This window comes from Herbaspirillum sp. RTI4, from assembly GCF_034313965.1.
GTDB lineage: Bacteria > Pseudomonadota > Gammaproteobacteria > Burkholderiales > Burkholderiaceae_D > Herbaspirillum.
The window spans coordinates 1-56,242 of record NZ_JAVIWQ010000002.1; the positions used below are offsets into that span (position 1 = coordinate 1).

The 56,242-nt window shown below is 56.3% G+C and carries 56 protein-coding genes (1 of these 56 cut by a window edge); 36 read left to right on the plus strand and 20 right to left on the minus strand.

What is annotated here, in order from left to right; genetic code table 11:
• Positions 1-432: 432 nt before the first annotated feature.
• The 14 genes from miaB to gloA all read left to right on the plus strand — a co-directional run bounded on the left by miaB (position 433) and on the right by gloA (position 17,595).
• Positions 433-1,800: a tRNA (N6-isopentenyl adenosine(37)-C2)-methylthiotransferase MiaB gene (miaB, locus tag RGU70_RS00210; protein WP_322207424.1), complete on the plus strand. Its 1,368-nt coding sequence runs from the start codon at positions 433-435 to the stop codon at positions 1,798-1,800.
• On the plus strand, positions 1,797-2,882 hold the full coding sequence (locus tag RGU70_RS00215; protein WP_322207425.1) for a PhoH family protein: 1,086 nt from the start codon (positions 1,797-1,799) through the stop codon (positions 2,880-2,882). Before miaB ends, RGU70_RS00215 begins: the two co-directional genes overlap by 4 nt.
• Entirely contained in the window at positions 2,869-3,402 is a 534-nt protein-coding gene (gene ybeY / locus RGU70_RS00220; protein WP_322207426.1) for an rRNA maturation RNase YbeY, read from the plus strand. The genes RGU70_RS00215 and ybeY overlap by 14 nt, the downstream gene beginning before the upstream one ends.
• A 131-nt stretch (positions 3,403-3,533) precedes the next feature.
• Positions 3,534-4,421, plus strand: coding sequence for an HlyC/CorC family transporter (locus tag RGU70_RS00225; protein WP_322207427.1), 888 nt, complete (start codon positions 3,534-3,536; stop codon positions 4,419-4,421).
• 68 nt (positions 4,422-4,489) lie between these two features.
• Positions 4,490-6,058 (plus strand): apolipoprotein N-acyltransferase, encoded by a 1,569-nt coding sequence (lnt, locus tag RGU70_RS00230; protein ID WP_322207428.1) that lies wholly within the window; start codon positions 4,490-4,492, stop codon positions 6,056-6,058.
• An 84-nt stretch (positions 6,059-6,142) separates the two neighbouring features.
• Entirely contained in the window at positions 6,143-7,054 is a 912-nt protein-coding gene (gene glyQ, locus RGU70_RS00235; RefSeq protein ID WP_322207429.1) for a glycine--tRNA ligase subunit alpha, read from the plus strand.
• A gap of 69 nt (positions 7,055-7,123) precedes the next feature.
• Positions 7,124-9,241, plus strand: coding sequence for a glycine--tRNA ligase subunit beta (gene glyS / locus RGU70_RS00240; protein ID WP_322207430.1), 2,118 nt, complete (start codon positions 7,124-7,126; stop codon positions 9,239-9,241).
• A 4-nt stretch (positions 9,242-9,245) separates the two neighbouring features.
• Positions 9,246-9,833: a D-glycero-beta-D-manno-heptose 1,7-bisphosphate 7-phosphatase gene (gene gmhB, locus RGU70_RS00245; RefSeq protein WP_322207431.1), complete on the plus strand. Its 588-nt coding sequence runs from the start codon at positions 9,246-9,248 to the stop codon at positions 9,831-9,833.
• Positions 9,834-9,999: 166 nt separating this feature from the next.
• Positions 10,000-10,731 carry a lysophospholipid acyltransferase family protein gene (locus tag RGU70_RS00250; protein ID WP_322207432.1) on the plus strand — a complete coding sequence of 244 codons (732 nt, stop codon included), beginning with the start codon at positions 10,000-10,002 and terminating at the stop codon, positions 10,729-10,731.
• A gap of 17 nt (positions 10,732-10,748) precedes the next feature.
• Entirely contained in the window at positions 10,749-11,663 is a 915-nt protein-coding gene (locus tag RGU70_RS00255) for a SprT family zinc-dependent metalloprotease (RefSeq protein ID WP_322207433.1), read from the plus strand.
• Between the two features lie 471 nt (positions 11,664-12,134).
• Positions 12,135-13,844 carry a methyl-accepting chemotaxis protein gene (locus RGU70_RS00260; RefSeq protein WP_322207434.1) on the plus strand — a complete coding sequence of 570 codons (1,710 nt, stop codon included), beginning with the start codon at positions 12,135-12,137 and terminating at the stop codon, positions 13,842-13,844.
• Between the two features lie 409 nt (positions 13,845-14,253).
• Entirely contained in the window at positions 14,254-15,954 is a 1,701-nt protein-coding gene (locus RGU70_RS00265) for a methyl-accepting chemotaxis protein (RefSeq protein ID WP_322207435.1), read from the plus strand.
• 222 nt (positions 15,955-16,176) lie between these two features.
• Positions 16,177-17,160, plus strand: a complete 984-nt coding sequence (locus tag RGU70_RS00270) for a cation diffusion facilitator family transporter (protein ID WP_322207436.1) — start codon at positions 16,177-16,179, stop codon at positions 17,158-17,160.
• A gap of 45 nt (positions 17,161-17,205) precedes the next feature.
• Positions 17,206-17,595, plus strand: coding sequence for a lactoylglutathione lyase (gene gloA / locus RGU70_RS00275; protein WP_322207437.1), 390 nt, complete (start codon positions 17,206-17,208; stop codon positions 17,593-17,595).
• A gap of 12 nt (positions 17,596-17,607) precedes the next feature.
• Here the strand turns inward: gloA and rsmA are convergent, their stop codons facing one another.
• The 4 genes from rsmA to RGU70_RS00295 form a co-directional block, all read right to left on the minus strand.
• Positions 17,608-18,390, minus strand: a complete 783-nt coding sequence (gene rsmA / locus RGU70_RS00280) for a 16S rRNA (adenine(1518)-N(6)/adenine(1519)-N(6))-dimethyltransferase RsmA (RefSeq protein WP_322207438.1) — start codon at positions 18,388-18,390, stop codon at positions 17,608-17,610.
• A complete protein-coding gene (gene pdxA, locus RGU70_RS00285; RefSeq protein ID WP_322207439.1) occupies positions 18,387-19,466 on the minus strand; it encodes a 4-hydroxythreonine-4-phosphate dehydrogenase PdxA in 1,080 nt (359 codons plus the stop codon). The genes rsmA and pdxA overlap by 4 nt, the downstream gene beginning before the upstream one ends.
• Positions 19,466-20,836, minus strand: coding sequence for a peptidylprolyl isomerase (locus RGU70_RS00290; RefSeq protein WP_322207440.1), 1,371 nt, complete (start codon positions 20,834-20,836; stop codon positions 19,466-19,468). The genes pdxA and RGU70_RS00290 overlap by 1 nt, the downstream gene beginning before the upstream one ends.
• 96 nt (positions 20,837-20,932) lie before the next feature.
• Positions 20,933-23,182, minus strand: coding sequence for an LPS-assembly protein LptD (locus RGU70_RS00295; protein WP_322207441.1), 2,250 nt, complete (start codon positions 23,180-23,182; stop codon positions 20,933-20,935).
• A 99-nt stretch (positions 23,183-23,281) separates the two neighbouring features.
• Here RGU70_RS00295 and RGU70_RS00300 point away from each other — a divergent pair, with 99 nt between their 5' ends.
• Genes RGU70_RS00300 through RGU70_RS00315 form a run of 4 tightly spaced genes read left to right on the plus strand, consistent with a single transcriptional unit; the run spans position 23,282 to position 27,556 of the window.
• Entirely contained in the window at positions 23,282-24,310 is a 1,029-nt protein-coding gene (locus RGU70_RS00300) for an aminoglycoside phosphotransferase family protein (protein WP_322207442.1), read from the plus strand.
• 37 nt (positions 24,311-24,347) lie between these two features.
• Positions 24,348-25,061, plus strand: a complete 714-nt coding sequence (murU, locus tag RGU70_RS00305; RefSeq protein WP_322207443.1) for an N-acetylmuramate alpha-1-phosphate uridylyltransferase MurU — start codon at positions 24,348-24,350, stop codon at positions 25,059-25,061.
• A complete protein-coding gene (gene pepP / locus RGU70_RS00310) occupies positions 25,058-26,407 on the plus strand; it encodes a Xaa-Pro aminopeptidase (protein ID WP_322207444.1) in 1,350 nt (449 codons plus the stop codon). The genes murU and pepP overlap by 4 nt, the downstream gene beginning before the upstream one ends.
• On the plus strand, positions 26,408-27,556 hold the full coding sequence (locus tag RGU70_RS00315) for a UbiH/UbiF/VisC/COQ6 family ubiquinone biosynthesis hydroxylase (RefSeq protein WP_322207445.1): 1,149 nt from the start codon (positions 26,408-26,410) through the stop codon (positions 27,554-27,556). It abuts the gene before it with no gap.
• Positions 27,557-28,356: 800 nt separating this feature from the next.
• Here the strand turns inward: RGU70_RS00315 and RGU70_RS00320 are convergent.
• The 4 genes from RGU70_RS00320 to RGU70_RS00335 form a co-directional block, all read right to left on the minus strand.
• Complete coding sequence (locus RGU70_RS00320; RefSeq protein ID WP_322207446.1) at positions 28,357-29,793, minus strand: NAD(P)(+) transhydrogenase (Re/Si-specific) subunit beta; 1,437 nt, start codon at positions 29,791-29,793, stop codon at positions 28,357-28,359.
• A 2-nt stretch (positions 29,794-29,795) separates the two neighbouring features.
• Positions 29,796-30,113, minus strand: a complete 318-nt coding sequence (locus tag RGU70_RS00325) for an NAD(P) transhydrogenase subunit alpha (protein ID WP_322207447.1) — start codon at positions 30,111-30,113, stop codon at positions 29,796-29,798.
• 41 nt (positions 30,114-30,154) lie between these two features.
• A complete protein-coding gene (panD, locus tag RGU70_RS00330; protein WP_322207448.1) occupies positions 30,155-30,517 on the minus strand; it encodes an aspartate 1-decarboxylase in 363 nt (120 codons plus the stop codon).
• A 75-nt stretch (positions 30,518-30,592) separates the two neighbouring features.
• On the minus strand, positions 30,593-31,708 hold the full coding sequence (locus tag RGU70_RS00335) for a Re/Si-specific NAD(P)(+) transhydrogenase subunit alpha (RefSeq protein WP_322207449.1): 1,116 nt from the start codon (positions 31,706-31,708) through the stop codon (positions 30,593-30,595).
• Positions 31,709-31,946: 238 nt separating this feature from the next.
• On the opposite strand from RGU70_RS00335, the gene mnmA reads away from it, so the two are divergent.
• From mnmA to bfr, 8 genes are all read left to right on the plus strand, one after another.
• Positions 31,947-33,047, plus strand: coding sequence for a tRNA 2-thiouridine(34) synthase MnmA (gene mnmA, locus RGU70_RS00340; protein WP_322207450.1), 1,101 nt, complete (start codon positions 31,947-31,949; stop codon positions 33,045-33,047).
• 199 nt (positions 33,048-33,246) lie between these two features.
• On the plus strand, positions 33,247-33,429 hold the full coding sequence (gene hemP, locus RGU70_RS00345; RefSeq protein WP_322210649.1) for a hemin uptake protein HemP: 183 nt from the start codon (positions 33,247-33,249) through the stop codon (positions 33,427-33,429).
• A gap of 82 nt (positions 33,430-33,511) precedes the next feature.
• Positions 33,512-33,823 (plus strand): hypothetical protein, encoded by a 312-nt coding sequence (locus RGU70_RS00350; RefSeq protein WP_322207451.1) that lies wholly within the window; start codon positions 33,512-33,514, stop codon positions 33,821-33,823.
• 189 nt (positions 33,824-34,012) lie between these two features.
• Positions 34,013-34,183 (plus strand): (2Fe-2S)-binding protein, encoded by a 171-nt coding sequence (locus tag RGU70_RS00355; protein ID WP_416186540.1) that lies wholly within the window; start codon positions 34,013-34,015, stop codon positions 34,181-34,183.
• A gap of 11 nt (positions 34,184-34,194) precedes the next feature.
• Positions 34,195-34,878, plus strand: coding sequence for a TonB family protein (locus RGU70_RS00360; RefSeq protein ID WP_322207453.1), 684 nt, complete (start codon positions 34,195-34,197; stop codon positions 34,876-34,878).
• A gap of 75 nt (positions 34,879-34,953) precedes the next feature.
• The gene (locus RGU70_RS00365; RefSeq protein ID WP_322207454.1) at positions 34,954-35,688 is read left to right on the plus strand and encodes a MotA/TolQ/ExbB proton channel family protein; all 735 of its coding nucleotides are present in this window, start codon (positions 34,954-34,956) and stop codon (positions 35,686-35,688) included.
• Positions 35,688-36,101, plus strand: coding sequence for a biopolymer transporter ExbD (locus RGU70_RS00370; RefSeq protein WP_322207455.1), 414 nt, complete (start codon positions 35,688-35,690; stop codon positions 36,099-36,101). The genes RGU70_RS00365 and RGU70_RS00370 overlap by 1 nt, the downstream gene beginning before the upstream one ends.
• Positions 36,102-36,359: 258 nt before the next feature.
• The gene (bfr, locus tag RGU70_RS00375; RefSeq protein WP_322207456.1) at positions 36,360-36,833 is read left to right on the plus strand and encodes a bacterioferritin; all 474 of its coding nucleotides are present in this window, start codon (positions 36,360-36,362) and stop codon (positions 36,831-36,833) included.
• 56 nt (positions 36,834-36,889) lie between these two features.
• Here the strand turns inward: bfr and RGU70_RS00380 are convergent, their stop codons facing one another.
• The gene (locus tag RGU70_RS00380; RefSeq protein ID WP_322207457.1) at positions 36,890-37,498 is read right to left on the minus strand and encodes a glutathione S-transferase N-terminal domain-containing protein; all 609 of its coding nucleotides are present in this window, start codon (positions 37,496-37,498) and stop codon (positions 36,890-36,892) included.
• Between the two features lie 167 nt (positions 37,499-37,665).
• Between RGU70_RS00380 and purB the strand changes: the two genes are divergently transcribed.
• From purB to RGU70_RS00410, 6 genes are all read left to right on the plus strand, one after another.
• On the plus strand, positions 37,666-39,030 hold the full coding sequence (gene purB, locus RGU70_RS00385) for an adenylosuccinate lyase (RefSeq protein WP_322207458.1): 1,365 nt from the start codon (positions 37,666-37,668) through the stop codon (positions 39,028-39,030).
• Between the two features lie 103 nt (positions 39,031-39,133).
• On the plus strand, positions 39,134-39,655 hold the full coding sequence (locus tag RGU70_RS00390) for a cytochrome b (RefSeq protein WP_322210650.1): 522 nt from the start codon (positions 39,134-39,136) through the stop codon (positions 39,653-39,655).
• A 50-nt stretch (positions 39,656-39,705) separates the two neighbouring features.
• The gene (locus RGU70_RS00395) at positions 39,706-40,269 is read left to right on the plus strand and encodes a YceI family protein (protein ID WP_322207459.1); all 564 of its coding nucleotides are present in this window, start codon (positions 39,706-39,708) and stop codon (positions 40,267-40,269) included.
• A 42-nt stretch (positions 40,270-40,311) separates the two neighbouring features.
• Positions 40,312-40,887: a YceI family protein gene (locus RGU70_RS00400; RefSeq protein WP_322207460.1), complete on the plus strand. Its 576-nt coding sequence runs from the start codon at positions 40,312-40,314 to the stop codon at positions 40,885-40,887.
• A gap of 212 nt (positions 40,888-41,099) precedes the next feature.
• Positions 41,100-41,735 (plus strand): pyridoxamine 5'-phosphate oxidase, encoded by a 636-nt coding sequence (gene pdxH / locus RGU70_RS00405; RefSeq protein WP_322207461.1) that lies wholly within the window; start codon positions 41,100-41,102, stop codon positions 41,733-41,735.
• A gap of 158 nt (positions 41,736-41,893) precedes the next feature.
• The gene (locus RGU70_RS00410; RefSeq protein ID WP_322207462.1) at positions 41,894-43,111 is read left to right on the plus strand and encodes a cyclopropane-fatty-acyl-phospholipid synthase family protein; all 1,218 of its coding nucleotides are present in this window, start codon (positions 41,894-41,896) and stop codon (positions 43,109-43,111) included.
• Here RGU70_RS00410 and msrA read toward each other — a convergent pair.
• Complete coding sequence (msrA, locus tag RGU70_RS00415; RefSeq protein ID WP_322210651.1) at positions 43,108-43,638, minus strand: peptide-methionine (S)-S-oxide reductase MsrA; 531 nt, start codon at positions 43,636-43,638, stop codon at positions 43,108-43,110. The two genes, RGU70_RS00410 and msrA, sit on opposite strands and share 4 nt — an antisense overlap.
• Before the next feature lie 177 nt (positions 43,639-43,815).
• Between msrA and RGU70_RS00420 the strand changes: the two genes are divergently transcribed.
• Entirely contained in the window at positions 43,816-44,337 is a 522-nt protein-coding gene (locus tag RGU70_RS00420) for a flavin reductase family protein (protein ID WP_322207463.1), read from the plus strand.
• A 90-nt stretch (positions 44,338-44,427) separates the two neighbouring features.
• Here RGU70_RS00420 and RGU70_RS00425 read toward each other — a convergent pair whose 3' ends face one another.
• From RGU70_RS00425 to RGU70_RS00470, 10 genes are all read right to left on the minus strand, one after another.
• Positions 44,428-45,144 carry an OmpW/AlkL family protein gene (locus RGU70_RS00425; RefSeq protein WP_322207464.1) on the minus strand — a complete coding sequence of 239 codons (717 nt, stop codon included), beginning with the start codon at positions 45,142-45,144 and terminating at the stop codon, positions 44,428-44,430.
• 366 nt (positions 45,145-45,510) lie between these two features.
• Positions 45,511-46,545 (minus strand): L-threonylcarbamoyladenylate synthase, encoded by a 1,035-nt coding sequence (locus tag RGU70_RS00430; RefSeq protein ID WP_322207465.1) that lies wholly within the window; start codon positions 46,543-46,545, stop codon positions 45,511-45,513.
• Positions 46,542-47,765 (minus strand): 5-(carboxyamino)imidazole ribonucleotide synthase, encoded by a 1,224-nt coding sequence (locus RGU70_RS00435; RefSeq protein ID WP_322207466.1) that lies wholly within the window; start codon positions 47,763-47,765, stop codon positions 46,542-46,544. Before RGU70_RS00435 ends, RGU70_RS00430 begins: the two co-directional genes overlap by 4 nt.
• Entirely contained in the window at positions 47,762-48,298 is a 537-nt protein-coding gene (purE, locus tag RGU70_RS00440; protein WP_322207467.1) for a 5-(carboxyamino)imidazole ribonucleotide mutase, read from the minus strand. The genes RGU70_RS00435 and purE overlap by 4 nt, the downstream gene beginning before the upstream one ends.
• Before the next feature lies 1 nt (position 48,299).
• Positions 48,300-49,196 (minus strand): phosphoribosylaminoimidazolesuccinocarboxamide synthase, encoded by an 897-nt coding sequence (locus tag RGU70_RS00445; protein WP_322207468.1) that lies wholly within the window; start codon positions 49,194-49,196, stop codon positions 48,300-48,302.
• Positions 49,197-49,307: 111 nt separating this feature from the next.
• Positions 49,308-50,372 (minus strand): class II fructose-bisphosphate aldolase, encoded by a 1,065-nt coding sequence (gene fba, locus RGU70_RS00450; RefSeq protein WP_322207469.1) that lies wholly within the window; start codon positions 50,370-50,372, stop codon positions 49,308-49,310.
• 191 nt (positions 50,373-50,563) lie between these two features.
• The gene (gene pyk, locus RGU70_RS00455) at positions 50,564-51,997 is read right to left on the minus strand and encodes a pyruvate kinase (RefSeq protein ID WP_322207470.1); all 1,434 of its coding nucleotides are present in this window, start codon (positions 51,995-51,997) and stop codon (positions 50,564-50,566) included.
• A gap of 46 nt (positions 51,998-52,043) precedes the next feature.
• Complete coding sequence (locus RGU70_RS00460) at positions 52,044-53,234, minus strand: phosphoglycerate kinase (RefSeq protein ID WP_322207471.1); 1,191 nt, start codon at positions 53,232-53,234, stop codon at positions 52,044-52,046.
• Between the two features lie 111 nt (positions 53,235-53,345).
• The gene (locus RGU70_RS00465; protein ID WP_322207472.1) at positions 53,346-53,669 is read right to left on the minus strand and encodes an AzlD domain-containing protein; all 324 of its coding nucleotides are present in this window, start codon (positions 53,667-53,669) and stop codon (positions 53,346-53,348) included.
• Positions 53,666-54,430, minus strand: coding sequence for an AzlC family ABC transporter permease (locus tag RGU70_RS00470; RefSeq protein ID WP_322207473.1), 765 nt, complete (start codon positions 54,428-54,430; stop codon positions 53,666-53,668). The genes RGU70_RS00465 and RGU70_RS00470 overlap by 4 nt, the downstream gene beginning before the upstream one ends.
• A 182-nt stretch (positions 54,431-54,612) precedes the next feature.
• On the opposite strand from RGU70_RS00470, the gene RGU70_RS00475 reads away from it, so the two are divergent.
• From RGU70_RS00475 to RGU70_RS00485, 3 genes are all read left to right on the plus strand, one after another.
• Positions 54,613-54,828, plus strand: coding sequence for a zinc-finger domain-containing protein (locus RGU70_RS00475; RefSeq protein ID WP_322207474.1), 216 nt, complete (start codon positions 54,613-54,615; stop codon positions 54,826-54,828).
• A 98-nt stretch (positions 54,829-54,926) separates the two neighbouring features.
• Positions 54,927-55,358 (plus strand): YybH family protein, encoded by a 432-nt coding sequence (locus RGU70_RS00480; protein ID WP_322207475.1) that lies wholly within the window; start codon positions 54,927-54,929, stop codon positions 55,356-55,358.
• 152 nt (positions 55,359-55,510) lie between these two features.
• Positions 55,511-56,242 carry the 5' portion of a YheT family hydrolase gene (locus tag RGU70_RS00485; RefSeq protein WP_322207476.1) on the plus strand. Its footprint extends 231 nt past the window's final position, so 732 of the gene's 963 nt are visible here — the first part of the coding sequence; the start codon lies at positions 55,511-55,513; the stop codon falls past the right edge of the window.

A 56,242-nucleotide genomic window follows, 5' to 3' on the forward strand; every position in this document is an offset into this window, starting at 1 on the left:
CGCCCATGCCAGACCAACATCCCGCCACGCTGCGGCTATTCCGTATGCCGCCGGATGCCGACTGGGCCGGCACCGTTGTCCGTCTCGACGAGGCCCTGCGATTCAGTCTGAAAGCAGCCAGACCAGGCTGATCTGATTCGCCCGGCTCCGGCGGCTCCTCCCCCGGGGCTGCGGCTATCCAATGCTATAATCGGCCCCCGTTCTCCCCCGGTTTCCACACCCTTGGTTTTCACACCCTCGTCGCAGTGATCTGTCCTGCGCCCCGGACGCAATCCTGACCCGTATTTCGCCGCTGGACTGTTCTATGCGCTGGCTTATGCGATGGCTTATGCGCTGACCTATGCACTCGCCGGCTGGCCTGTGCGCCGCGGTAAGTCATTTGCAGATGCCTCACAAATTAAGCAATTTATTAAGTAACTTATTAAGCAATTTATGCAAAAAAAAGTCTTTATTAAAACCTTCGGCTGTCAAATGAACGAGTACGACTCGGACAAGATGGTCGATGTTCTGAACGCTTCCGACGGTCTGATTCGCACCGACCGTCCCGAAGAGGCCGATCTGATCCTGCTCAACACCTGCTCGGTGCGCGAAAAAGCGCAGGAAAAAGTGTTTTCCGACCTGGGCCGTTTGCGCGAACTGAAGAAAAATAATCCCAATCTGCTGATCGGTGTCGGCGGTTGCGTCGCCTCGCAGGAAGGGGCGGAAATCGTCAAGCGCGCGCCCTATGTCGATCTGGTATTCGGCCCGCAAACCCTGCATCGTCTGCCACAACTGATTAACGAGCGACGCGCCAGCGGCCGCCCGCAAGTCGACATCAGCTTTCCCGAAATCGAAAAATTCGACCACATGCCACCGGCCAAAGTGGACGGTGCGACGGCCTTCGTGTCGATCATGGAAGGTTGCAGCAAGTATTGCAGCTATTGCGTGGTGCCTTATACGCGCGGCGAAGAAGTGTCGCGGCCGTTCGAGGACGTGCTGACCGAAGTGGCCGGTCTGGCCGAACAAGGGGTCAAGGAAATCACGCTGCTCGGGCAAAACGTCAATGCCTTCCGCGGCACCATGGACGACGGCAAGGGCGGCAGCGATATCGCCGACTTCGCTCTGCTGATCGAATACATTGCCGACATTCCCGGCATAGAACGCATCCGCTTCGTTACCAGCCATCCCAAAGAATTCACGCAGCGCCTGATCGATACTTACGCCAAAGTGCCGAAGCTGGTCGATCACCTGTACCTGCCGGCGCAACACGGTTCCGACCGCATTCTCGGTGCCATGAAACGCGGCTATACCGCGCTGGAATACAAATCGGTGATCCGCCGTCTGCGTCTGGTGCGGCCCAACATTGCCATTTCCAGCGATTTCATCGTCGGCTTTCCGGGCGAAACGGAAGAAGATTTCGATGCGCTGATGAAGCTGATCACCGATATCGGTTACGACACCAGCTTCAGCTTCATTTTCAGCCCGCGCCCCGGCACGCCGGCCGCCGGTCTGAGCGACGATACGCCGTATGAAGTCAAGCTCAAGCGCCTGCAACATCTGCAAGCGGTGGTGCAGGACAACGCCACCAAAATCAGCATGGCCATGGTCGGCAGCGTGCAACGCATTCTGGTCGAAGGGCCGTCCAAAAAAGACCCGGAAGAGTTGCAAGGCCGGACTGAAAACAACCGCGTCGTCAATTTCAACGGCGGCCCCGACGGAGCGAGCCTGATCGGTCAGATGATTGATGTCCACATCGTGCTGGCTTATCCGTTCTCGCTGCGCGGCGAACCGATTCTCCCCTCACCTCCAGGCTCCGCTTGAAAAAAATGCCGACGCAACCGCAGTACTTCATTCCGCAACCGCTGGATAACAAGCGACTGGCGCATCTGTGCGGTCCGCTCGATGAAAACCTGCGGCAAATTGCCATGGCACTGGACGTCACCATCTTCCGGCGCGGAGAAAAATTCATCGCCAGTGGCGACAATGCCCTGCGTGCAGTCGAGATCCTGGCGCATTTCTACGAGCGGGCCGACAAACTGGTGTCGCTGCAGGACATCCAACTGGCGCTGGTCGAGCAGCGCGCGGCGCAAAGTCCGGCAGAGAGCGGCAAGTCCGCCTCTTCCGCTCCCCGCCTCGTCCCCGCCGCAACGGTCGAAGACAGCAAACGTGAAATCGACACCCCGGTGCTGAAAACCCGCAAACACGATCTGCGCGGCCGCACCCCGCTGCAAAGCCAGTATCTGCGCGATATTCTGGAACATGACATCACCTTCGGCGTCGGCCCGGCCGGTACCGGCAAAACCTATCTGGCCGTCGCCTGCGCAGTCGATGCGCTGGAACGCGACGCGGTGCAACGCATCGTGCTGACCCGGCCAGCCGTTGAAGCCGGCGAACGTCTGGGCTTTCTGCCGGGCGATCTGACGCAAAAAATCGACCCTTATCTGCGTCCGCTCTACGACGCGCTCTACGAACTGCTCGGTTACGACCGCACGCAAAAGCTGCTGGAAAAACAGATCATCGAAATCGCGCCGCTGGCCTACATGCGCGGCCGCACCCTCAATCACGCCTTCATCATCCTGGACGAGGCGCAAAACACCACGCCGGAACAGATGAAGATGTTTCTCACGCGCATCGGCTTTGGCAGCAAGGCGGTAGTCACCGGCGACATCACGCAAATCGATCTGCGCCCTGACCAGCGCAGCGGCCTGACCGACGCGATTGAAGTCATGCATGACGTCAACGGTATCGCTTTCAGTCGTTTTACCAGCAGCGATGTGGTGCGTCACCCGCTGGTAGCGCGCATAGTCGATGCCTATGAAGCGATGGGCAATGCCCGTGACACCTCCAGCGCCGCCCTCAAGCGCCTGACGCAAGCCGCCAAAATTCGCCATGTCAAAAAATAAAACGCCACCGGCTGTCGCGCCGGGCAAGCCGGCCAAAAAATCGCCGCGCCCGGCTTTATCCCTTTCGGTGCAATATCCCGATCCGCGCCTGCAAGCCGTCCTGTCGCGTCCGCAAGTCCGGCGCTGGGTGCAAGCCGCACTGCTGGCACCGGCGCAACTGACCCTGCGTTTCGTCGACGCTGCCGAAGGGCAGGCGCTCAACCGCGACTACCGTGGCAAGGATTACGCCACCAATGTGCTGACTTTCGCCTATTCCGCCGACGCCGACGAGGAAAAATTCGCCGCCAGCGATGATCTGCCGACGCAGGCCGACATCGTGCTCTGCACCGATGTGCTGGAAAGCGAAGCTGCCGCGCAGGGCAAAAGCGTGGTCGATCACGCGGCGCATCTGATCGTGCATGGCGTGCTGCACGCCCAGGGCTACGATCATGAAAACAACGAAGAAGCGGAAGAGATGGAACAACTCGAAATCGAGATTCTGGCCCGCTGCGGACTGGCCAATCCCTACCTGGAACGCTGAATGGAACACTGACCCGGCCACCCCGGGGCCTGTTGTCAACAAACCCTTACGGTGGCATTTCATCGTGCAGACATTTTTTTGTTGTATCCTGTATCCCCTCAAAACAACGTCGGACCCACGGCTCACGCCATATGCAAGATCTCCCTCCCGGTAGCGCCAAATCCCTTGACGCAAAGCCTCATCGTTCATTATTTGAACGTCTGACCGCCCTGATTTCCCCCGAACCAGAAAATCGAGCCGAACTGCTCGAAGTGTTGCAGGATGCCCACGAACGCAATCTGATCGACGCCGATGCGCTCTCGATGATCGAAGGCGTGTTCCAGGTCTCCGATCTGGCCGCGCGCGACATCATGGTGCCGCGCTCCCAGATGGACAGCATCGACATCAGCAAACCCATAGAAACCTGGATGCCGGACGTGCTGACGACCGCCCATTCCCGTTTCCCGGCCGTGGAAGGCGAACGCGACAAAGTCATCGGCATCTTGCTGGCCAAGGATTTGCTGCGCTACTACGCCGAAGAATCCTTCGACGTGCGCGACATGCTGCGCCCCGCCGTGTTCATCCCCGAATCGAAACGTCTCAACGTGCTGCTGCGCGACTTCCGCGCCAACCGCAACCACATGGCCATCGTGGTCGACGAATACGGCGGTGTCGCCGGACTCATCACCATCGAAGACGTGCTGGAACAGATCGTCGGCGATATCGAAGACGAATACGATTTCGATGAGGCCGAAGACAATATCCTGTCCATCAAGGACGGTGCCAATGGCGCGCGCTGGCGCGTCAAGGCCCTGACTGAAATCACCCAGTTCAACGAAGAACTGGACACGCATTTTTCAGACCACGACGCCGACACCCTCGGCGGCATGGTGGCCAACCATCTGGGCCGCGTGCCGCGCAAGGGCGACAGCGTCGATATCGACGGCGTGCGCTTTGAAGTGCTGCGCGCTGATGCACGTCAGGTGCATGTGCTGCTGGTAGAAAAATTGCCGTCGGCTTTCGCCGCCGACGCATCTTGACGCCAAGCGCCAGCAACATCCCCCGGCCCTCCGAAGCGCCGGGGGGCCCACTTCCCCGCACATTGCTGATGATTTTATTGGCGCTGCTGCTGGGCGCTGCCACGACGCTGGCGTTTGCTCCGTTTTCCCTCTGGCCGCTGCAAATCCTGACACTGGCCTGGCTGATCCGCACCGTCCTGCTCACCGGTCATGCCGGTCACGCCCACCCACTGCGCGACAGCGCCTGGGTCGGCTGGGCCTATGGCACCGGCGGCATTGCCTGCGGCATGCACTGGCTGTATTTCAGCATGCACACCTATGGCGGTATGCCGGGCTGGATGGCGGCACTGGCCGTAGCCCTGCTCGCCGCCTTCCTCGGCCTGTTCACCGCCGCTGCCATGGTGCTGGCAAGCTGGCTACGCCAGCGCTGGCAGACGTCGGACAAAGCCATGGCGCTGCTGATGTTGCCAGCCGTCTGGCTGCTCTCCGAATGGCTGCGCGGCTGGCTGCTGACCGGTCTGCCTTGGATCAGCAGCGGCTACGCGCATAGCGTCAGCCCGCTGGCCGGTTTCGCCCCGCTGTTAGGCGTCTACGGCGTCGGCGGCATCGCCGCGCTGATGGCCGGTGCATTGGCACTGCTGACGCTGCCCGGCAAATCGAAAACGCTCCCTGCTTTCCTGATTCTTGGCTTGCTGGTAGGCGGCGTACTGCTAAGGCTGGTGCCGTGGACGGCACCGCAAGGTCAGCCGATCACGGTCCGCCTGCTCCAGGGCAATATCACGCCGGACATCAAATACACCGATGAAGGCATGCGGGCAACCCTCAATACCTACGCCGACATGATCCGGGACCAGCCCGCCGATCTGATCGCCACGCCGGAAACGGCCATCCCGCTAGTGCAGCAACAACTGCCACCGGACTTCCTGCCGAATCTGCGTACCTTCGCGCAGCAATCGGACAGCCATCTGGCGCTGGGCATGGTGTTTTCCGACGCGCCACAGGAATACAGCAACAGCGTCCTGGGCATCTCCCCGGACCCGACCGCTATCCAGCCCTATCGTTACGACAAACATCACCTGGTGCCTTTCGGCGAATTTGTGCCGACCGGTTTCCGCTGGTTCATCGACCTGATGAACATCCCGCTGGGCGACCTCACACGCGGCACCCGACAGCAAGCGCCGTTTGCCGTCAGGAACCAATGGATATTGCCCAATATTTGCTACGAAGATTTGTTTGGCGAAGAAATCGCCGGCTCGCTGGCCGCCGCCCGCCGCGATGGAGCGCCACAAGCCAGCATCCTGCTCAACATGTCCGACATTGCCTGGTTCGGCAATTCCATTGCCATACCGCAGCACTTGCAGATTTCGCAAATGCGGGCGCTGGAAACGGGACGCCCGATGTTGCGCGCCACCAATACCGGCGCTACCGCAGTAATCGATCCCAAGGGCCGCATCCTGGCGCAACTGACACCGTCCATGCGCGGCGTCCTGAGCGCCACGGTGCAGGGTTACGGCGGTCAGACCCCCTATCTGCTGGCGGGAAACCTGCCTGCGGTGCTGCTGGCGCTGCTGATGTTGCTGCTCTGCTGGCGGCAATATCGACGTTCGCAGCAGCCGTCGCAAGGGCATGATTCGCATACCATTAGCAAAACCCGTTAAAATTCGAGCCTTGGTTGTCGGCGTGGCGCGCATAGTGCGCTAAACAACGCCGTGTGTACGACCCTTCACCTACTTCCCCCCGACATGCTGACATTTCAACAAATCATCCTCAAACTGCAAGACTATTGGGCCACGCAAGGCTGCGCGCTGCTGCAACCCTACGACATGGAAGTCGGTGCCGGTACCTCGCACACCGCCACTTTCCTGCGCGCCATCGGCCCGGAACCGTGGCGCGCCGCCTACGTCCAGCCCTCGCGCCGCCCGAAAGACGGCCGCTACGGCGACAACCCCAACCGCATGCAGCACTACTACCAATATCAGGTGGTATTGAAACCCGCGCCGGAAAACATTCTCGACCTCTACCTCGGATCGCTGGAAGCGCTGGGGCTCGATCTGAAAAAGAACGATGTCCGCTTCGTCGAAGACGACTGGGAAAACCCGACGCTGGGTGCCTGGGGACTGGGCTGGGAAGTCTGGCTCAACGGCATGGAAGTCACGCAGTTTACGTATTTCCAGCAGGTCGGCGGCATCGACTGCAAACCGGTATTGGGTGAAATCACCTACGGTATCGAACGACTGGCCATGTATTTGCAGCAAGTGGAAAACGTCTACGATCTGGTGTGGACCGAATGGACGGACAACGGCGTCAAAAAAAGCCTGTCGTACGGCGATGTTTTCCACCAGAACGAAGTGGAGCAATCGACCTTCAATTTCGAACACTCGAATACGGAATTCCTGTTTTCGCTGTTTACCAATTACGAAGCCGAAGCCAAGCGCATTCTGGAAGTGCCGCTGACCCTGCCGGCCTACGAAATGATTTTGAAAGCGGCGCACACTTTCAACCTGCTCGACGCCCGCGGGGCCATTTCCGTGACCGAGCGCGCCGCCTATATCGGCCGCATCCGCACCCTGTCACGGGCCGTGGCGCAAGCCTATTACGCCTCGCGTGAACAGTTGGGTTTCCCCATGCTCGAGCAGACGCAGCAAACTGCCTAAGGTGCCTGCCAACGCGCCTGCCGCCACAATCAAAACACGACCAGAACACAATAAGAGCACGAGCACCCCATGAATCAGACCCTGTTAGTAGAACTCCAGACCGAAGAATTGCCTCCCAAGGCACTCGCCAAACTGGGCGATGCCTTCGCCGATGGCATAGTCAAAGGCTTGCAGACACGCGGCTATATTGATGCCGACGCTGTTACCACCACCTTCGCCAGCCCGCGTCGGCTGGCCGTCTCGATCAGCGGCGTGCGCGCCGTGTCGCCGGACAAAGCGCTGCGCGAAAAAGTCTTGCCCGTCACCGTGGCGCTCAATGCCGAAGGGCATCCGACCGCCCCGCTGATCAAAAAGCTGGCGGCGCTGGCGATCCAGACCGGCGCCACCATCATCACGCCCGACGAACTGGAACGCGCACAGGACGGTAAAGCGGAGAGCTTCTTTTACAGCTACACCGCCAAAGGCAGTCCGCTGGCAAGCGGCTTGCAAAGTGCGCTGGAAGATACTCTGGCCAAATTGCCGATTCCCAAACTGATGAGCTATCAGCGGCAAAGCGGGCGCGATACCGGTACCACCGTGCATTTCGTGCGTCCCGCCCACCGCTTGCTGGTACTGCATGGCGATGCCGTGGTACCGGTGCATTTGCTGGGGCTGGACGCTGATCGCATCACGCAGGGTCATCGTTTTCTCTCCCAAGGCGCGCTCACGCTCGACCACGCCGACGGCTACGCCGCGCTGCTGAGCGGTGCCGGCAAAGTGATTGCCAGCTTTGACGAGCGCAAGGAAAAAATCCGTAGCGCCTTGCTCGCCCAAGCCGGTACCGATCAGGTGCTGATGCCGGAAGCGCTGCTCGATGAAGTCACCGGTCTGGTCGAATGGCCGGCCGTCTACGCATGCCGTTTCGACGACGAATTCCTGAGCGTGCCGCAAGAGTGCCTGGTGCTGACCATGCAAACCAATCAGAAATATTTTGCGCTGACCGATGCCAGCGGCTTGCTGCGCTCGCGCTTTCTGATCGTCTCCAATCTGGAAACGACTGATCCGAGTCACATCATTGAGGGCAATGAACGGGTCGTCCGTCCGCGCTTGTCGGATGCCAAATTCTTTTTTGAACAAGACAAGAAAAAAACCCTGGCTTCGCGCGTGCCGCTGCTGGCCAACGTGGTCTATCACAACAAGCTGGGCAACCAATTGCAACGCACTGAGCGGGTACAGGCGCTGGCCGTGGCCATCGCCGGGCTGCTTGGCGCCGATGCCGTACTGACCAGTCGCGCTGCGCTGCTGGCTAAAACCGATCTGCTGACCGACATGGTCGGTGAATTCCCGGAACTGCAAGGCATCATGGGTGGCTACTACGCCCGCCACGACGGCGAGGCCAATGAAGTCGCCCTGAGCGCGGCCGAACACTATCAACCGCGTTTCGCCGGCGACACGCTGCCGACCACGCCGGTCAGCACCGCCGTCGCGCTGGCCGACAAACTGGAAACGCTGGTCGGTATCTGGGGCATAGGCCTGCAACCGACCGGCGACAAAGACCCGTTCGCCTTGCGCCGCCATGCGCTGGGCATCGTGCGCATGCTGGTCGAGAAGCACTTGCCCTTGTCGGTCGCTGCGCTGCTGGCTGCTGCCAAAGCGGTCTTCAGCGGCTACCCGGACTTCAAAGCACCGGGGCCTGAACTGGCTGATTTCCTCTACGACCGCCTGCGCGGTTTGCTGCGCGAACGCGGTCATGTCGTCAATGAAATCGAAGCGGTCGTGGCGCAACAGCCGGACGTGCTCAACGACATTGCCGACCGCCTGCTCGCGGTCCACGCCTTTGCCGCCTTGCCGGAAGCGGAAGCGCTGGCAGCGGCCAACAAGCGCATCACCAACATCCTCAAAAAATCGACCATCCCCGCTGGCACTGGGCACGCAGTACAAGCCGATTTGCTGGTCGAAGCCGCCGAGAAAAATTTGCATGCGGTCATGCTGCAACTCGCGCCGCAAGTTGATGCTGCCTGCAACAGCGGCGATTTCGCCGGTGCATTGCAAGCGCTGGCCCGTCTGCGTCAGGACGTCGATACTTTCTTTGCCGACGTGATGGTGAACGCCGAAGACCCGCAATTGCGCGACAACCGGCTGGCCTTGCTGGCCGAGCTGCATCGGATGCTCAATCGGGTTGCCGATATTTCCAAACTGGCGGTCTGAACTGATGGGCTCCGATACCAAGCCGGTGAGGCCGTTAAAACTGATCATCCTGGACCGCGACGGCGTGATCAACATGGACTCGGACGCCTTCATCAAGACGCCGGCAGAATGGCTGCCCATCAAAGGCTCGCTGGAAGCCATCGCGCGGCTCAATCAGGCAGGCTATAGGGTAGTGGTGGCGACCAATCAATCGGGCGTGGCACGCGGCCTGTTCGATATGGTCACGCTCAATGCGATCCACCATAAAATGCATACAGCCGCGCAACAGGTGGGCGCCGATATCGACGCCGTTTTCTTTTGCCCGCATTCCGCTGACGACAATTGCGATTGCCGTAAGCCGAAAGCTGGGATGTTCACCGATATTGCGCGTCGTTATAACCTCAGCCTGCGCGGCGGCGTGATCACGGTTGGCGATTCACTGCGCGATTTGCAGGCAGGCTTTGTCGCCGGTTGCGCGCCGTATCTGGTGCTGACCGGCAAAGGGAAAAAATCGCTGGATAAGGGCGGCTTGCCACCGGGTACACTGGTCTTCCCTGATCTGGCGGCGGCGGTGGATTTCATACTCAAGCCGTCGATGGAAGTGGCTGTCTGAAAGACGGCTGCCTGGTCTGACACCGCTTGTTGCCCTGCCGCTTTCTGAAGTATCGGCCCACTGCCCCGCACCGAGCCGCTATCTGATTTGTGATGTGAACCGTCTAACCGGAGTTTGAATCTTGCACCCTGTCCTCTTTTTGCGATCCCTGTTTTTTGTCCTCTGCATGACGGTAGCTACCGTGGTGTGGTCGCTGGCCTGCGTGCTGTTTGCCCCCTTCCCTTATGCCCGCCGCTATTACCTGACTTCGCGCTGGAACTGGTTCGTGATCTGGACCGCGAAGCTCATCTGCGGCATCCGCTATGAAATCAAGGGCGCTGAAAACCTGCCGGATGCACCGGTCATTTTGCTTTGCAAACATCAGTCGGCATGGGAAACCATTTTTCTTCTGCTGAAAATGCCGCGTCCGCTGGTCTTCGTCTTCAAGAAGGAATTAATCTACATTCCCTTTTTTGGCTGGGGCATTGGACTGCTGCGGATGATTCCTATCGATCGCCGCAAGGGTAAGGATGCGTTCGCGCAAGTGGTCAGTCTTGGCCGGCAACGGCTGGCAGACGGTCAGTGGATCATCATGTTTCCCGAAGGCACCCGCATCCCGGTCGGGGAAAAAGGCAAATACAAGCTCGGTGGCGCGCGGCTGGCGGTGGAAACCAATACGCCAGTAGTTCCTATCGCCGTCAATGCTGGCGAATGCTGGCCGAAGAATTCTTTCATTAAAAAACCTGGTCTGATCACGGTATCGATCGGCAAACCGATTGCGCCGGATGGGCTGACCTCGGCGCAATTAACCGAACAAGTGGAAACCTGGATAGAATCCGAAATGCGCGTGATTTCCCCTGCCGTGTATGCAGGCAAACCCGTGGGCCACCCCTCTGACCAAGCTTCTCATCCACTATAAATATCCTGCGCCCTCTTTTGAAACTGCTCCGTCGCCAGATTCAGCCTGATCCTAACCAGCTTGCGCTGCAACTGGATTTCTTCGCGCCGGAGCCCTTGCCTCGCGATCAGATCAAACCGGTCGCCACACCACCGACGGGCAGTATCCGTCCGCTATTGCCCACGCCTCCTGCCTTACCCCCTGCGCCACGGCAGACTACGCCGGCAGACGGCAAGCGCCGCATCCAGGTCGGCGAACACACGCTTGATTACGTTCTGTTGCGCTCCAAACGACGCACGATAGGCTTTCTGATCGGCGAGGAGGGACTGCGAGTGACGGCTCCCAAATGGGTCACGCTGGGCGAAATCGAAAACGCCATCCGTGAGAAGCAACGCTGGATTTTTACCAAACTGAACGAACGGCGCGAACGCTCCGTTCGCCGCCTTCAGCCGCCGATGGAATGGCGCGATGGGGCGACCTTACCGTTTCTGGGTGCAGAGCTGACCCTGCGCCTGCGCACGCAACCAGGCGCGGCAATCACGCACAATCTGGCCTCAGGCGAACTGGTAGTGTCCTTGCCGACCGATGCCAGCGAGCAACAGCTTAAAGACCGCGTGCTGGGCTGGCTGCAACAACAAGCGCGCGAAACCTTCGCTGCCCGCCTGCCGATCTACGCCGAAAAACTGGGCGTGGAATACCGCTCATTTGCCCTGTCGTCTGCCACGACACAATGGGGTTCGTGCACCGCCGACGGCAAAATCCGCCTGAACTGGCGACTGATGCATTTTTCCCTGCCGCTGATCGATTACGTCATCGCCCATGAGTTATCGCATCTGCGCGAAATGAACCACAGCCCGCGCTTCTGGGCGACCGTGCAATCGATTTTCCCCGAATTTGAAGACGCCAAGCGCGCCCTGCGCGACCGCGGACCCGATACGTTGCCCATTTTTTAAAACTGCTTCAAAAGGCTAGGTCTGTTGACGTTTCATTAGCGAGATGCTTGCCCTGTCTGTTTTTTCTTGCCCCCTCCTTTTCCCCCTTTAGTTCTACAAGACTCTTAATTCCTTCAACTGGATATGGAGTTAATTCATTTGTATATCCAATAATAATAATGATATCTGTATATCAATATGAAGATATTGTTGTTAGTATTCAATTCAAATCGATTAATTAAAATTTCCAAATACAATTGATATTTAAGTGTTGTTTCGCTATTTTTTTTAATCCCTTCCGTTATTTATTCCAAATAAGATTTGGTCGCTTAATTGGTTATAACAAAAGTAATTACATAAACCTCTTCTCTTCCAAATAATAAATATTTCCCGCACTCCGCCTTAATTCACGAAGTTATATATTTTCTCCAAATAAAATTTGATTATTTGGTTATAACAACCGTAATTACAAAATCTCCACGCGAGGAAGTCATGTCCATTGCAAAACGTCTTTATTTATTAATTTTATTTGTCGTTATTGGATTTGCCGGAGTTGCCGGCATGGGTATTTACCAGATAAATCAGGTCTATACGGCAGCCAATTACGCGAACGTCAATACAGTTCCCAGTCTGCTCGCGCTCGATGAAGCATTCCGACCCTTTGCGCAAATACGAGCATTGGTCTGGCAGCACATAGCCTCGTCTGATCCCGCCAAACACCAACAATTAGAGAGTGCTATCGCCACCGAACATGAGGCCATCATCAGTGCTTTTATGAAGTATGAAAAAGAAAATATATCCGATGATAAGGACCGAGCCCTCCTGGAAACGGATCGAAAAGAACTTACCAATTACGATATTTTTCGCGACAAGATTATTTCCCTTTCAAATGCAGGCCAAAAGGATGCAGCGACGGACCTCCTGATGCAAAATCAGGCAATCGTCACTAGGCTCTATGCCGAACTGATTGCGCATTCAAAATTTAACGAAGACCTGGGTAAAAAAGGCGCAGAAGAAAGCGCAGCAACCATGCGTCAGGCCTATTGGATCTCGATCGCCATCTCTCTGGCCGCGATCATCTGTATCGCCATCATGGGATTGCTGTTGTCACGCCGGATCGTCAATGCACTGCATCTGGCCGTGGCAATTGCACAAAAAGTGGCTACCGGCGATTTGACCCAACAGATCAAAGTCACGTCCGATGACGAGACGGGTCAATTGATGCAGGCATTGAAAGACATGAACGCCAACCTGACCAGAATTGTCGGTGAGGTGCGCAGCAGCACCGATACGATTTCCACGGCATCCAGCGAAATCGCAGTGGGCAATCTGGATTTATCCGCCCGCACTGAGCAACAAGCCGGCTCTCTGGAAGAAACGGCAGCGGCGATGGAGCAGATCACGTCGACCGTCAAACAGAATGCCGATAATGCGCGTCAGGCTAACCAGATTGCAGTCAATGCCTCTGAAACGGCCATACGGGGAGGCGAAGTGGTGCGTGAAGTAAGAAACACCATGACCGCGATTAATGCTTCGTCGAACAAAATTGTCGACATCATCAGTGTTATCGACGGTATTGCTTTTCAAACCAATATTCTGGCTCTGAACGCGGCCGTGGAAGCGGCTCGCGCGGGTGAGCAGGGACGCGGATTTGCGGTCGTTGCCGGTGAAGTGCGCAGTCTGGCGCAGCGCGCTGCGGCAGCGGCAAAAGAAATCAAGACCCTCATTTCCGATTCGGTAGAAAAAGCGGAGCATGGCAGAAAACTGGTCGAGCAAGCGGGACTGACGATGGAAGAAATCGTGAGCAATGCGAAAAGCGTCACCGACATCGTCGGCGAAATTTCCGCCGCCAGCCAGGAACAAAGCACCGGTATCGAGGAAATCAACCGGGCCATTACGCAAATGGATGAAACCACCCAGCAAAATGCGGCCCTGGTCGAAGAAGCGACGGCTGCGTCGCAATCACTGCAAGACCAGACCAGAACACTGACCCGTGTCGTCGGCATCTTCAAGCTCGACGGGATGTCCACCGCGAGCAGCAGAATTGAGACGCACGCAGAGCATGTGGCCGCTCCGCGTGCGAATCCGACGATGGCAACTAAAAAAACACCCAGGCCCGCCATCAAACCGCGCATCTATCCCCCTGCCAAAACCATCGCCACGTCGGTAGCGGCAGGAAATGATCACTGGGAAGAGTTTTAAGTAGCTGTTGAACCAGAGCCTGTTCATATCTCATTGTTGAGAGAGCAACAGGCTCTGGGCTGATCTCATGTCGCACAACACCGTTTCAGAACGCGCAATACTGCACTACTGCAATACACGCTTTGCCAGCTTACATCTGTAGCACCCCTCCCTTCTGCACGACCCCATCCCCTTTGCCTCACAGGCAGGCATCTGCTCGTCCTCCTCGCATCCCACCCTATTGTTTCCAAATGGCAAGCAAACATGACTTACCATAAAACTAATGAATTTTTCCAAATAAACGAAATAAATAAAATAAACAAATATTTTTGTTTATTGATTTACTTAATGATATATTTCCTCAAAACAACAGTTAATCCGGGATTTCGTTATCAAAACGTCATCCCAAAAAATTCTGAACGAGGAAACCATGTCTATTGCGAACCGTTTGTATTTGTTAATTTTTTCTGTTGTCGTTGGATTGGCCGGCCTGGCAGGGCTTGGTATTTATCAACTCGGCCAGGTCTACGCGGCGGCTAATTACGCGAATATCAATACGGTGCCTAGCCTGCTCGCCTTAGATGAAGCATTTCAACCATTTAGTCAGATACGCACAGCGGTATGGCAGCATATTGCTGCGACCGATCCTGGCAAGCGCCAAACATTGGAAAATGGCATAGCGACTCAGCACACGGCCATCCTTACCGCCCTCTCGAAATATGAAAAAGAAAACGTGACGGATGAACAGGACGGGACTTTATTAGCCGCAGACCGGAAAGCACTTGCCAATTACGACACTTTCCGCGACAAGGTTATATTTGCTTCGAAGTCCGGTGAGAAAGACGCGGCGGAAGAACTGATGATGCAAAACCAGCCCATCATTATCGGGCTCTACAACGCATTAATTGCGCATATCAAATATAACGAAGCACTCGGCAAGAAAAGTGCCGCAGAAGCTGCGTCAACAATGGAACATGCGAATTGGATTTCCATTGCCATCTCTCTGACGGTGATTCTCGGTGTTGCCATCATGGGCTTACTCCTGTCGCGTCGCATCGTGAGCTCACTCATTGAAGCGATTCACATTGCGGACAAAGTCGCCACAGGTGATTTAACTCAACGTATCGACATCAGGTCCAATGACGAAATCGGCAAATTACTGCAAGCACTGAAAAAAATGAACGACAACCTGGTCAAGATTGTCACCGAAGTTCAAAGCGGCACCGATACGATTTCCACAGCATCAGGTGAAATTGCGATGGGTAATCTGGACTTTTCCGCCCGAACCGAAGAACAAGCCGGCTCGCTGGAAGAAACCGCTTCGGCGATGGAGCAAATAACATCGACAGTCAAACAGAACGCCGACAATGCGCGTCAGGCCAGCCAGATGGCGGTCAATGCTTCTGAAACAGCGATCCGTGGCGGCCTCGTGGTGCATGAAGTGATCAACACCATGAATGCGATTAATGCCTCGTCGAACAAAATCGTGGACATCATCAGCGTCATCGACGGTATTGCTTTCCAAACCAATATTCTGGCTCTGAATGCCGCAGTCGAAGCAGCACGCGCCGGTGAGCAGGGACGCGGGTTTGCCGTCGTTGCCAGCGAAGTGCGCAGTCTGGCGCAACGCTCTGCGGCAGCAGCAAAAGAAATCAAGACGCTTATTTCCGATTCGGTGGATAAAGCGGAGCAAGGCGGCAGGCTGGTGGAACAGGCCGGAACGACGATGGAAGAAGTCGTCGCTAACGTGAAACGCGTTACCGACATCGTCGGCGAAATCTCCGCCGCCAGCCAGGAACAAAGTACCGGCATCGAAGAAGTCAATCGCGCCATTACGCAAATGGATGAAGTGACCCAACAAAATGCAGCGCTGGTGGAAGAGGCTGCCGCTGCATCGCAATCCTTGCAAGATCAGGCAAGAACGCTGTCCAACGTCGTCGGCGTGTTCAAGCTCGATGGAATGCCGGCAATCAGCGCCAATATTGCGACACCAGTAAAACACGCCGGTGCGCCCCGTTCGAATGCGGTGAACAAAACAATCAAGCCCGCCGCCAAACCCCCTCATCCCGCTGCTAACAAGCAGGTCGCGATGGCAACAACCGCCGGCGACGATAGCTGGGAGCAGTTTTAAGGCAGTGCCGGGCAAGCTCACTATTTCTCTATTTCTCTATTTCTCTATTTCTCTATTTCTCTATTTCTCTATTTCTCTACTGCTCTACTGCGCTACTGCGCGGTGCCATTTCAGAACGCGCCGCGCAGCTTCCATACTTCCTTAGCCATACTGCGCTACCATGAAGACCAATCCTGAGGCGCCGTATCCAGTCGGCCAGGTCAATCTTCAATGGACAAGTACATGGGCGCAGGACATTCACACGCAATTCCCGACAACGGCAACGAGAAAGCATTGTGGTGGGCGCTCGGCCTGACCAGTACCTTTCTGATTGTCGAGGCCGTTGCCGGATTTCTCACCAATAGTCTGGCCCTGATCTCCGATGCGGCGCACATGCTCACCGATAGCGCTGCGCTGGCCATTGCCCTGCTGGCAATGCGCATCGGCAGGCGGCCGGTGGACGCTAAACGCACCTTCGGTTATTCCCGCTTTGAGATTCTGGCCGCCGCAATGAATGCAGTGCTGCTGTTTCTGGTAGCTTTTTATATTTTGTATGAGGCTTACCAGCGCGTGATGCATCCGGCGCAAATTCAGTCGTCCGTCATGCTTGCGGTGGCGGTTCTGGGACTGGTCATCAATTTGATCAGCATGCGCATGCTGCATGGGGGCAAGGATCACAGCCTGAACCTGAAAGGCGCTTATCTGGAAGTGTGGAGCGATATGCTCAGCTCGCTGGGCGTGATTATCGGTGCGCTGATCATTCGCTGGACCGGCTGGAGCTGGGTCGATTCAGTCGTCGCGATCGGCATCGGCGTCTGGGTCTTGCCGCGTAGCTGGATGCTGCTCAAAGAGAGTCTCAATGTGTTACTGGAAGGCATTCCCGCCGGTATCGAATTCATCCAGATCGAAACGGCCATCCTGGCTATTCCCGGCGTGAGCAGTCTGCATGACCTGCATGTCTGGGCCATTTCCAGCAACAAAATCAGCCTGACCGTGCACGTCGTGCGCGAACCCGGCGACACCGGCTATGCCAGCCTGTTGACGGCGATTCGTCAGATGCTGGCAGAACGCTTCAACATCCATCACGCCACGGTGCAGCTGGAAGACCTTCCGTGCGAACAAGATCATCCGGAACATTCTTTTTCCGCAAAACATGTCGGGCATGATCATGAGCATGGCAATGCGCATGACCATGCGCACGGGCACTCAGGGCATGCCCACCCCTGAGTCACTCACCATCAAGATTTGTTTCAATCAACCTAGGATAATGACATGCGTATTTTGCACACGATGTTGCGCGTCGGCGATTTGCCGAAATCGACCGATTTTTACACCAAGCTACTCGGCCTGAAGCTGCTCAGAACTGTCGATCGTCCGGCGCAGAAATACACGCTGGCCTACCTTGGCTACGCCAGTAATCCCGAGCAGGCAGAACTGGAATTGACGTACAACTACGGCGTCACGAGTTATGAAATGGGTACGGCTTATGGCCATCTGGCAGTACAAGTGGCCGATGCGGCAGCAACCTGCGCAAGCGTGAAGGCAGGCGGCGGTATCGTGACGCGGGAAGCGGGGCCGGTTCAGGGAGGCAACACCATCATTGCCTTCGTGCAGGACCCTGATGGTTACAAAATTGAACTGATCGAACACGGCGTCGAATAAATCGACGCTGCGTCAGCCCAGTTTTTTGGTCAGATAATTGGCCAGCGCAACGAACTGTTCGACCGCTACCGCTTCGGGGCGGGCCTGTGGATCGACTCCACAATCGACCAGTTCGTTTTCGCTTAGTAGTTCTGAAACGCTATTGCGGATTACTTTGCGCCTTTGCGTAAAGGCTTTGGTGACCACTTGCTCCAGCCGTTTCTGCTCACACGCCATCGGTTGCGCCAGCGGCACCATGCGCACGATGGCCGACTCCACGCGCGGCGGCGGATCGAAGGCCGTAGGCGGCACGATGAACATCATTTCAATCCGGTAACGCCATTGCAGCATGACCGAGAGCCGGCCAAAGGTCTTGCTGCCCGGCGCTGCCGCCATCCGCTCCACCACTTCTTTTTGCAGCATGAAATGCTGGTCTTGCACCTGCGGTGCAATCGCGGCCAGATGAAACAGCAAGGGGCTGGAAATGTTGTAGGGCAGATTGCCGACCACACGCAGTTTTTGTCCGGCAGGAACGGGAATCGAAGAGAAATCGAATTGCAGCGCGTCGGCGCTGTGAACGGTCAGCCGCGCCGGATCGAACTGTTTATGCAGACGCGTTACCAGATCGCGGTCCAGCTCGACCACGTGCAGTTGCTTCACACTTTTTAGCAGCATGCCGGTCATTGCGGCCAGTCCGGGGCCGATTTCAACCATCGCATCCTGCGGCTGGGGATCGATTGCCCGCATGATGTCGAGCAACACATTCTGATCGGTCAGGAAATTCTGACCGAAGCGTTTGCGGGGAATATGCTTCATGCCGACCTGCTTGCCAACGCCATGCGCGCAGCGGCGCGCATCGCTTCCAGCATGCTGCCGTGATCGGCGTGTCCCGGTCCTTTTGCCGCCAGATCCAGCGCCGTGCCGTGATCGACCGAGGTGCGGATGATGGGCAAACCCAGCGTAATGTTGATGCCGTGGCCGAAGCTGGCGAATTTCAGCACAGGTAATCCTTGATCGTGATACATCGCCAGCACGCAATCGGCTTGCTCGAGATATTTGGGTTGGAACAGCGTGTCCGCCGGATAAGGGCCGCTAACGGCAATGCCACGCGCTTTTGCCGCTTCCAGCGCTGGGGTAATGATGTCGATTTCTTCGCGTCCCAGATAACCGCCTTCGCCCGCATGCGGATTGAGGCCGGTGACCAGAATGCGAGGATGAGGCAGACCGAATTTCTTTTGCAGCTCGGCATGGAGGATGTCCAATGTGCGCGACAGACTGTCGAAGGTGATCGCTGCGGCAACCTCTTTGAGCGCCAGATGGGTTGTCGCCAGCGCAACCCGCAGATGGGGCGCGGTACCGCCCGCCAGCATCATCACGACGTGCTCAGTGCCGGTACGTTGCGCCAGATATTCGGTGTGTCCGGTGAAGGCAATCCCGGCATCGTTGATGGTGCTTTTTTGCAGCGGTGCCGTGACGATGCCCTCAAACCGGTGCGCCAGCGCGCCATCAATAGCAATGTCCAACGTACGCAATACCGCCACACCGTTGCCGGCGTCTAAGCGGCCCGGATGCACCATGCGCGGCCACTGGCAATCGATGGCAACCAGTCGCTGATCGGCAAACGTCGGAACGCCGTTGTTGCGAAAGTCCTGCTGGGATAAAGCCGACAAGCGAATTGCAGGATCGATCTCTGCGGCGGCTTGCGCCAGAAAGGCTGCGTCGCCAATCAGCACCGAGCATATCTCGCCGCGCAATTCCCATGCCGCCTTGAGAGCGATTTCCGGGCCGATTCCGGCCGGTTCTCCACAGGTGATGGCGAGAACGGGTCGGCGGATAGGCGTGACGGCTGCTGGTGGATTCAGTCCTGTTTGCTCAAGTGGGGGAGTAGACATCAATCCTGATCGTTGCGGTATTCGACATAGGCGTTGTCGCGTACCTGGCGCATCCAGTCATCCGTCGCCTCTTGTATTTTGCGTTCGCGCAATGCTTGCCGCGCCGCTTGCCGCTGACGTTCTTTCGAAGCATCATCGGTTTTGCGTTCTACCACTTCGATCAGATGGAAACCGAACGGCGTTTCGACCGGCTCACTGATTTCACCCGGCTTGAGCTTATCCATCGCACGTTCAAATTCGGGCACTGTATCGCCGGGATAAACCCAGCCCAGATCGCCTCCCTTGCTGGCCGACAGATCGTTGGAATACAACTTCGCCAATTCTTCAAAAGTGGCCGCCTTGTGGTCGAGTCTGTCCTTGATTTCCAGCAGCTTGCGCCGCGCATCGTTGGCAGTAACGACCTGATTGAGCTTGATCAGAATATGCCGGACATGCGTTTGTTGCACTGCCGGCAAAGCAGCAATGGAAGCGGCACCGGCAGAACGGCGACCGAGCAGTTTCAAAATATGGAAACCATTATTGCTTCTGACCAGAGCCGATACCTGACCCGGCTGCAAACTGGCGACCGCTGTCACGAATAGTTCCGGCAGTCGATCTCCGGCGCGCCAACCGAGATCGCCGCCTTGTAACGCGTCGGTGCTGTCGGAATACACTGCGGCCAGCTTGGCGAAATCACCGCCGGTTTTCAATTGCCGCAACACGTCTTCGGCGCGTTCACGCCGTTGCAATAGTTGTTCCGGCGAGGCATTTTCGGGGGTCGTGATCAGAATTTGCGCCACATTAAGTTCCTGCGTGGCCTGTGTATTTTTTTCTGCCGCGAGGTAATTATCGACTTCCGATTCCAGAACCTGAACCTTGTTATCGACTTCCCGTTCACGCAGGCGCTGAGTCAGCATTTCACGGCGGATGTCTTCGCGGAAAGAGGCGTAGTTCATGCCGTCATGCTCAAGCTGAGCGCGCAATTGCACCAGCGTGAGCTTGTTTTGCTCGGCGATACGGGTCAGTCCGCGATCCAGCATGGTGTCATCGATAGCGACGCCGGACTCTTTGGCCAGCTGCGCCTGTGCGCGTTCGACAATCATCCGTTCGAGCACCTGCTTTTGCAGCTGTCCCCGAGGTGGCATCGCACCGCCCTGCGCCGACAGGCGTTTTTCCACGTCACTCAGCCGACTCAGCAATTCGCGCTGGGTAATCACTTCGCTGTTGACTACGGCCACGATAAAATCGACTGGCTGTATCTGTTGACGCGGACTGCTGGCCGCCGCGACAGGTGCCGCTGCCGTTTGCGCGTAAGCCGCGGCTGCTATGCAGCAAGTCAGGCCAAGCAGTGCAATGCGGATACTAAAACGATGAAGGGAATGATTCCGCATGATTGAGAGAGGGTTCATAAAAAAGTGAATCAATAAGGTTCAGACAACTAAGTTCAGACAACTGAGTTCAAGCAACTGAGCTCAGGCAACTAAGCGTTAAAAAGCAGGCGTCACATCAGGTCGATTGATCAGCTGATAACCGGGCACCGTGGCAAGTGCATCAAGCGGATTCGAGCCGATCTTGGAAAAACCATTTAATTCAAGTTGCACGAAAAACGATGTTGTCGCTTTTGAAGTGGACGTCGGTATGCGCTGTGCTGCGACACGGAACACCCAGCAATCGGCCTTGTATTCCATACCCAGCAGACCTTCGGCAATGGCTTTGTCCGGAACCGAGTAATTGATCCGTCCCACACCGTACCAACGGTTGGTCAGGGGCCACTGTCCCGAAATCTCATATTGCTTCAGCGCAAAGGAGGAGGGTGTGGTTGTGCTGCCGGTGTACAAAGCCTGATAACTTGCCGTACGGTCGAAACGGTACGTCAGGTTCAGCACTTTTTTCGGAGCAGGTTGCCAGCGGGCGCTATACGTCGCGCGCTGCAACTGCGCGAGACTTTCACTGTACTGTATCGTATTGTCGACAGACAGCGTACGCGTAATCTGCCCCCCTGCCGACAGCAGTAAATCAGTTTTGCTGGTGGTTGCCTTTTCCGTCGTGTAAAGCAGCACTTTCGGATCGACAAAATTGAAGCGCTGAGCGGCCGCCAGACGCAAGCGCTCCAGCCCCGACTCCTCAATGAAGCGCGAGACGACGCCTGTCGTGATTTGATTCGCATCGCTGATACGGTCATGCCCGACGAAACGGTTTTCACTGAAGATCGAGGCGAAATTCAGATCGGCCAGGCCGGTATCGAACACCGGATAGATATTCGGATTTTGATCGCGGTAGGGTGTGCGCACATAAAACAGTCGCGGCTCCAGTGTCTGCGTGACAGAGCGGCCAAACAGCGAAGCCTCGCGCTCGAAGGTCAGGCCGCTGTCCACCGAAACAGTCGGTACTACCCGGGTGAAATTGGTTTGACCACCCGGCGCAATAGTGTCCAGCCGGTAGTTGGTGGCGTCGAGCATGACCTTCGGCGTGATGTAATACCCTGGCCGGATAATCGGATACGACATCGATGGCGTAGCGTACAGGCGATCGCCGGTCGCCAGACCCGCCGTATCGGTTTTGAACCGGGTAATTTCGGAATTGAAATTGAAATCGAAACCTCCCACATCGAGGCGACTGCCGGTCAGTGTCAGCTGGGGCACGCGGTCATAGGGTTTGCTGATGGGATTATCTACATCCTGCAGCAACTGATATTTGGAAACGCGGGCTGCCGTGCTCCAGTAGGTACTGGTGTAAGTCAGGCTGACATCGCGTGTCAGCAAGCGCTGCCGACTGGCGGTGATGGATTGCGCAAAATCGTTGGGATAATCATTGTCCGATGCTTTGTTCACGTTCCATGCAAACACCAGATTCGGCATCAAAGCCTGGGTATGCACGGATGACAAGGAATAGCGTTCGGTTTGCGTCATCCGATCGTGGATAAATTCCACGTTGGTCTGACCGGCGTAGTTGGGCCCCAGATAACGGGCTTCCGCACCCATTTGCAGACCCCGCTTGGAAATCATTCGGGGATACAAGGTCAGGTCGCGATTGGGGGCGATATTAAAGTAGTACGGCACAGTAACTTCGAGTCCGCCGGTACTGGTTGTGCCGATGGTCGGCGGCAGCACGCCGGACACGCGCTGATCGGACAAAGGGAACGACATGACAGGAGCCGCCAGTATCGGTACGCCCTTAAAGTAAACAACGCCCGAATACATCACGCCTTCATCCTTGGCCGTATCAAGATCGAAACTGCTACCGCGCAGATACCAGTCCGGATCGGGAGCTTCGCAAGTACTGTAGGTACCCTGATTGATCACTGCCTCTTCATCCGACAGAAAATCCACCCGCTCTGCCTTGCCGCGCCCGCCATTGGATTTCAGCAAATAGGTCGGGTGCGAAATATAACCAGCGCCGGACTCGAGATTGATCGTGCCCTCATCCCCCGTGTAATTGTCGCCCAGCCGTTTCATCCAGATATGTCCGGTGGCGTCGACTTCGTCCTGGATGATCCGGTACACAGCCTTGTCGGTCTGCAGCGTTGTCGCCCCCTTGACGACGACGACATCCGTATCCAGATTCACCTGACGGTCGGGCCGCCCCGTAATTTGTTCGGCGGTGACCGTCACCGGCAAATCGTTGCCGGAAGAGGCCGCTTTCGCCGACAGGGGTACGGTTGCGGGCGAGGAAGCCAGCAACAAGGCACAAATGCGAAATAATCGCCGCTGTAGGGAATGTTTATTAAAGCGGATCATGAAAAAAAGCAGTCAAACACCATAGCGAGCGATTTTTTAAAGAGTAATCCCTTATTATAGGGGAACTACACTGCCACCAAGAGAATTCCTCTGCCGTCCATGCCCGCTACCCACATCTCCACTGATATTCGCCTCACACAACTCACTCACTGGCTGGCCGCACTGCCCGATTCGCCAGTACTGACCGACACCCTGCGCCCTGCCTCGGCCGACGCCAGCTTCCGCCGTTATTTCCGGGTGGATACGGTCGCCGGCGGTACGCTCATCGTGATGGACGCCCCGCCGCCGCAGGAAGATGTACGTCCCTTCCTGCATGTCGCCGCCGTTTTCTCTGACACGGGCGCTTCGGTGCCGCAGATCATTGCTCAGAACATCGAACAGGGCTTCCTGCTGCTCGCGGACTTCGGTTCGACCACCTACCTGCAACAACTCAATGCCGACAACGCCCACGCTATGTACATGGACGCCATCGATGCCCTGATCCTGTTGCAGACGCAAAGCCAGCCGGATGTGCTCCCCGAATACGACCGCGCCATGCTGCTGCGCGAACTCAAGCTGTTTCCCGAGTGGTATATCGGCAAGCATCTGAACGCGACGCTGAGCCCCAAGCAAAATGAGATGCTCGACAAAGTATTCGACACCCTGCTGGCCAATAACATGGCGCAGACACAGGTCTACGTGCATCGCGATTACCACTCGCGCAACCTGATGGTGCTGTCGGAAGGCAATCCCGGCATGCTGGATTTTCAGGATGCCGTCTACGGCCCCATCACCTATGATCTGGTGTCCCTGCTGCGCGATGCCTATGTCCAGTGGGATGAAGAACTGGTACTGGACTGGAGCATCCGTTACTGGGAGCGCGCCCGCCGCGCCGGTCTGCAAGTCGCGCCCGACATCGATAGTTTTTACCGCGACTTCGAATGGATGGGACTGCAACGCCATCTGAAAATACTCGGCATCTTCGCCCGCCTGCACCACCGCGACGGCAAGGACGCCTATCTCAAGGATCTCCCGCTGGTGATGGACTACGTCCTTAGAACAGCGCGCCGCTATCCCATGCTGATGCCGCTGGTCAGAGTGCTTGAACAGCTGGAAAACAAGCAACCACAAGTCGGCTACACATTTTGAGGGCGCCTCACGCCCATCACCGCACCGGAGCCTCCGCATGAAGGCCATGATCTTCGCCGCCGGACGCGGCGAGCGCATGCGTCCACTGACCGACGCCTGCCCGAAACCCCTGCTCAAAGTACGTGGACGGCCGCTGGTCGTCTGGCAAATTCTCGGACTGGTACGCGCCGGCATTACCGACATCGTCATCAACCACGCCCACCTTGGTCACATGCTGGAAGAGGCATTGGGGAACGGCGAACGCTTCGGCGCCAACATCGTGTATTCGCCCGAAACCGTCGCGCTCGAAACTGCCGGCGGCGTGGCGCAGGCCCGTCATCTGCTCGGCGAAGAGCCCTTTGTGGCGCTGGCAGGCGATATCTATTGTCCGCATTTCGATTTTGAACAAGTGAAAACCGCGCTGGCCGACAATGACTTCTGGGGCAATCCGCTCCCGGAAAATCAGCGCGACGCCGCCTGGCTGTATCTGGTCAAAAATCCGCCCTACCATCCGCAAGGCGACTTCGCGCTGCACAGCTATGCCCTGGCCAATCAAGGTGAGCAGATGTACACCTACAGCAGCATCGGCGTTTTCCGCCCGCAAATGTTTGACGCCATCCCCGCCGGCACCCACGCCAAGTTAGTCACCTTGCTGCGTGATTATGCCGACCGTGGCCTGCTCGGCGGAGAGTTGTATCGCGGCCCGTGGTTCAACGTCGGCACCGTCGAACACTTACAGGAACTGAACGCTCCACCAGGGAAAAACTCATGACACTCGCCACCACCTTATCCCCCTACACAGAACGTCGCGCACGACTGCTGGCACAGATGCAGGCACGCGGCGGCGGCGTCGCCATCATCCCCACCGCACCCGAAGTCATGCGCAACCGTGACGCCGACTACCCCTATCGTCACGACAGCTACTTTTATTACCTGTCGGGATTCATGGAACCGGATGCCGTACTGGTGCTGATCGCCGGCAAGCAAAACCGCTGCATCTTGTTTTGTCGCGACAAAGACCTCGACCGCGAAATCTGGGATGGTTATCGTCATGGTCCCGATGCAGCGCGTGTCGAATTCGGTTTCGACGAAGCTTTTCCGGTTGCCGCACTGAATGAAAAAATGCCGCAACTGCTGGCCGATGCCCCCGCCGTTTTCTACACACTGGGTCTGGACAACAAGCGCGACATCCAACTGCAAGACTGGCTGCAAGGCGTGCGCGCCCTGGGTCGTAGCGGAGTGAGCGCACCGGCCAGCATTCACGATGTGCATGTGCTGCTCGATGAAATGCGGATGTTCAAGGATGCCGGCGAAATCGCCACCATGCAGCGCGCCGCCGACATCTCCTCCGCAGCGCACTGCCGGGCCATGCAACTGTCGCGCCCCGGTCTGCGCGAATACCATCTGGAAGCAGAACTGCTGCATGAATTCCGACGCAATGGCTCGCAATATCCGGCCTATGGTTCCATCGTCGCGGCCGGCTCCAACTCCTGTGTGCTGCACTATCGGGCCGGCGATGCGGAATTGAAAGACGGCGATCTGGTCCTGATTGATGCCGGCTGCGAACTCGACAGCTATGCCGCCGACATCACCCGCACCTTCCCGGTCAATGGCAAATTTTCCGGCCCGCAAAAAGAGTTGTACAACATCGTGCTGGCCTCGCAGCAAGCCGCCATTGCGCTTACCCGTCCTGGCCGCGGCTTCATGGACGGGCACGACGCCGCCGTCCGCGTACTGGCCCAGGGCATGCTCGATACCGGTCTGCTCGACCGCAATAAAGTCGGCACCCTCGACGACGCCATCGCCAGTGACGCCTATCGCCAGTTCTACATGCACCGCACCGGCCACTGGCTGGGCATGGACGTGCATGACGTCGGCGAATACCGCGCCGCGCCCGATGCCAGCGGTGCCAAACCGTGGCGTGCGCTCCAGCCGGGCATGGTACTCACGGTCGAGCCGGGCATTTATGTACGACCTGCGCCGGGCGTGCCGGAACAGTACTGGAATATCGGCATCCGTATCGAGGACGACGCCCACGTCACACCGGACGGTTGCGAAATCCTTACCCAAGGCGTTCCCAATACCGTCGAAGGTATCGAACAATTGATGAGGCATTAAATGCAACAGACCGTCCCCACTGATTTCGATGTACTGATCTGCGGCGCCGGGCCGGTCGGACTCGCCACTGCCGCGCTGATGGTGCAATTTGGCGCTGCGCCGCAACGCATCGCACTGGTCGATGCCCGCAGCGCAGATGAATCGGTACGAGACCCGCGCTCGATCGCCCTGTCTTTTGGCAGCCGCCAGATTCTGGAGCGTGTCGGTGCTTGGCCATTGCAGGCTGACGCCATTCATCAGATCCATGTCTCGCGACGCGGTCATTTCGGCCGTGCGCTAATCGAGTGCGACGACTACCGTTTACCCGCACTCGGTTATGTCACCCGCTACGGCACGCTGGTAACCGCGCTGGCGGAGGCTGCCGAACGCAGCGGCGCTGTGGCGATACGTCCGGTACGAATCGACGCCCTCACCGAACAAGCCGATGCCGTGGCAGTACAACTGGCCGATGGCCGCTGCTTGCGTGCCGGCATCGTGGTGCAAGCCGAAGGCGGCGTATTCGCCGAACAAACTGCCAGAACGCAGCACCGCGATTACGAACAGGTCGCGCTGGTGAGTCATGTGCGCACCAGTACCGCGCTGCCGCATCGCGCCTTCGAGCGATTCACCTCGGAAGGACCGCTGGCGCTGTTGCCGCAGGACGGAGGATATGCCTTGGTGTGGTGCATGCGTCCGGCCAGCGCGGAACGGGTGCAAAATCTCGATGACGCTGCGTTTCTGCAGGAATTACAAACGGCGTTTGGCGACCGGCTAGGACGTTTTCTGTCGATAGAAAAACGTCACGCCTATCCGCTTGGCCTGAACGCCCGACCTGCGGCCGCCACCCGCATGGTGGCGATAGGCAATGCCGCACAAACCCTGCATCCGGTAGCAGGACAAGGATTGAATCTCGGTTTGCGCGATGCCCGCGTGCTGGCGCGTTTGCTGGCACGACGCGCCGATCCTGCCGCGCTGCAAGAGTTTTCCAGCCAACGACAAGCCGACCGCCGCGCCACCATCACGCTGACCGACGTCATGGCGCGCATTTTCGCCGCGACGCCGGATCACGCCCCCTCGCAAAGTCTGCTCGGACTGTCGCTGGGGCTGATTGATACCGTTGCCCCGGCAAGACGTTTGCTGGCGCAACAGATGATGTTCGGCTGGCGCTAAGCAAGCGCGATTGCGCCGCATCGCCGTTTCCGCTGTTTCTTCCACCGCTTCATCAAAGACGCCCTCAAATGAAAATGCCGCTCAGCTCTCACTGAACGGCATTTCAGACTGCTGACAACAACCCGGCTTGCAGCCGGATCCTTCGATACGGGATTTCATCCCTACTCAGGACGAACGGAGAGTGGTGCATTCAGATTAACGCTTGGCCCCATCAGCGGGAGTGGTGCATTCAGGTTAACTCTTGGCTCCATCAGCCGGAAGTGGCGCATTCTGGCTGAGTCTTGGCTCCATCAGCAGGAAGTGGCGCATTCTGGCTGAGTCTTGGCTCCATCAGCAGGAAGTGGTGCATTCAGGTTGACTCTTGACTCCATCAGCAGGAATTGCTGCATTCAGGTTGACTCTTGGCTCCATCAGCCGGAAGCGGTGCATTCTGGTTGACTCTTGGCTCCATCAGCAGGAAGTGGTGCATTCAGCTTAACGCTTGGCCCCATCAGCAGGAAGCGGTGCATTCTGGTTGACTCTTGGCTCCATCAGCAGGATTGCTGCATTCTGGTTGACTCTTGGCTCCATCAGCAGGAATTGCTGCATTCTGGTTGACTCTTGGCTCCATCAGCAGGAATTGTTGCATTCTGGCTGAGTCTTGGCTCCATCAGCAGGAATTGCTGCATTCTGGTTGGTGCAATCAGCGGCAAGTATTGTATCCAGATAGATGCATAGCCAACCGTTCGTCCTGAGTAGGAGCGCAAGCTCCGTATCGAAGGATCCGGCTGCAAGCCGGCAGAACAGAATTTACCGTCCGCTTACTCCACTGCCTTAATCATGTCCTCGATCACCTTCTTGGCATCGCCGAACACCATCACGGTCTTGTCCATGTAGAACAGTTCATTGTCCAGCCCGGCATAACCGGAAGCCATCGAGCGCTTGTTGACGATCACGGTCTTGGCTTTGTAGACCTCCAGAATCGGCATACCGGCAATCGGTGACTTCGGATCTTTCGCCGCCGGATTGACCACATCGTTCGCCCCCAGCACCAGCACTACGTCGGCCTGACTGAACTCGCTGTTGATGTCTTCCATCTCGAACACCTGGTCGTAAGGCACTTCGGCTTCTGCCAGCAGCACGTTCATGTGTCCTGGCATACGACCGGCCACCGGATGAATGGCGTATTTGACGATGACGCCCTTTTGCGTCAGCTTCTCGGTCAATTCTTTGAGAGCATGCTGCGCACGCGCCACCGCCAGACCATAGCCCGGGACGATGATCACGGTTTCCGCATTGCTCATCAGGAAAGCGGCGTCATCAGGAGAACCGGTCTTGACCGGCCGTTGCGCTTGCGCCCCGGCGCTTGCTGCCGAAGCAGGTTCGCCGCCGAAGCCGCCCAGAATCACGTTGAAGAAGGAACGATTCATCGCCTTGCACATGATGTAAGACAGAATCGCCCCGCTCGACCCCACCAGCGAACCGGCGATGATCAGCATAGGATTATTCAGCGAGAAGCCAATACCTGCCGCTGCCCAGCCGGAATAGCTGTTGAGCATCGACACCACCACCGGCATGTCCGCGCCACCAATCGGGATGATGATCAGCACACCCAGAGCAAACGCGATGGCGGTCATCAGAATGAACGGCAGCCAGTGCTGCGTCAGCACAAAAATCACGCCAAAACCGATCATTGCCACTGCCAGCACCAGATTGACGAAATGCTGACCCGTAAAACTGACCGGCGTGCCCTGGAACAAACGGAATTTATATTTCCCGGACAACTTGCCGAAGGCAATGATAGAACCGGAAAACGTAATCGCGCCGACAAAGGTGCCGATGAACAATTCGATACGGTTACCGATAGGCAGCGCCTCGCCATGCGCCGCGATACCGAAGGCCCAGGGCTCCGACACGGCAGCAACTGCGATACACACTGCCGCCAGACCGATCAGGGAATGCATGGCCGCAACCAGTTCCGGCATCTTGGTCATTTCCACGCTTTTCGCGAGATAAGCCCCGATGCTGCCGCCGACGACCACACCGCCCACCACCAGCCACAAACCGATGCCGCTGTGAGCGAGATCGGCTTGCAAACGCACCATCAGCGCCAGCGTGGTGACGACAGCCACCGCCATGCCGATCATGCCGAAGGCATTGCCGCGCCGTGCTGTCGACGGATGCGACAAACCCTTGAGCGCCTGAATGAAACAGACCGACGCAACCAGATACAACAAAGTGACGAGATTCATGCTCATGCTTATGCCCCTGCCTTATCTGTCTTGATCTTGGGTTCTTTTTTCTTGAACATTTCCAACATGCGCTGCGTCACCATGAACCCGCCGAAGACGTTGACCGCCGCCAGCGTCACTGCCAGCGTGCCGGCGACCTGGCCAACCAGTCCCTCGGTCAGGCCGGCCGCCAGCATGGCACCGATGATGATGATGGCCGAGATGGCATTCGTCACCGCCATCAGGGGCGTGTGCAAAGCCGACGTCACTGTCCAGACGACGTGATAGCCCACGTAGATGGCCAGCACGAAAATGATCAGATTTATAACGGTATGACTGATTTCCATGAGGATTTCCTTTTTGACAGGCCGCTATGCGGCACCGTGAGTTAGACGGGCTTCAGGCTGGTGATGTGATTTTTTTCATCGACGAAAACGATCTTTTGCTTGTAGCCGGCAATTTCGCTATCGCTCATCGGCGCATAGGTGCAGATGATCATCAGATCGCCCAGTTGCGCGCGCCGCGCCGCCGCACCGTTGAGCGAAATTTCGCCGCTGCCGCGTTTGCCGAGAATGGCGTAGGTCGAAAAACGTTCGCCGTTATTGATATTGTAGAGTTCGATTTTTTCGAATTCGCGAATATCTGCTGCATCGAGCAGGTCCTGGTCGATACCGCATGAACCTTCATAATTGAGATCACATTGAGTGACGGTGGCGCGATGGATTTTCGCGCGCAGCATGATTCGTTGCATAGTGTTCCTGTTTTGTTTCGTTTGATGTTGGGAAGCGGGCACTAGTGATAAGCCAGCTTGCCCGTCCCCGGTATTTTATTTTCTCAGCACTTCACCGCCGCTGCACAGCAACGTAGCGGCGACAATATCGTCTTCCCGATTGATGACCAGCTTGCCTTCGGCATCGACAATCAGCTTGAGGAAATCGAGGACATTGCGTGCATACAAGGCCGAGGCATCGGCCGCTACCAGCGCCGCCAGATTGCCTTCACCGATGATGTGTACGCCGTGCTTGATCACGGTCTTTCCTGATTCGGACAGAGGACAATTACCGCCCTGATCCACGGCCATATCGAGAATCACCGAGCCGGGTTTCATGGCTTTGACGGTCTCTTCGCTAATCAGTACCGGTGCTTTGCGACCCGGAATGAGTGCGGTAGTGATGATGATGTCGGCCTGCTTGGCACGCTCATGTACCAGTTCGGCCTGCCGCCGCATCCAGTCGGCGGGCATGGGACGGGCGTATCCGCCGACGCCTTGCGCAATTTCTTTTTCTTCTTCGGTAATGAAAGGCACATCGAGGAATTTAGCTCCCAGCGATTCGATTTGTTCCTTGACGGCGGGACGCACGTCGGAGGCTTCAATCACTGCGCCCAGGCGCTTGGCCGTGGCAATCGCCTGCAAGCCGGCAACACCTGCGCCCATGATCAGAATACGCGCCGCCTTGACGGTGCCGGCGGCGGTCATCAGCATCGGCATGAAACGCTGATAGGTATTGGCGGCCATCAGCACCGCCTTGTAGCCGGCGATATTGGCTTGTGAGGACAACACATCCATCGATTGCGCGCGCGAAGTACGTGGCGCGGCTTCAAGGGCGAAGGCAGTCAGGCCGGCGGCGGCCAGCGCCGCAGTATTGTCGGCGTCGAAAGGATTGAGCATGCCGACCACGACGGTGCCGGATTTGAGTAAATCGCGTTCAGCGGCGCTCGGGGCGCGCACTTTCAGCACGGCCTCTGCACCGAAAGCTTCGGCAGCGCTGCCTATGGTGGCACCGGCAGCGAGGTAGGCCTCATCAGTAATACTGGCGTTGATACCCGCACCGGCTTGCACCAGTACCTGATGCTTGGCTGCAATCAACTTTTTGACTGTTTCTGGCGTGGCGGCAACTCTGGTTTCCCCATCCCGGCTTTCCGTCGGTATTCCTAATTTCATTACGACCCCTTTGTTATAGATAACGCTGATGTCTTGCCTGGAAACAGTCCCGCCAAAATCATGTTCTGAGGGTATAAACCTCACATTGGCGCTGCCAGACCGACGACCTTCTGCAGCCACGGTAAAATGACTATCGTTTAAAAAGTTGATTATGCCTGATGAATAGTATGCGCGACCCCGTTCGGATATTCTCCTCCCGACAACTGTCGCCGCTTGCAACCGGCGCAGGGAGTTTTCCATGAGCAAGAAAAAAGTAGTGGTCGGCATGTCTGGCGGCGTCGACTCGTCGGTTACGGCATGGCTGCTGAAAGAGCAAGGCTATGAAGTCATCGGCCTGTTCATGAAGAACTGGGAAGACGAAGATAACGATGAATATTGCTCAACGCGTCAGGATTGGATAGACGCCGTGAGCGTCGCCGATGTGGTCGGCGTCGATATCGAGGCAGTGAATTTTGCCGCTGAGTACAAGGACCGGGTGTTTTCCGAGTTTCTGCGCGAATACCAGGCGGGACGAACTCCCAATCCCGATGTGCTGTGCAATGCGGAAATCAAGTTCAAGGCATTTCTGGATCACGCAATGTCGCTGGGCGCAGATTTGATTGCGACTGGTCATTACGCTCGTGTGCGTCAAAATATGGCGGGGAGTTTCGAATTGCTCAAGGCACTCGATGCAAGCAAAGACCAAAGCTACTTTTTACATCGGCTCAGCCAGCAACAATTGGCCAACACCCTGTTCCCGCTTGGAGAGATGCAAAAAACCGAAGTGCGTGCCATTGCGGAACGCTTGCATCTGCCGAATGCCGCTAAAAAGGATTCGACCGGGATTTGTTTCATTGGCGAACGCCCCTTCCGCGAATTTCTGAACCGCTATCTGTCCTACCAGCCGGGCCCGATCAAGACGTCTGACGGCGTCACTATCGGCGAGCATGTGGGCTTGAGTTTTTATACGCTGGGTCAGCGCAAAGGTATCGGCATAGGCGGTCTGAAAGCGCATCAGAATGAGGATGGCAAGGGCGATGCCTGGTATGTAGCAAGGAAAGATGTGCTGACCAACACGCTCTATATCGTGCAAGGCCATGCCCATCCGTGGCTGCTGGCACCGGCGCTGACCGCCAGCCAGATCAGTTGGGTTGCCGGCCATGCCCCTCAAAATGGGCTGCTGGCGGCCAAAACGCGCTATCGCCAGAGCGATGTCGTCTGCGAGTTGCAGAACATCGACGACGCTCACTTCGGCCTGCAGTTCGAACAAGCGCAATGGGCTGTGACGCCGGGCCAGTCGGCGGTGCTCTACGATGGCGATATTTGCTTAGGCGGTGGAATTATAGAAACCGCCGGCTAAACGCCCCCTGGACAACATAAGCGCGCTGGTCTTGCGCGCACTCCTGAACGCTCCGTCGGCCCTGCCTGCGGAGCGTTTTGCATTCGGGGTCGCTTTTCTTCCACAAAACAAAATAGGAATTCCCTTGCAATCGCTTTATAAATGTTGAATAATCTAAATAAGAATTGTTCGCATTCAATAGGAGGTTTTCATGAATCATATGATGCATCAGCCAAACACCAAGCACTCAAGCCCCCCCGCCACATCTGCCGACGGCTCACCGATTACTCGGATTAAGAGTCAAGATCTGTTCCGACAAATGCGTGAACTCGAAATCGATCACGGCGGCCGTATTTACAAATTACGGCTGACCCAGCTGAACAAACTGATTTTAACTGCGTAATAAACTGACAACGACAACGCCAGCCAGATGCCGGATATCGTCGGCATCTCAGCCAGCATCCAACTCTCCCAAGGAGAATGTGATGGCGATCGAACAAACCATGTTGGAACCGAATAACGCACCGGCACAACCGGAATTACTTGTCTCCGCCGTGTTGCATCTGATGTCGCATTACACCGCGAACACCAATGAAAGCAGTAGTTGCGTAAAGCTGGCATCGGTCATTGAACGGCATCTGAAAGCGCTGGCCGATCTGCCGAATCTGGCACCCGTTCTTCGCGCAACCTGCCTTCAACTGTCTGAACAATGGGCGGCAATCGTTGAACGAACCATGCCGCGACCGGAAAAACTGACATTTTTTTCACGCATCGTCTCCGGGGTGAAATCGGCGTAATGCATCCCAGGGCTGGTTAATCAGCCAGAGAAAGTATTCATAGAGTCTCACCCTGATTTTTCCATTTTTATTTTTCCATATTGGCCAGATCCATAAAAAGCCGGGCAACCGGCAAGAGGGCACACCATGATCGTCTGTGTTTGTAACAACGTCTCCGACCGTACCATCCGCCAGGCAGTCAATGGCGGCATGACATCCATGGCAGAACTGCGGAATAATTTTGGTGTCGCCGCTTGTTGCGGAAAGTGCGGTTCATGCGCCCGGCAAATCGTGCAGGAATGCCTGAAGTCAGCGGCCCCGGCCAGACCGTCACATGCATTGCACATGCTTTCCTTTCACCCCAATGCCAGTGCGGCCTGAACCGCCACCACATGAACCCGAATTTGCTCCATCTCACTAGCTTTCCGACGACCATTTTCCACCCGCTTAAAAAAATCGGACCACTCGGCCTGATCGTTTTATTGCATCTGCTGCTGTTCTCTGCGCTGAAAAGTGGACTGATCAATCGGGTCATGCCAACGCAACCGAAGGAAATATTCGCATCACTCATCACGCCTGAGCATCCACCCGCACCCAGTGTTCCTAAGACAACAACACCCAAAGTCGTCAAACTCGCAAAGCCGTCTGTTACTCCACCGCGCCCGACGCCGTTGCCGATGCCCGTGCCAAACACACCATCCCCGACGGCCATCGCCACAGCGTCAACACCACCACAGGAAGCCAGCCCGCCAGTGGCCCTGCCGACTGCAACTTCGACTAGTCCAGCTGTGCCAAAAACCGTCACTAGCGGCGTGGAATATATCGCCAACCCACCGCCCACCTATCCCTCGGTCTCCAAACGCATGGGCGAAGAAGGCAAGGTCGAATTACGCGTCGTCATTAATGAAAAAGGCCTTCCTGATAGCGTCACCGTGAAAAAAAGTTCTGGCTGGCCCCGGCTGGATGAAGCCGCACGAGTGGCCGTCTTGCGCTGGATTTTCAAGCCCTATATGGAAAATGGCATATCACTGCGGGTAGCCGCAACCGTTCCCCTGGCATTCCGACTGAATAACTAACTACCATCAAAAATAGCCGCAACACAGCTTAGCAATTTCTCCCATATCAATCAGCATCATTCAAAAGGAAACATCATGGAAGCAAATCCTTACGGATTGGAAAGCCTCTGGACGCAGGGCGATATCGTCATCAGAACAGTCGCCATGCTGCTGCTGGCCATGTCGGTCGCCTCGTGGTACGTCATTCTGACCAAGGCAGTGCAGCTACTACGCTACCGTTCGCCGGCCCATGCCGCAGGACACGCATTCTGGGACACCACCAGCCTCGACAGTGGCGTGCTCACGCTCGGCGCGGACAATCCCTTTGCCGACGTAGCCAAAGCAGGCATCAATGGGATGAGCCATCACCATGCCCACAAGGGCCATCTGCACGATGCCCTATCGGTAAGTGACTGGATAACCCTTTCGCTGCGCCAGTCAATCGACGACGTTACAGGCAAGCTGCAAGCCGGCATGGCCGTGCTGGCATCAGTCGGCTCCACCGCCCCCTTCGTAGGATTGTTCGGCACTGTCTGGGGCATTTATCATGCACTGGTCGCCATCGGCACGTCAGGACAGGCCAGCATCGACAAGGTGGCAGGGCCGGTCGGCGAAGCGCTCATCATGACGGCACTGGGACTGGCCGTCGCGATTCCTGCCACCTTCGGCTATAACGCCTTGGTCCGCGGCAACAAAACCCTGATCGCCAAACTCAATAAATTCGGTTTTGACCTGCACGCCCTGTTCGTCACCGGTTCACGCTCAGGCAACAATGATGAAGGTGGCGTCCATAACAAAGGCCCCAGGCTAAGCGCCGTCGGAGGTGCGTAATGGCGATGGGATCCCTGTCCGATGCGGACGACGACTTCAATCCCGAAATCAACACCACACCCTTGGTAGACGTGATGCTGGTGCTGTTGATCATCTTCATCATGACGATTCCGGTCATGAACCACGCGGTCAAGATCGACTTGCCGCGCGCCACCAATCAACCCGATCAGACCAAGCCTGAAAATATCAACCTGTCCATCGATGCCCAAGGCAAGACCTATTGGAACGAGGAATTGGTCGATGCCGGCCAACTTGAACAGCGAATCGCCGTGGCGGCCCAAAAACAACCGGCACCTGAATTGCATCTGCGCGCGGAACGCAGCACCGAGTATGAAAAAATCGCGCAAGTCATGGCGGCCGCTCAATCAGGTGGGCTGAGTAAAATTGGCTTTGTGACTGAGCCTAAAAAATAAGCACCTCTTCGCATCAACCCGTCCTGCCGCAATTGTGCCGCAGGACGGTTTTTCTTTTTTACAAGAACGAGATGGAGTGGCGAGCAAAAAAGAGCTGAGAAGTAAACTAAACATCGCTTCCCAAGAATGATTCTCGCTAAATGAAGGTGAAAAGCCCGCCACGGTAGTCTATGATCTTCGTCCATAAAGACACAGCACCGCCATCAGCTGGCTAACTGCTTTTGCCTTTATCCACCCCTCACTTACCCAGGAGTTCCCATGAAAGGCGATCCATCTATTCTCAAGTTGCTCAATGACCAGTTGACCAACGAACTGAGCGCTATCAATCAGTATTTTTTACATGCCCGTATGTACAAGCATTGGGGGTTTGAAAAAATCGCCAAGAAGGAATATCAGGAATCCATAGGAGAAATGAAACATGCGGACAAGCTGATCGACCGCATCCTGATGCTCGATGGACTACCGAATCTACAAGCGCTGCACAAATTGATGATTGGCGAGAACACGCCGGAAATGCTGAGCTGCGATCTGGCGCTGGAAAAAGCCGCGCAAGTCACCGTCAAGGAAGGTATCGCTGCCTGCGAGAAAGTCGGCGATTATGTGTCGCGCGAATTATTTCAGTACATTCTCGACGATACGGAAGAGCATATCGACTGGCTGGAAACGCAGATCGATCTGATCGACAAGATAGGCTTGCCGAATTATCTGCAAAGCCAGATGGCGGAAGAATAAGGAAAGGAAAGGAAAGGGAAGGAAAGGGCGCGGCGAAACGACTGCCGCGCTTGTGTTTAAGGCGGCGTCGTTTCCTTGAACGACGGCCGCTCCGACAATTTATCGAATAATTTGGCAAGCTCGGGATAATCGTCGCGCCAAGTCACTTCAGGAAAACGAAAGCTCAGCCAGCCCAAGGCGCAACCAACAGCAACATCGGCCAAGGTGTAATTCTTGCCAGCACAAAACGCGCGCTCACCAAGACCGACCGACATTGCCTTCAGCGAGGCATCGACCTTGCTCCATTGGCGGGTCAGCCACACAGGACTTTGCTGCTTGACTGTACGCTGAGTTTTTTCCAGACGCACCAGCACTGCCGCATCGAGCAAACCATCTGCCAGCGCTTCCCAGCATTTAACTTCGGCGCGTTCACGGCTATTAGGGGGAATCAGCTTGCCGACGGGCGTCAGAGTATCGAGATACTCCACGATCACCCGTGAATCGAACATGGCACCGCCGTCATCCATCATCAGGCAAGGGACTTTTCCGAGCGGGTTAAATTGTTGAATGGTGGATGCTTCGTTCCACACGTCCTCCAAAACCAGTTCGTAGTCGATCTTTTTTTCCAGCATGACGATGCGGACTTTGCGCACGTAGGGACTTGCAAGCGAGGCGATGAGTTTCATAGGCAGTTTGATAATAGATGCGCAGATTATAGCATCGGGGTTTGACTGCAAAGGAACAGGATCAGTCGCTACTGTATGTGCTTTGCACCACTTTTGACAACAACCGCAACTAAGGGTACCCAATGGTAAAATCGTCGCCTTCTTCTCATCTCCTGCCCATTGCCACCATGTCCCTTTCCCCACTTTCCGCCCTGTCCCCCCTAGATGGTCGCTATGCGTCCAAAACCGATCTGCTGCGGCCTATCCTGTCCGAAGCTGGTTTCATGCATCATCGGGTCAAAGTGGAAATTGCATGGCTGCAAGCCTTGGCCGTGGCCGGGCTGGCTGAGATCCCGCCATTTTCCGCCAGCGCCATCGTCCTGCTTGACCGGATCGCCAGCGAATTTTCGGAAGCCGACGCCAGCCGTATCAAGGAAATCGAAGCCGTTACCAATCACGATGTCAAAGCGGTGGAGTACTGGCTCAAGGAACAAGTCCAGGATGTACCGGAGCTGGTCACTGCTTCCGAATTCATTCATTTCGCCTGCACCTCGGAAGATATCAACAACACCTCGCACGGGATGATGCTCAAAACCGCGCGCGATACGGTCTTGCTGCCATCGCTGCAAGCGGTCATCACACGCCTGACGGCATTGGCGCATGAACATGCGGCGCTGCCCATGCTGTCGCGCACCCACGGCCAACCCGCCAGCCCGACAACATTAGGCAAAGAAATCGCCAATGTTGTTGCTCGTTTGCAACGCGCGGTGCAACGCATCGCCGCCGTTGAAATCCTCGGCAAAATGAATGGCGCAGTAGGCAACTACAACGCCCACCTGTCCGCCTATCCCGATATCGACTGGCCAGCATTTTCACGCGACGTCATCGAACAGCGTCTGGGCCTGACTTTCAATCCCCACACCACGCAAATCGAACCGCACGATTACATGGCCGAACTGTTCGATGCCATCGCCCGCGCCAACACCATCCTGCTCGACCTTAACCGCGATATCTGGGGTTATGTGTCGATCGGCTATTTCAAGCAACGCCTGAAAGCCGGCGAAATCGGTTCGTCAACCATGCCGCACAAAGTCAATCCTATCGACTTTGAAAACTCCGAAGGCAATCTGGGTCTGGCCAATGCCTTGCTCAAACATTTGTCGGAAAAATTGCCCGTCTCCCGCTGGCAGCGCGACCTGACCGATTCAACCGTCTTGCGCAATATCGGTGTGGCTTTAGGCTACGCCGTGCTGGCCTACGACAGCTGCCTGCGCGGCTTGAACAAACTGGAAGTCAATCCTGAGCGTCTGGCGCAAGATCTGGACGCCACCTGGGAAGTACTGGCCGAACCAGTGCAAACCGTAATGCGTCGCTACGGCATAGAAAATCCGTACGAGCAATTGAAGGAACTGACCCGCGGCAAAGGCATTTCACGCGAAGCACTGCAAACCTTCGTTGCTGGTCTGGCCATTCCGGCGGATGCCAAACAGCGCCTGATGGATCTGACGCCAGCCAATTACATTGGCATTGCAGAACAGCTGAGCCGCATATAAGCCTGCAAAATAAGTCTGAGAAATAAGTCTGAGAAATAAGCCTGCAAAATAAGTCTTAAAAATAAGCCTAAGAACGGACAGCTGAACCATGACCCAAGCAAGCATGCAACGCTATTCGTTTATCGCCATCTTCTTTCACTGGCTGGTGGCGCTACTGATCATCGTCGCCTTCACGCTGGGTCTGACGATGGTCGATATGTCCTTTTCGCCGGCCAAGCTGCGTTACGTATCGTGGCATAAATGGTTAGGCGTCACCATCTTTGCGCTGGCTTGCCTGCGCCTGCTGTGGCGACTGAGTCAGCCCTCGCCGACCTACCCAACCCACATGCCCCACTGGCAGCAACAAGCTGCCCGGTGGATGCATGTGCTGCTGTACGCATTGATCTTCGCCATTCCCCTCTCAGGATATTTTTATAGCCTGGCAAGCGGCGTCCCCATCGTGTATCTGAGCATCTTCCCGCTGCCGGTGCTGATGGCGCCTGACGCCGGTCTCAAGCCGATATTGAAACTCGCCCATTACGTACTCAACATGATTCTGCTGGGCGGTGTCGGCTTGCATGTTCTGGCCGCACTGAAGCATCAGTTCATAGATCGCGACGGCATACTACGAAAAATGCTGCCGTAACATCACTCAAGTTTTCAGCACTTCGATCGCTCGACTTAAAGGACTTCTCCATGCATATCACTTCTGCCCTGCGTAGCCTGAGTCTGGCTGTTTGCTTGACCACTCTCTTCGCGACGGCCCATGCCGCACCACTAAAAACAGATACGGCAAAAAGCAGCGTCCTCATCACATTCAAACAATTGAATGTGCCGGTAGACGCCACGTTCAAAAGCTTCGATGCCCGCATTGATTTCGATGCGACGAAGCCGGCACTCGGCAAAGCCAGTATTGATATCAACATCGCCAGCTTCGATCTCGGCGAAGCCGAATACAACAAAGAAGTGATGAAAAAAGACTGGTTCAATACGGCCCAGTTTCCCAAGGCAAATTTCATCTCCTCCAGCATCAAACCAAGCACGCCCGGCAAATTCGACGTTACCGGAAAGCTGACCATCAAAGGCAAAACCAGCGAAGTCCATTTCCCGCTCACCGTCAACAAAACCGGTGCTAATCAGGTGTTCGACGGCACCTTGCCGATCAAGCGACTGACTTACAACATCGGTGAAGGCGAGTGGAAAGATACCGGCATGGTCGCCGATGAAGTCCTGATTAAATTTCATATCGTCGCGCAATAACACGGCGTTTTTTTCACCCGCTCGTTCAACGAAGGAATTCCTATGAAACATACTGCCACTGCGTTTTCCCTGATTGCCCTCGGTTTGTTTGCTAATGCTGTCCAGGCTGCTGATACGTACACTGTCGATCCCAATCACACCTATCCCAGTTTTGCAGCTGACCATATGGGTGGCCTGTCGATATGGCGCGGAAAATTCACCAAGACCAGCGGCCAGATCACATTGGACCGCGCCGCTAAAACCGGCAGCGCCGATATCGTGATCGACATGTCTTCCGCGGATTTCGGCAATCGCATCCTGAGCGAAGAATCAAAGACCGCGAAGATCTTCGATGCTGCGCAATTTCCGACCGCTAACTTCAAGGGAACGTCGATCAAATTTGACGGTGACAAACCGGTTTCGGTCGAAGGCAATTTCACTTTGCATGGCGTCACTAAACCTTTGACGCTGACGATCAACCAGTTCAAATGCATCCAGCATCCGATGCTCAAACGCGAAGTTTGCGGCGCCGATGCGTCTGCCGAATTCAGCCGCGCCGACTACGGCATCAACATTGGATTGCCCCTGTTTTTGCCGCAAGTCACACTCTCGATTCAGGTTGAAGCAATCAAAAACTAAAGCCTCAAAGCAACAAAGTGTCGATGAGAGTAAGCTTGCTTCATCGACACTTTCAGGAACCTATGGTGAAATACAGAGCGACACAAGTGCAAGCCAAGAAATAATTTGCACTTGCGCACGACGAACTTCGCAGCACTGCAATTGTGTTGTGTAGCCCTTTATCACTGGGTTCCTTATGCTTCTTCGTTACGCCCATTTCACGATAGCGCCCCATGACCATCTCCCACCTCCGCAAAGAATACAAGCTCGCCACACTGGCAGAGCAAGATGTGACCGCCGATCCGTTTTCCCAATTTTCCATCTGGTTTGATGAAGCGCTCAAGGCCGAATTGCCGGAGCCGAACACCATGACTCTGTCTACCGTATCGGCTGAGGGTCGTCCTTCGTCACGCATCGTGCTGATCAAAAACGCCGATGAAAAAGGCTTCAGCTGGTTCACCAATTACAACAGCCGCAAAGGTCTTGATCTAGCGGCGCAGCCTTATGCCTCGCTGCTCTTTTACTGGATAGAACTCGAACGTCAGGTACGCATTGAAGGTCGCGTTGAAAAAGTATCCGCGGAAGAAAGCGACGCCTATTTTGCGGTCCGCCCTTTGGGCAGCCGCCTCGGAGCGATCGCCTCTCAGCAAAGCCAACCCATCGCCGATCGCGCAGCGCTTGAACAACAATATGCCCGCGTGGAACAAAGCGAGGGAGAGCATCCGGTACGCCCTGCGCATTGGGGCGGCTATCGCCTGATCCCCGATGAAGTCGAATTTTGGCAAGGCCGTCCATCGCGCCTGCATGACCGTCTTCTTTACAGCAAAACAGAAAAAGGGGAATGGCACATCAAGCGACTACAACCCTAAAGAGCCTCTGAGTAAGCGTAGCAAGCGACGTAATCCCAGGCCTGTGATTGCGTCGCGCAGTAGCCTAGTCAGAACCTTCCTAAACCGCAAGTCCGAACCAAAGCTTGCCACTCCTGATCAGATTGGTATCCATTTGATACATCACTCAGGAGCACACCATGTTTTGGGAAAAAAAACTCGCCAATTGGATTGACACCGTCCGTAGCAAAACCGTCATTCCACTTCGTCTTCAATTATGGAATGGCAGCACGTTTGATTTCAGTCCATCACCGCCGGAAGTCACGCTGACCGTACCGCACGTTTCAGCTCTGCGTTATTTACTCAATCCTTCACTCTCCAATCTCGGGGAGGCGTATGTCGAAGGAAAAATTCAGGTCGCAGGCCCGGTTAAAAGCATTATCCGTATCGCCAATCTTCTGGCCTCACAGACACTGCAAGCGGATGGCAAGCTGGCGCGCATCACCCGCTCCATACGCCACAGCAAAGCCTCGGATGCAGAGGCCATTCACTATCATTACGATGTGTCGAATGCCTTTTATTCCGAATGGCTCGATTCCAATATGGTGTATTCCTGCGCCTATTTTGAGAATGGCGATGAAGATCTGGCTAGCGCGCAGTTAAAGAAAATTGACCATATCCTGACCAAGATACAAGTCCGTCCTGGTGATCGTTTACTGGATATCGGCTGTGGTTGGGGCGCGCTGGTCATACGCGCTGCGCAAAAATTTGGTGCGCACTGCGTTGGTATCACGCTCTCGGAAAAGCAATTCGAACTGGCGACGAAACGTGTCGCCGCCGCCGGTCTGAGCGACCTCATTGAAATCCGTTTGCAGGATTACCGCGATACCCGCGGCACATTCGACCGCATCACCAGTGTCGGCATGTTCGAGCATGTCGGCCTGAAAAATCTGCCGGCTTATTTTTCCATCATCAACAATTTACTGGCAGAAGACGGCCTGGCGCTCAATCATGGCATCACGACCAGCGATGTGAAGAACGGTGAAACCCCTTATGGCGGCGGTGAATTTATTGATCACTATGTTTTCCCTGCCGGAGAACTACCGCACATCGGTACGGTGCTGAGCGCCATGCAACAAGGAGGACTGGAAGCGCTCGACCTCGAAAATCTGCGCCGCCATTACGCCAAAACCTGCAGCATCTGGGCCGATAATTTCGAAACCGGCAGCGCCCGTATCAAGGAATTGGTCGATGATAAGTTGTACCGTATCTGGCGCGTTTATCTGGCCGGCAGTGCGTACGCTTTTGAGAACGACTGGATTTCGCTGTATCAGGTGGTGTGTGCCAAAGCGGGCCGCAACGCAGATACGCTGGACTGGTCGCGCCGCTATATGTACCCACAGTCGGATATCGTTTAAGACAGACTCTTTTCAGCAAACACCTGACGGAACTTCGCTACTTTCGGTGCCACGACAAACGCGCAATACCCTTGTAGCGGATGTTGATTGAAGTAATCCTGATGGTATTGCTCTGCCTTGTAATAGTCACCTAATGGCGCGACTTCGGTCACGATAGGCGCATCCCAGACACACGCCATTTCGGTGGCGATTGTTCTGGCGATGTTGGCCTGATCGGGGGAAACGGTATAAATCGCAGAACGATATTGGGTGCCGGTATCGTTGCCCTGGCGATTCAAGGTGGTTGGATCATGGATAGTGAAAAATATTTCCAGAATGTCGCGGTAACTCACCACATCAGAATCAAACTCGAGCTTGACCACTTCTGTATGGCCCGTCACGCCCTGACAGACCTGTTCGTATGTCGGGTTAACCATGTGCCCGCCGGTATAGCCGGATTCCACATGCTGAACACCTTTGACCTGCTGAAAGACGGCTTCGGTACACCAGAAGCATCCTCCGCCGAGTACTGCGGTTTCTGTTTTCATCATTTCCCCGAACATGGTTGCACTGTGGGCCAACTTTAACGCAAATCGAACTTGCGTGCGGCCCGATTCCCTCCACCTGAGCAGGGCGTCGACATCACTGTCGCCTGCCTCAAGTGAATAATTGGATTTCGGCATAAAATGGCGCCTATCCGAATCACATACACCTACAGGCCATCGATGTTCAGACGCTCCCCGCGCGCTACCACGCGCGAATTCGACGGGCCACATTTCCGTAAAGCATTATCCCAATTTGCCACTGGCGTGACCATCATCACCACCCGTTTGCAAGATGGTAGTTTGCTTGGCCTCACCGCCAACTCATTCAACTCGGTCTCGCTCGATCCGCCATTGGTTCTGTGGAGTCTGGGTACTACAGCCAGCAGCCTCCCCTTTTTCTCCGGCAACTCTCATTATGTGATTAATGTATTGAGTGCAGGACAAGCCGATCTTGCGACGCAATTTTCGCGGAAAATCCCTAATCGCTTTGAGGGTGTGGATTATGAACTTTCGCCGGCAGGGAACCCGATCCTTAAAGGCGTTTCTGCCTGGTTTGAATGCCATAACCGCAGCCGCTACCCGGAAGGCGATCATGTGATTTTTGTCGGGGAAGTTGAACGCTGCGAAGTACATCCGCAGCCCGGGCTGGTATTTCATGGCGGCGGATTTTCTCAGACTACCGAAATCATCGCCCCTGAATAATTTGAACAGGCGCTTATGCCTGCAAATGAATACCGCATTAAAAAACGCCTGCCGAAAAAATCGGTCAGGCGTTTTTTATTTTTACTGCAATCAGAACTTGTAACCGACGGACAAAAAGGTCACCAAAGGATTGATCGCGATGCTGGTCTTGGAAATCAGACTGACACTTGGGGCAGCCGATGGATGAGCAGTAATGACCGCATCTGTCTTCAACGGGATGTATGACACAGACACATTCAATGACCATTTGTCATCGAAGTTATAAGTCGCACCCGCATTGAGTACCGGAGCCCAGGAATTGCTGAGCGACGCATCCGCAGTACCAGAACCACCTGCCGCAACATTCTGGAAAGTGGAATTCAATGATACGCCCGAGTACCAGATATAGCTTACGCCCGCGCCGAGGAAAGGCCGGAATTTGCTGGTTGCCTCACCGAAGTAATATTTCATGACCAGCGCAGGACTCCACTGCTTGGCGCTGCCAATTTGGCCATACGCTGCCAGTGTGCCGGTACCGTTCAGATTGAATGTCGGCGGGATACCCACATCAGCCGTCAGAGCGATGTTATCCGTGAAGAAACGGGTGAAAGAAAGTCCTACGGTATCGGCATTGCTGACTGCGGAATGAGCGTTAGCATCGTAGCCGCGAGGACTGGTCAAGCCATCGCTGGAGTCGTTCGGAGTTAAATGAAACCAACCGATACCAACGATATTGCTACCAGCGGATTGCGCAAAAGCAGGCATCGCGCAGGCAGCCAAAACGGACATTGCGAGAATTTTTGGTAAAAAACGGACTTGTTTGTTCATTGTTGCGTCTCCTTGATTATCTGGGTTATCCCAAACAAAATTTATTTAATCCGGCATGTTTGAACTACCAGATTCGCTTTGCGACGTATGTTCGTCACTTAGACAATGCATCGGATGAAGCCCGATGCGTTGTCATTCTCACCAAATAAAAGAACGTGCGTGCTATTCTTTGACGTAACTATGCCAGCTTTACAATAGTTTGTATAGCGACTGTCTGTATTTAACCACCGTCAAAAAATAAAGGGGTACAACTACTGAAGTGAGTGCTAGGAACGACGACGTCTATCTGAGAGGTCTGAGAGGTCTGAGAGGTCTGAGAAGTCTGAGAAGTCTGAGAAGTCTGAGAAGTCTGAGAAGTCTGAAAGATCAGGCCGTTGCCAGCAAGCGCTCAAGCACTCCTGCCGAATCATGGCAAGCGCGCCGCAAACGATCATTGATTCCCTGCCATGCAGCGCCAGCAGGAGCGGCCTCCAGCAAGATCAGATCAGCACCGACCTGATCCATCGCACGCAGGGACGCATACAAGTCATGCGCATAAGCAGCCGCCTCAGATGGCAGTGCAATGCTGGCGTGCGATGCGCAAGCCAGCGGAGTGATGTGCATGATCGCCATTTTTTTACCGGCTTTGCCAAGACGAACAGCCACCGACGCAATCTCCGCACCCGCCACCATCGCCATCGGCGTATGCGGCGCATAGTGCGCGTCCAAGGTACCGGAAGCACGAGGAGCAGCCGCATCCGGCATCTGCACCGTCACACCCAATACCGCCTCAATCTGCGCCGCACTGATATGGCCCGGACGCAGCAATACCGGGCCATGGCTGGCATAGCGCGACAAATCGATAATGGTCGATTCGATACCGACCTCGCTTTGTCCGCCTTCCAAAATCTCATCAATCCAGCCGTCATCGCCAAACTCATCGCGCACATGCTGCGCGGTCGTAGGACTGACATGGCCAAACTTGTTCGCGGAAGGGCCGGCAATACCGCCCTTGCCGCCTTTGAATTCACGCAGCAACGCTTGCGCAACCGGATGCGAAGGACAACGCAAACCAACCGATTCCTGCCCGCCCGAAACAATGGGATCAATCCCCGCCGCACGCAGCAAAATCAGCGTCAGCGGACCCGGCCAGAACGCCGCCATCAATTGATGTGCCGCCTGGGGAATATCGCGCGCCCAATAAGCGATGTCAGCTTGCGGAGCCACATGGACAATCACCGGATGGTCGGCAGGCCGCCCTTTAGCGGCATAAATATCCGCGACAGCTTGCGGATTTTCGGCATCGGCACCGAGGCCGTAGACCGTCTCGCTGGGAAACGCCACCAGCTTACCGGCCTCAAGCAAACGCGCTGCCCGCGCTATCGCAAGCCGGTCGATTCCGCTGACGTCCAGGTCGCTCATCCCTCAAGACCGAGGATCGCGCACGCCGCCTCAAAATGCGCCCGCGCCTGCACCGGCGTCGGCGCGACGAAAGTGATATGTCCCATCTTGCGACCGGGCCGCGCCTGCGACTTGCCGTACAGATGCAGATGCGCACCCGGCAAGGCCAGAATACGATCCCAGGCTGGCTCACGCGGGGTATCCGAAGCATCACTACCCGCCTCGAACCACAAGTCGCCCAAGAGATTCAACATCACCGCAGGCGAATGCTGATGCGTATCACCCAACGGGAGACGCGCCATCGCCCTGACCTGCTGCTCGAACTGGCTGGCGAAGCAGGCATCCATCGTGTAATGGCCGCTATTGTGCGGACGCGGCGCCATTTCATTGACCACCAGCTCGCCATTTTCCAGCACAAAAAATTCTATGCACAACACGCCGACATACGACAAAGCCGCGCTGATGGCCAATGCAGCATGCTGCGCTTTCGCCGCCAGCTCCGGCCCCATGCTCGATGCAGGTACCGTAGTACTGAACAAGATACCGTCACGATGCACGTTTTCCGCAATCGGATATACCGCCGCTTCGCCATCGGCACCACGCGCCACCAGCACGGAAACTTCATAGGCCAGCGGCAGCATTTTTTCCAGCACGCAACGCATGTCGGGATAGTCTTGCTGCATATCGGCAAAGGCACTGCGTACCTCTGCCAAGGTCCGCACCCGCACCTGCCCCTTGCCGTCGTAACCCATGCGAACGGTTTTCAAAATACCAGGCAGTAACTGCGCGGGCAGCGCATCGATATCCGCGGGGCTGGCAATGATGTGGTGCGGCGCAGGAGCAACACCCGATGCGGCATGGCATCCGGTAAAAAACGCCTTCTCAGCGATACGATCCTGCGCAATCGCCACCGCAGCGGCATTGGGCGCGACAAAGCTGTGCTGCGCTAATGAGGCCAGACTGGGCGCAGCCACATTTTCAAATTCCGTTGTCACGGCGACGCATAAGTCAGCCAGTTTTTGCAGGGCAAGGGGATCGTTGTAACCGGCCTCTACATGCAGATCAGCCACTTGCCCAGCCGGGCAATCTGTCTCCGGCTCCAGCACCGCGACCTTGTAGCCCATGCTTTGCGCCGCATGCGCAAACATCCGGCCCAACTGGCCGCCACCCATCACGCCCAACCAGGCTGCGGGTGTGGCGGTTGGCAACAAGGCCCCGGACGAGAGATGCGGCCGACTCATACCGGCAATTTCATATCGATGGCTTGCTGCGTCTGACGCTGCCGGAATGCCAGCAAGGCAGACGCCAGCGTCGCGTCATTAGCGGCCAATATGGCAATCGCCATCAGCGCGGCATTGGCTGCACCGGCTTCGCCAATCGCAAAAGTCGCCACCGGTATGCCTTTGGGCATTTGTACGATGGACAGCAGCGAATCTTCGCCGCGCAAATATTTGGAAGGTACCGGCACGCCCAGCACCGGCACGATGGTTTTGGCGGCCAGCATGCCCGGCAGATGGGCTGCCCCACCCGCACCGGCAATGATGGCGCGCAGACCACGCGCCTGCGCCTGTTCCGCGTAAGCAAACATCTGATCCGGCATGCGATGCGCCGATACCACCTGCGCCTCATGCGCAATGCCGAATTCTTTCAGCATGGCGACGGCATGTTGCATCACATCCCAGTCGGAGGAAGAACCCATGACGATACCGACCAGCGGCGCATTCGCTGCCTTCAGATTCGCTGCATTCAGATTCACTTCATTCAATTCAGCCATGTCAGTCCTTCAGCGGTGCGCCGGTCAGACGCTCCAGCGCCTCGCGATATTTAGCGCCGGTTTTTTCGATTACGTCAGCCGGCAAAGCGGGCGCCGGCGGCGTTTTTTTCCAATCGGTCACGGTTTCCAGATAATCGCGCACGAACTGTTTATCAAACGACGGTGGCGAAATACCGACCCGGTAACTCTCAGCCGGCCAGAAGCGCGAGGAATCGGCGGTCAGCACTTCATCCATCAAATGCAGCACACCATCGGCATCGAGTCCGAATTCGAACTTGGTGTCGGCGATGATGATGCCGCGCGTCGCGGCGTACTCGGCGGCCGTGCTGTAGAGGCGGATGCTGATATCGCGGATGCGCTGCGCCAGATCGGCGCCAATGCGCGCTTCCATATCGGCAAAGCTGATGTTTTCGTCGTGCGATCCCATTTCCGCCTTGGCTGCCGGCGTGAAAATCGGCTCGGCCAATTGCGCCGCCTGTTGCAATCCGGCCGGCAGCGCAATACCGCACACGGAACCGGTGTCCTGATAATCCTTCCAGCCGGAGCCGATCAGATAACCGCGCACCACGGCCTCGACCAGAATCGGCTGCAAGCGTTTGGCCACCACAGCCCGGCCGCGCACCTGTTCGACCTCATCGGGAGCGACCACAGTTTCCGGCGCAATGCCGGTCAAATGATTCGGCACAATTCCCGCCAGTTTTTCAAACCAGAAATCCGACATCTGATTCAGTACCCGGCCCTTGCCTGGAATCGGCTCGTTCATGATGACGTCGAAGGCCGACAGGCGGTCGCTGGTCACGATCAGCAATTTGTCGTCGCCTACGGCGTAGTTGTCCCGCACTTTGCCTTTTCCCAACAGTGGCAGCGAGGTAATCGAGGTGTGGTGCAGACTGGTCATGGCTCTTCCGTAAAATCAAAGCGGGACTGCAACGATGCAGTCCCGGTATGTGTTGCTGATATCGACCAATTACTCAAAAACAAGCAAGAGCAATCGCGAGGCAATGCAAAGTTACTGAACGATTTGCGACAACGCGCCCTTCTTGTACTGCTCTGCCATTTTTTCCAATGACACCGGCTTGATCTTGCCCGCCTGACCTTCGCAGCCGAACGACAGGAAACGCGCCTTGCACACCAGCATGGCGGCTTCGCGCGCTGGCTTGAGGTAATCGCGTGGATCGAACTTGGTCGGATTTTCAATCAGGTAGCGGCGAATCGCGCCAGTCATTGCCAGACGGATATCGGTATCGATATTGATCTTGCGCACGCCGTGCTTGATGCCTTCCTGGATTTCTTCGACTGGTACGCCGTAGGTTTCTTTCATGTCGCCGCCGAATTCGCGAATCTCGGCCAGCAATTCCTGCGGCACCGAAGACGAACCGTGCATCACCAGATGCGTGTTCGGGATACGGGCATGAATTTCCTTGATGCGGTCAATGGCCAGAATATCGCCGGTAGGCTTGCGCGAAAATTTGTAAGCGCCATGCGAAGTACCGATGGCGATGGCCAGCGCGTCGCATTGCGTACGCTGGACGAAATCGGCGGCCTGCGCCACGTCGGTCAGCAACTGTTCGCGCGTCATTTTTCCGTCGGCACCGTGACCGTCTTCCTTATCGCCCATCATGGTTTCCAGCGAACCGAGCACGCCCAGCTCTGCTTCGACCGTCACGCCGATGAAATGCGAAAATTCGACCACCTTGCGCGACACTTCGATATTGTATTCATAGCTGGCAACCGACTTGCCGTCTTCCATCAGCGAACCATCCATCATGACCGAACTGAAACCGGACTTGATCGCCGCCATGCACACTGCCGGCGACTGGCCGTGATCCTGATGCATCACGACCGGGATATGCGGATACGCCTCCACCGCAGCGGAAATCAAATGACGCAGAAAGGCTTCACCCGCGTATTTGCGCGCGCCTGCGGAGGCTTGCATGATGACGGGCGAACCGACTTCGTCCGCTGCCTGCATGATGGCAGTGACCTGTTCCAGATTGTTGACGTTAAACGCTGGCAGGCCGTAGCCGTTTTCAGCTGCATGGTCCAACAATTGGCGCATCGATACGATAGGCATAACAAGTCTCCAGACAATAAATTAAATAGCATTAGGATTTACGCAAAAGCCCGCTGGCGTTGTTGCCTTGCCTTGTCGCGCTACTTGCTGGCCATCGGCCTTTTGCGTCTATCCTGAGAATAATGATTTCACGGCTTTCGGCGCACCGCACCCGGAAAGCGGCGCACCCAGCGCGCCGACCAAACCCGGTCTTAGTATTCGCCGACCCTCAAAATTTTCATGGCATTGGTGCCGCCCACCTGACCGATAGGCTCGCCCCAGGTAACGACAATCAAATCGCCTTTTTGCACCACGCCCTGCCTGAGCAACAAATCCTGGACGCCCTTGAGCACGACTTCCAGATTGGTCGATTGCGCCAGCTCGAACGCCCGCACATTGCGATACAGCGCCACCTTGCGGCGCGTCAGCACGTTGGGCGTGATGGCAAAGATAGGCACATCGATACTGTGCCGGCTCATCCACAGCGCCGTCGAACCCGACTCGGTCAGTGCCGCAATGGCCTTGACCCTCAGATGATGCGCGGTAAACAAAGCGCCATAAGCAATCGACTGATCGATGCGGGTAAAGGTCAGATTCAGAAAATCGGCATCGAGCTTGTAGTCTTCCGATTTTTCCGCCTCGTAGCAAATCGCCGACATGGCCTCAATCGTTTCCACCGGATACTTACCCGATGCGGTTTCCGCTGAAGTCATCACTGCATCAGTGCCATCGAGTACCGCATTGGCGACATCCGACACTTCGGCGCGCGTCGGCACCGCGTTGAAGATCATCGACTCCATCATCTGCGTCGCGGTAATGGCAAGCTTGTTGGAGGCACGCGCCATCTTGATCATGCGTTTTTGCAAACCCGGCACCGCGGCATTGCCGACTTCCACTGCCAGATCGCCACGCGCCACCATGATGCCGTCCGACGCATCGAGAATTTCCTGGAGCAGCGGGATCGCCTCGGCGCGCTCGATCTTGGCAATCATCAGCGGACGATGGCCGAAGGGCTCGCCGGCGACGTTACCGAGCTGACGCGCCATTTCCATGTCCGTCGCATTTTTCGGGAAGGAGACCGCCACATAGTCAGCCTGAAAACTCATGGCCGTCTTGATGTCTTCCATATCCTTGGCCGTCAGCGCCGGGGCCGACAAACCGCCGCCCTGACGATTAATGCCCTTGTTGTTCGACAGTTCGCCACCGATCCTGACGATGGTATGAATCTCGCTGCCCTGCACGCGCTCGACCACCAGCACGATCAGGCCATCGTTGAGCAACAGCACATCTTCTGCATGCAGATCGCGCGGCAAGGCCTTGTAATCGAGACCGACACGGTCCTGATTACCCAGCTCGCAGGCCGCATCGAGAATGAAATGCGCGCCCTTGACCAGTTCAATCTTGCCATTCTCGAATTTGCCGACCCGAATCTTCGGGCCCTGCAAATCCGCCATGATCGCCACCTGAGAGCCGCATGCTTCGGCCACTTCGCGCACCAGCACGGCGCGATCGATATGGTCCTGCGCCACGCCATGGGAAAAATTCAAGCGCACCACATTCACACCCGCCTGGATCATGCGGGTCAGCGTTTCACGATCACTGGAAGCAGGGCCGATGGTGGCGACAATTTTGGTGGCTCGTGACATGGCTGACTCCCGGTTGGTGGTAAGGACGTGGGGTGATAGAAACCGCTTAAGCGGCCCGTTGGATGAGGATATCGACTGCTGGCAGGGTTTTGCCTTCCAGGAACTCAAGGAATGCGCCACCGCCGGTGGAGATGTAATCGATGCGATCCGCGATGCCGTATTTGGCAATCGCCGCCAGCGTATCGCCACCGCCGGCGATCGAAAATCCGGGCGATCCGGCAATGGCCTGCGCCAGCGTTTTGGTGCCGGCGCCGAACTGATCGAACTCAAACACACCTACCGGGCCGTTCCAGACGATGGTGCCGGCCAGTGCAATTTGCGCTGCCAGCGTTGCTGCTGTTTGCGGGCCGATATCGAAAATCATGTCATCGTCCTGCACTTCCGTTGCCAGCTTGGTCGTGGCCACGGCAACAGGAGAAAATTCTTTGCTGCAAATCACATCGACCGGAATCGGCACCGATGCGCCGCGTTCGGCCATCAGCGCCATGATCGCCCGCGCTTCGTCCAGCAAGGCGGGTTCGGCCAGCGACTTGCCGATATTCAGACCGGCGGCCAGCATGAAGGTATTGGCAATTCCACCGCCGACGATGAGCTGATCGACTTTGCCGGCCAGCGCCTTGAGGATGGTCAGCTTGCTCGACACTTTGGACCCGGCCACAATCGCCACCAGCGGCCGCGCAGGTTGGCCCAGCGCCTTACCCAGCGCATCCAGCTCTGCCGACAACAAGGGGCCGGCGCACACCACCGGCGCGAAACGCGCCACGCCATGCGTCGTGGCCTCTGCCCGGTGCGCGGTACCGAAAGCGTCGTTGACATAGATGTCGCACAGCGCCGCGATTTTTTGCGACAGCGCTTCGTCATTCTTCTTTTCGCCCTTGTTGAGGCGGCAGTTTTCCAGCAGAACCACCTGTCCCGCTGCTACCGTGACGCCGTCGGTCCAGTCGCTTTTCAGTTCGACCGGCTGTCCGAGCAGCTCAGCCAGTCGCTGCGCGACCGGTGCCAGCGTATCGGCCGGTTTGAATTCGCCTTCGACCGGACGGCCCAGATGCGAAGTCACCATCACCGCCGCTCCCGCCTGCAAAGCCTGGCGGATTGCCGGCAGCGAAGCGCGTATGCGCGTATCTTCGGTGATATTGCCCTGATCGTCCTGCGGCACATTAAGATCGGCGCGGATAAATACGCGCTTGCCCTGAAGCTGATTGGCGGCGATTAAGTCGCTGAGTCGATTGAATTTCATAGTGGTTTGAGCGAAAACGGCAAAAGAAGGATTTTACCCCAGCAGCACTGTCTCAGGCGATTTTGCGACATCCGGTAAAACCAGCGGCAAGTCGGCGTCAACATGAGAACTTCACAGAAATTGTCTTAACAGGGAGAACATCAGCATGCCGCCGATGATGGTACCCAACATATTGCGGGTCACAACAAAGATCAGCGCCCCGGCGATTCCGGCCAGTAATTTGGGATTGGCCCAATGCAGATCCGGCACGCCGCCATTGGTCAACAGGTCCGGCAAGATAATGGCCGCCATTGCCGCCGCTGGCGCATAACGCAGTGCGTGCTGCAAGCGCAAGGGCATCCTGACCGCGTGGCCGAACAAGAAAAACGGGCTGCGCGTCAGGAAGGTCGCCAGGACCAACAAACCAATAGCGAGCCAGACATCCATCGCATTCATGCTTTCCTCTTTTCTATCCAGACATCGGTCAGCATGGCAGCACCCATGCCCAAGACCACCGCCAGCAGCAATCCCATTCGAAACGGCAATCCTATGCCGGCCACCGCAACGGCCCCGCCGACGAGGGCGCCGACCAGCGTGGCCGCATTGACAATCATGGGAATCAAAATAGCCAGCAAGGCCAGCGTCCCGGCAAAGCCGATATTCCAGCTTGCCGGAATCTGACTGGCCAGCAAAATCCCCAGCACCGAGCCACATTGCCAGCTATACCAGCTCGGATAGCTGATGCCGCTGTAATAGCCGATCTTGCCGGCCGGACGTGCGGCGGTTTCAGCACTGAAACGCTGGGGGAAATAAATAATGGCGATATCGCCGCTGAAGTAGCTGTACCAGAGCCGCTGATACCAGGGCAGATGGCGAAAATGCGGTGCCATGATCGCCGCAAAAATCATGAAGCGCAGATTCACGATCACTGCGGTAAAAAAAATCATCAGCGCCGGCGCATGATCGACCAGCAAAGGCAATGCCGCAAACTGTGCGGAGCCGGCATAGACGAACAATGTCATGCCCATCGCCTGCCACACGCTCATGCCGGATTTCAACATGGCCATCCCGGAGACGATCCCCCAGGCAAACATGGCCGGCATCGTTCCTGCGCTCGCCTTGAAACCAGCCCAGAAAGCAGCGCGCTCAATTTGCTGTGAGCGTTCGCGCACACGCACCTGCGATGCCGCGACTGGTTGCGCGGCCCTTGTCTCCATCGTCATTGCTGTCCCGTATAGAGGCGCTGGAATGGTTTTTGTCGCGCCCCCTGTGCCAAACATTCTACAGAGTAAGGCGGATACACACTTGAATCCGTTAGAATTAGGAGCTTCACCATTTTCAGACCAGGCATTGCTACCAGCGATGTCCAGCCGTATTGTCATTTCCATCGGAGAAACTCATGAGTCAAACACCATTCACTGCTGCACCCTCGACTGCTGCAGCGGTAGAACTCGACGGCAAGGATTTGCCTGCGTTTTGTCCCAATCCCAACATGCCCCACTGGTCTTCACATCCCAAGGTATTCCTGGAGCTGGATGCTGCCGGCCACGCCAAATGTCCCTACTGCGGCACCTTGTATCAACTGAAAGCCGGTGCGGTCGTTCACGCCCACTAAAACGCACTGAAAATGAAGATACTGCGCACGCCAGTGCGCAATCCGGTGCGGCCTGTCCCGCGCCGCCACGTTTTTTGTTATTGAACTCGGAGCATGGGATGCCACGCGCAAAACTGATCTACGGTTCGCCAGACGATATTGAGACGGCGTATTACGATGCATTGAGTCGCTCCGACATCACCGCCCTAATGGCGCTGTGGGCGGACGATGAAGAAATTGTCTGCATTCATCCGGGCGGCCCCCGCCTGATCGGCCATGCCGCCATCAGGGAGGCATGGGAAGATATTTTCTCGCGCGGCAGCGTCCATATCCGACCGCGTCAGCTTCATTCTTCCCACAATATGATGACCGCAGCGCATAGTCTGATCGAAGAAATCCACCATGCCGCCACCATGCAAACCGATGTGCATGTGATTGCCACCAATGTCTTCATCAAAACTGCCAAGGGCTGGCGCATCGTCATGCATCATGCCTCGATTGCTTCGGGTCAAGCGCCGCAGGAATCAATGGCCGGAGCCCTGCTGCACTAGGTAAGCGCTGATTACGCTGCTGCGCGGCTGAATTTTATCGTTCCGTTCCCCTACTGTTACCTCACCGTTCATTGACGAGTACGAACGCACGGCGGGTGCCGACGGCTCGGGCAGCAACCACAGACGAATCCTCTCCTTACTACGGGCGCACCATGCTTTACCAAGCTCCCCGCTGGCTTCCCGGCGGCCACCTGCAAACCATTTTCGCCGCCACTTGCATCGCCAAGCCACCCGTGGCCTACCGACGCGAACGGTGGGATGCGCCGGATGGCGATTTCATCGACGTCGATTTTGTCGATGGCCTCCCCGGCAAGCCACTGGTCGTTCTGTTTCACGGACTGGAAGGCTCCTCGGACAGCCACTATTCGCGCGCCTTGATGGCGCAGGTGGCACAACGTGGATGGTCGGGCGCAGTACCGCATTTTCGTGGCTGTTCCGGCACCATCAATCTGGCCCCCCGGTTTTATCATTCCGGCGACACTCAGGAAGTGGACTGGATTCTGCGCCGACTGGCGGAACGTCAGCAGCCAGGTCAGCATTTAAATGAGACCGGGAAACTTTATGCCTGCGGCGTTTCACTCGGCGGCAATGCCTTGCTGCGCTGGCTGGGGGAGTCGCAACATAGCGCCGAGTTCATCGCCGCGGCCTGTTCGGTTTCAGCGCCGCTCAATCTGGCCGGTGGCGGCGAAGCCCTCGGCCGAGGATTCAGTCGCGTGTACACCCGCTCGTTCCTGCGTACACTACACGTTAAATGCCTGCGCAAACTGGAGCAATTTCCAGGACTGTTCGACCGCGAGACCTTGCTGCAAACCCGCGATCTGCATGCCTTCGACGATCTGGTGACCGCCCCCCTGCACGGCTACCGCGATGCCGACGATTACTGG

What these genes read in the sequence shown, in the direction of transcription:
- miaB (WP_322207424.1), top strand. Translation starts at nt 433, where the DNA reads ATGCAAAAAAAAGTCTTTATTAAAACCTTCGGCTGTCAAATGAACGAG.
- RGU70_RS00315 (WP_322207445.1), top strand. Translation starts at nt 26,408, where the DNA reads ATGCAACAGACCGTCCCCACTGATTTCGATGTACTGATCTGCGGCGCC.
- panD (WP_322207448.1), bottom strand. Translation starts at nt 30,517, where the DNA reads ATGCAACGAATCATGCTGCGCGCGAAAATCCATCGCGCCACCGTCACT.
- purB (WP_322207458.1), top strand. Translation starts at nt 37,666, where the DNA reads ATGTCCCTTTCCCCACTTTCCGCCCTGTCCCCCCTAGATGGTCGCTAT.
- RGU70_RS00390 (WP_322210650.1), top strand. Translation starts at nt 39,134, where the DNA reads ATGCAACGCTATTCGTTTATCGCCATCTTCTTTCACTGGCTGGTGGCG.
- pepP (WP_322207444.1), top strand. Translation starts at nt 25,058, where the DNA reads ATGACACTCGCCACCACCTTATCCCCCTACACAGAACGTCGCGCACGA.
- RGU70_RS00410 (WP_322207462.1), top strand. Translation starts at nt 41,894, where the DNA reads ATGTTTTGGGAAAAAAAACTCGCCAATTGGATTGACACCGTCCGTAGC.
- RGU70_RS00435 (WP_322207466.1), bottom strand. Translation starts at nt 47,765, where the DNA reads ATGAGTCGGCCGCATCTCTCGTCCGGGGCCTTGTTGCCAACCGCCACA.
- RGU70_RS00420 (WP_322207463.1), top strand. Translation starts at nt 43,816, where the DNA reads ATGTTCAGACGCTCCCCGCGCGCTACCACGCGCGAATTCGACGGGCCA.
- RGU70_RS00465 (WP_322207472.1), bottom strand. Translation starts at nt 53,669, where the DNA reads ATGAATGCGATGGATGTCTGGCTCGCTATTGGTTTGTTGGTCCTGGCG.
- mnmA (WP_322207450.1), top strand. Translation starts at nt 31,947, where the DNA reads ATGAGCAAGAAAAAAGTAGTGGTCGGCATGTCTGGCGGCGTCGACTCG.
- RGU70_RS00350 (WP_322207451.1), top strand. Translation starts at nt 33,512, where the DNA reads ATGGCGATCGAACAAACCATGTTGGAACCGAATAACGCACCGGCACAA.
- RGU70_RS00335 (WP_322207449.1), bottom strand. Translation starts at nt 31,708, where the DNA reads ATGAAATTAGGAATACCGACGGAAAGCCGGGATGGGGAAACCAGAGTT.
- pdxA (WP_322207439.1), bottom strand. Translation starts at nt 19,466, where the DNA reads ATGTCTACTCCCCCACTTGAGCAAACAGGACTGAATCCACCAGCAGCC.
- glyQ (WP_322207429.1), top strand. Translation starts at nt 6,143, where the DNA reads ATGCTGACATTTCAACAAATCATCCTCAAACTGCAAGACTATTGGGCC.
- RGU70_RS00430 (WP_322207465.1), bottom strand. Translation starts at nt 46,545, where the DNA reads ATGAGCGACCTGGACGTCAGCGGAATCGACCGGCTTGCGATAGCGCGG.
- bfr (WP_322207456.1), top strand. Translation starts at nt 36,360, where the DNA reads ATGAAAGGCGATCCATCTATTCTCAAGTTGCTCAATGACCAGTTGACC.
- RGU70_RS00320 (WP_322207446.1), bottom strand. Translation starts at nt 29,793, where the DNA reads ATGAGCATGAATCTCGTCACTTTGTTGTATCTGGTTGCGTCGGTCTGT.
- fba (WP_322207469.1), bottom strand. Translation starts at nt 50,372, where the DNA reads ATGCCTATCGTATCGATGCGCCAATTGTTGGACCATGCAGCTGAAAAC.
- RGU70_RS00260 (WP_322207434.1), top strand. Translation starts at nt 12,135, where the DNA reads ATGTCCATTGCAAAACGTCTTTATTTATTAATTTTATTTGTCGTTATT.
- ybeY (WP_322207426.1), top strand. Translation starts at nt 2,869, where the DNA reads ATGTCAAAAAATAAAACGCCACCGGCTGTCGCGCCGGGCAAGCCGGCC.
- RGU70_RS00265 (WP_322207435.1), top strand. Translation starts at nt 14,254, where the DNA reads ATGTCTATTGCGAACCGTTTGTATTTGTTAATTTTTTCTGTTGTCGTT.
- RGU70_RS00475 (WP_322207474.1), top strand. Translation starts at nt 54,613, where the DNA reads ATGAGTCAAACACCATTCACTGCTGCACCCTCGACTGCTGCAGCGGTA.
- RGU70_RS00395 (WP_322207459.1), top strand. Translation starts at nt 39,706, where the DNA reads ATGCATATCACTTCTGCCCTGCGTAGCCTGAGTCTGGCTGTTTGCTTG.
- gloA (WP_322207437.1), top strand. Translation starts at nt 17,206, where the DNA reads ATGCGTATTTTGCACACGATGTTGCGCGTCGGCGATTTGCCGAAATCG.
- msrA (WP_322210651.1), bottom strand. Translation starts at nt 43,638, where the DNA reads ATGAAAACAGAAACCGCAGTACTCGGCGGAGGATGCTTCTGGTGTACC.
- RGU70_RS00400 (WP_322207460.1), top strand. Translation starts at nt 40,312, where the DNA reads ATGAAACATACTGCCACTGCGTTTTCCCTGATTGCCCTCGGTTTGTTT.
- RGU70_RS00290 (WP_322207440.1), bottom strand. Translation starts at nt 20,836, where the DNA reads ATGCGGAATCATTCCCTTCATCGTTTTAGTATCCGCATTGCACTGCTT.
- RGU70_RS00295 (WP_322207441.1), bottom strand. Translation starts at nt 23,182, where the DNA reads ATGATCCGCTTTAATAAACATTCCCTACAGCGGCGATTATTTCGCATT.
- RGU70_RS00360 (WP_322207453.1), top strand. Translation starts at nt 34,195, where the DNA reads ATGAACCCGAATTTGCTCCATCTCACTAGCTTTCCGACGACCATTTTC.
- RGU70_RS00225 (WP_322207427.1), top strand. Translation starts at nt 3,534, where the DNA reads ATGCAAGATCTCCCTCCCGGTAGCGCCAAATCCCTTGACGCAAAGCCT.
- gmhB (WP_322207431.1), top strand. Translation starts at nt 9,246, where the DNA reads ATGGGCTCCGATACCAAGCCGGTGAGGCCGTTAAAACTGATCATCCTG.
- RGU70_RS00370 (WP_322207455.1), top strand. Translation starts at nt 35,688, where the DNA reads ATGGCGATGGGATCCCTGTCCGATGCGGACGACGACTTCAATCCCGAA.
- RGU70_RS00300 (WP_322207442.1), top strand. Translation starts at nt 23,282, where the DNA reads ATGCCCGCTACCCACATCTCCACTGATATTCGCCTCACACAACTCACT.
- rsmA (WP_322207438.1), bottom strand. Translation starts at nt 18,390, where the DNA reads ATGAAGCATATTCCCCGCAAACGCTTCGGTCAGAATTTCCTGACCGAT.
- RGU70_RS00445 (WP_322207468.1), bottom strand. Translation starts at nt 49,196, where the DNA reads ATGACCAGTCTGCACCACACCTCGATTACCTCGCTGCCACTGTTGGGA.
- RGU70_RS00380 (WP_322207457.1), bottom strand. Translation starts at nt 37,498, where the DNA reads ATGAAACTCATCGCCTCGCTTGCAAGTCCCTACGTGCGCAAAGTCCGC.
- RGU70_RS00250 (WP_322207432.1), top strand. Translation starts at nt 10,000, where the DNA reads ATGACGGTAGCTACCGTGGTGTGGTCGCTGGCCTGCGTGCTGTTTGCC.
- lnt (WP_322207428.1), top strand. Translation starts at nt 4,490, where the DNA reads ATGATTTTATTGGCGCTGCTGCTGGGCGCTGCCACGACGCTGGCGTTT.
- RGU70_RS00355 (WP_416186540.1), top strand. Translation starts at nt 34,013, where the DNA reads ATGACATCCATGGCAGAACTGCGGAATAATTTTGGTGTCGCCGCTTGT.
- RGU70_RS00365 (WP_322207454.1), top strand. Translation starts at nt 34,954, where the DNA reads ATGGAAGCAAATCCTTACGGATTGGAAAGCCTCTGGACGCAGGGCGAT.
- hemP (WP_322210649.1), top strand. Translation starts at nt 33,247, where the DNA reads ATGATGCATCAGCCAAACACCAAGCACTCAAGCCCCCCCGCCACATCT.
- RGU70_RS00270 (WP_322207436.1), top strand. Translation starts at nt 16,177, where the DNA reads ATGGGCGCAGGACATTCACACGCAATTCCCGACAACGGCAACGAGAAA.
- RGU70_RS00325 (WP_322207447.1), bottom strand. Translation starts at nt 30,113, where the DNA reads ATGGAAATCAGTCATACCGTTATAAATCTGATCATTTTCGTGCTGGCC.
- murU (WP_322207443.1), top strand. Translation starts at nt 24,348, where the DNA reads ATGAAGGCCATGATCTTCGCCGCCGGACGCGGCGAGCGCATGCGTCCA.
- glyS (WP_322207430.1), top strand. Translation starts at nt 7,124, where the DNA reads ATGAATCAGACCCTGTTAGTAGAACTCCAGACCGAAGAATTGCCTCCC.
- pyk (WP_322207470.1), bottom strand. Translation starts at nt 51,997, where the DNA reads ATGTCACGAGCCACCAAAATTGTCGCCACCATCGGCCCTGCTTCCAGT.
- RGU70_RS00425 (WP_322207464.1), bottom strand. Translation starts at nt 45,144, where the DNA reads ATGAACAAACAAGTCCGTTTTTTACCAAAAATTCTCGCAATGTCCGTT.
- RGU70_RS00470 (WP_322207473.1), bottom strand. Translation starts at nt 54,430, where the DNA reads ATGGAGACAAGGGCCGCGCAACCAGTCGCGGCATCGCAGGTGCGTGTG.
- pdxH (WP_322207461.1), top strand. Translation starts at nt 41,100, where the DNA reads ATGACCATCTCCCACCTCCGCAAAGAATACAAGCTCGCCACACTGGCA.
- RGU70_RS00460 (WP_322207471.1), bottom strand. Translation starts at nt 53,234, where the DNA reads ATGAAATTCAATCGACTCAGCGACTTAATCGCCGCCAATCAGCTTCAG.
- RGU70_RS00480 (WP_322207475.1), top strand. Translation starts at nt 54,927, where the DNA reads ATGCCACGCGCAAAACTGATCTACGGTTCGCCAGACGATATTGAGACG.
- purE (WP_322207467.1), bottom strand. Translation starts at nt 48,298, where the DNA reads ATGGCTGAATTGAATGAAGTGAATCTGAATGCAGCGAATCTGAAGGCA.